The following is a 55,058-nucleotide window of genomic DNA, read 5'->3' on the forward strand; positions in this document are numbered from 1 at the left end:
AAGCGCAAGGCGGTGAAGAAGGGCGGCTCCGCCGCCTCCGGCGACGCCCTCGCCTCCCCGATGCAGGGCACCATCGTCAAGGTCGCCGTCTCCGAAGGCGACACCGTGGCCGAAGGCGACCTCGTCGTCGTCCTCGAAGCCATGAAGATGGAACAGCCCCTCAACGCCCACCGCGCGGGCACCATCAAGGGCCTGAGCGCCGAGGTCGGCGCGTCGATCACCTCGGGCTCGGTCATCTGCGAGATCAAGGACTGACGCCACGCCGCAGGGCTGTGAGCGGGCCCCGGACGTCCCTGGGACGGCCGGGGCCCGCGTGCGTGCTCAGGCATCCGCCGCTGCTCAGCGCCCCCGCCCGACCACGTCCTGCGGGAAGGTCAGCTGGCCGCTCATCCAGCGCAGCGTGGCGGGCAGTTCGCGCCGCCAGGTGCGGAAGTTGTGGCTGCCCCGGTCCAGGATGATCGACTCGGCGCGCATCGGCGGCCGGACGGCGGCCAGGAACGACCGGGTCGCGCCGTAATCCGACTCGCCCCGGCGGCTGGAGGCCACCAGCACCGACACCTCGGGCTGCGGCAGGTTCCGCAGCCGCCACAGCAGATCGTGCTCCCGCATCCGCCGCTGCCCCGCCGGGCCGCCGCCGAACAGGTTCCCGGTGGTGGGATCGTCGGCCACGCGGTAGTCGGGCGAGAGGGCGGCCGCCGCGGAGTACACCCGCGGATGGCGCATGGCCAGCTGAAGCGCGCAGGTGCCGCCCGAGGAGTAGCCCATGACGCCCCAGGCGCTGGGGTCGTGGCCGATCCGGTAGTGGCGCGCCAGCGCCTCGGGGAGGTCCTCGGCGAAGTACGTCTCGGCTTGCGGCCCTCCGGGGACGTCCACGCACTGGGTGTCCCGCGGCGGGGCGATGGTGGGCCGGATCATCACGATCACGGCGGGCTGCATCGTCCCCCGGCGCATCAGGTCGCCCGCGGTCTGCGGCACCCGCAGATGCTGGGCCAGCAGGAAGGACCCGCCCGGGTAGCCGCTGATCGCGACGATGACGGGGAAGCGCTGGCGGGCGTACTGGCGCTGGAAGTACTGCGGCGGCAGGTACACGTACGCGGGGTTGGTGACCTGGCTGCGGCGGCCCAGGACGCGCACCGACTCGACCGTGCCGGTCTTCTGCGGCGGCCCGCCGGGCAGCCCGTGCACCCTGTCCAGGCCCTGCGGCGGCGCGGGCTGCACCAGGGCCCCGGACGGCCCGGACGGGACCGCCCCGCCGCCGTGTACGTCCGAGAGCGCGGCGGGGGCCGTCTCGCCCCGGCCCAGCAGCTCGTCCCAGGACCCGTAGAACTGGAAGTTCGCGTTCACCGCGAGGGCCAGCGCGGCGACGATGGCGCACTGGGTCACCGCCAGCGAGCCGAGCCTGCCCAGCCACGCCCGTACGCCCCGTCCGGCGAAGCGCGGCCACAGCCAGGCCGTGAGCGCGACGCACATCACGGCGGCGGCGATCATGACGTACTCGAGCGATCGACTGGTCAGTCCCATGGGTTCTTCCACTCCCGGCCACCGCAACACACGGCGCCTCACGCCCTGTTCGATGGCGATTGCACAAAACGGCGTTGCCCGGCGCTGATGTTGTTTCCCAGCCGTTCCCCCGCGCGCGCCCGCGGTTCACCACCCCGCCACCGCCCGGCCGCCGTCCGGCCACTGCCCGGCCGCCGCGGCCACCCGGGCGGCCGGAGAGCGACGATGTCCGGCCAACCGGATGTCACGTGATGGCATGCTTGACCTACAGGCAGGTACGACACGGCACAGCAGGGAGGACCGCGATGGCGACCGAGACAGCCCCGGCGCATACGCCACCGCTCCCCCGCCCCATGCGCGCCGACGCGCGCCGCAACTACGAGCGGCTGCTGGCCGAGGCGCGCACCGCCTTCACCCAGCACGGCACGGACGCCTCGCTGGAGGACATCGCGCGCCGGGCGGGCGTCGGCATCGGCACGCTCTACCGGCACTTCCCCAACCGCACCGCGCTCATGGGCGCCGTCTTCCAGGGCGAGATGAACGCCCTGCTGACGCGCTCCCGCGAGCTGGCGAAGGCGCCCCAGCCGTGCCATGCGCTGGTCGACTGGCTGCGGGCGATCGTCCACCACGCGAGCACCTACCGAGGGCTCGCCCAGGCGCTGATGGCGTGCTCGGCGGACGAGAGTTCGGAGCTGTCCCGCGGCTGCCGCCTGCCGCTGCGCGAGGCGGGCAGCGAACTGCTCGCCCGCGCCCAGCAGGCCGGAGCCGTACGGCCGGACGTGGTGATCGCCGACCTGATGCAGCTGACCAACGCCATCGCGCTGGCCGTCGAGCAGTCGCCGGACGATCCGGAGCTGGCGGACCGGCTGCTCGCCCTGACCTTCACCGGCCTCAAGGCGCACTGAACCGGCCACCCCGCTGTCCTGGGCGCCCGGTCAGCGCCGCCGTGGCGCCAGGTCCGCCACCCGGCCGCCGCCCGTCTGCTGCTCGGGCAGCGACGCCGCGGTGCGCAGCTGGGCGCCGCCTGGCCCCTGGCCGTGCGGATTGCGGCGCGGCCCGGGCAGCGGCAGCCCGTCCTCACCGGCCCCGGACCGCGGGGCCGACGAGCCCAGCCGCCCCGCCTGACGGCCCGCCCCCGGCGGGCCGCCGCCCTCGCCACCGGCCGGGCCGGACCCCGCGCCCGGCCCCGCCACCGCGATCTGCACGCCCTGATCGGCCAGGGCCTGCAACTCGGTCAGCGCACGGTCGTCCTGGGTGGGTGGCTCGTCGGTCACCAGCCGCGTGATCACATCGGTGGGCACCGTCTGGAACATGGTGTCGGTGCCCAGCTTGGTGTGGTCGGCGAGCACCACCACCTCCGCCGCGGCCTGCACCAGCGCCCGGTCGACGCTGGCCGACAGCATGTTGGACGTGGAAAGACCGCGCTCGGCGGTCAGCCCGCTGCCGGACAGGAAGGCGCGCGAGACCCGCAGCCCCTGGAGGGACTGCTCGGCGCCGCTGCCGACCAGCGCGTAGTTGGAGCCGCGCAGGGTGCCGCCGGTCATGACGACCTCGACCCGGTTGGCATGCGCCAACGCCTGTGCGACGAGCAGGGAATTGGTGACCACGGTCAGCCCGGGGACCCGCGCGAGCCGGCGGGCCAGCTCCTGCGTGGTCGTACCGGCGCCGACCACGACGGCCTCGCCCTCTTCGACGAAACCGGCCGCGAGATCGGCGATCGCCGTCTTCTCCGCGGTCGCTAGATGGGATTTCTGCGGGAAGCCGGACTCCCTGGTGAATCCGCCCGGCAGCACCGCACCGCCGTGCCGGCGGTCGAGCAGTCCTTCTGCCTCCAGCGCCCGCACATCACGCCGTACGGTCACTTCGGAGGTCTGGACGACGCGGGCGAGCTCACGGAGCGACACCGCTCCGTTCGCACGCACCATTTCAAGGATCAATTGGCGACGTTCTGCAGCGAACACGAAACTGACAGTAACGCCAACGACTGTCTGTTTTCAGCAGCTTGCACTAATTAGCAGAAGTTGTTCATCTGCGCGGGCGCAAGCTGCTATAAGGGGCGCACCTCACGCCCGACGGCCCGTCCTGACGGCCTGTCCGGCAGTCCGCCCTGACTACCCTTCGGACGACTTACGGGTGTGCAACTGCCGTGCCACCTCGGCGATCGAGCCGGACAGCGACGGGTACACGGTGAACGCCTTGGCGATCTGCTCGACCGTCAGGTTGTTGTCGACCGCGAGCGCGATCGGATGGATCAGCTCGCTCGCGCGCGGAGAGACCACAACACCGCCGACGACGATGCCGGTGCCCGGACGGCAGAAGATCTTCACGAAGCCGTCCCGGATGCCCTGCATCTTGGCCCGCGGGTTGCGCAGCAGCGGCAGCTTCACCACCCGGGCGTCGATCTTCCCCGCGTCCACATCGGCCTGCGAGTAGCCGACCGTGGCGATCTCGGGGTCGGTGAAGACGTTCGCCGAGACGGTCTTGAGGTTCAGCGGGGTGACCGCGTCACCGAGGAAGTGGTACATCGCGATCCGGCCCTGCATCGCCGCCACCGACGCCAGCGCGAACACCCCGGTGCAGTCACCGGCCGCGTACACGCCCGGCGCGCTGGTGCGCGACACCTTGTCGGTCAGGATGTGCCCGGAGTCCTTCGTCCGGACCCCGGCCTCCTCCAGGCCCATGTCCTCGGTGTTCGGTATCGAGCCCACGGCCATCAGGCAGTGGCTGCCGGTGATGACCCGCCCGTCAGCGAGCGTGCACTCCACCCGGTCGCCCACCCGCTTCACCGCGGCGGCCCGCGAGCGGGACATCACGTTCATCCCGCGCCGCCGGAAGACGTCCTCCAGCACCGCCGCCGCGTCCGGGTCCTCACCGGGCAGCACCCGGTCCCGGCTGGAGACCAGCGTGACCTTGGACCCCAGCGCCTGGTACGCGCCCGCGAACTCGGCGCCCGTGACACCGGAACCGACCACGATCAGCTCCTCCGGGAGCTCGTCGAGGTCGTACACCTGCGTCCAGTTCAGGATGCGCTCGCCGTCCGGCTGCGCGTCCGGGATCTCCCGCGGATGCGCACCGGTCGACACCAGCACCGCGTCCGCGACCAGGGTCTCCTCCGAGCCGTCCGCCGCCCGGACGATCACCTTCCGCGATCCGTCCGGCGCCTGCGCGGGCTCCAGCCGCCCGCGCCCCCGCACGACGCGCGCGCCGGCGCGCGTCACGGAGGCCGTGATGTCGTGCGACTGCGCGAGCGCCAACCGCTTCACCCGCCGGTTGACCTTGCCCAGGTCCACGCCCACCACCCGGGCCGCCTGCTCCAGCGGCGGGGTGTCATCGGCGACGATGATGCCCAACTCCTCGTACGAAGAGTCGAACGTCGTCATCACCTCAGCCGTGGCGATCAACGTCTTCGACGGCACGCAGTCGGTCAGCACCGACGCCCCGCCCAGACCGTCGCAGTCGACGACGGTCACCTCCGCGCCGAGCTGCGCGGCGACCAGCGCCGCCTCGTAGCCGCCGGGTCCGCCACCAATGATCACGATCCGAGTCACATGCTCCATTGTCCCGTACCCACCCGCTAGGCTCCCGCCCGGGGGTTCGAGTGCGCATCCTCATACGAACCCGCCACCCCAAGAGCGCTTCCACCCCTCTCCCGTACCCTCTGATCCATGTCGCTCTACGCCGCGTACGCCGGCAACCTCGACGCGCGGCTGATGTCCCGCCGCGCACCGCACTCACCCCTGCGCGGCACAGGCTGGATCACCGGCTGGCGCCTGACCTTCGGCGGGGAGCAGATGGGCTGGGAAGGCGCCCTCCCCACCATCGTCGAGGCCCCTCGCTCCCAGGTCTTCGTCGCGCTCTACGACATCGCCCCCATGGACGAGGACTCCATGGACCGCTGGGAGGGCGTCGGCCTGGACATATACCGCCGCATGCGGATCCGCGTCCACACTCTGGACGGCGACGAACCCGCCTGGCTGTACGTCCTCAACGGCTACGAGGGCGGCCTGCCCTCCGCCCGCTACCTCGGCGAGATCGCCGACGCCGCCGAATCCGCCGGGGCGCCCCACGACTACGTCATGGAGCTGCGGAAGCGGCCCTGCTAGGCCGTGACCGGGCCGGGCCGGTCACGGCGGGCCGTCGTCTGTCACGGCGGCGGGCCGTCGGCCGTGTCGGCCTGCCGCGCCCAGCCCTCTGGCCTGCCGCGCCGAGCCCGCTGGCTCCCGTATACGCTGGCCCGCACCCCTCCGCAGTCGCCATGGCCCACCTCCCACAAGGAGGCGCGGCTGGTGAAGTCATCGTGCCGATGTGGCCGCTCCCCCTGTTCCCCGCGACCGGCCTGGGCGACGATGCAGGACGATCTCGTTCGCGCACACCGTGCCACCGCTGGAAGGGAAGCCTCCGACCACCATGCCCGTCTTCAGGCGCCGCAAGGGCAGCCGTCCCCGGCTGGCCCCCGAACTCGACGACACCGACCTCGGCCGGGTCCGGCAACGCCTCGAAACGAGCTGGGTCCGCGGTGAACTCGACACCACGGTGATCGCCCAGGTGTCCCGGGTGATCGAGGACGCCGGTGAGGACTGGGACCGCAAGGCGCACCGCCTCTCCGTACTCGCCGCCGCCGCGGGGCGGGCCCTGCCCGGGATCTTCCGGCGGCACCATCCGCGCGACCAGGGGGCCCTGCTGCTGCACGCCTGGTCCGAGCTGGCCCAGGCCGGTACCCACGGCCCGGCCGTCGACCTGAGCGACGCCCGCGAGACCTGCCGCCTCGCCGCCGAGCTGGTCCCCGCCGACCCCACCCCATGGGCCGTGCACCTGGCCACGCTGCGCCGCGAGCAGCGGCCCCACCGGGAGCTGTCGGCGATCTGGCAGGAGATCATGGCCCGTGACCCATGGAACCGCGAGGCGTACTTCCAGGTCCTCGGCTACCTGTCGCCGGACGAGTGCGGCTCCGCCGTACAACTCCTCGACCTCCTCGACTCCGTCCGCGGCCGCATGCCCGCCGACGCCCCCACCGTCGGCCTGGAGCTGACCGCGATCGTCCGCGGCCACCAGCGCACCATGGCCAGCGGCGGCCTGGAGGCGATCAGCGCCGGGGACTACTGGCGGCGCCATGAGGTCGCCCCCGTACTCGACCAGGCGGCCCAGGACTGGCCCCGCCCCGGCTTCCTCGGCCACGCCGCGGCCCTCGCCGACCTCAACGTCCTGGCGTACGCCCTGGTCAAGTCCGGCCGCACGAGCGAGGCCGCGACGGCCCTGCGCGCCACCACGGGCGTGGTGACGCCCTGGCCCTGGAACGCGGAGGGCGACCCGCTGGAACGGTTCTCCCACGCGTACGAACGGCTCACCGCGACCGTGTAGCGCTGCGCTTGGCGCTGGGCTTGGTGCTGCGTTTGGTGCCGGGCTTGGTGTTGCGTTTGGTGCTGCGCGCATCGCAACGATCCGAACACCGTCGCGAAGCCGTCTACGCGCGTAGGCCAGAAGGGGCTACGCTCGTGCGCGTGAACGCATCTGTTACTAGGGACAGCCAAGGCGGCCCCGCCGACCCCCACGCCGCCGCCGACGCCGCCGCCACGCGCCTGCGCGAGCTGACCGGCGCGGAGACCCACGACGTCGCCCTGGTCCTGGGATCCGGCTGGGTCCCCGCCACCGACGCGCTCGGCAGCGCGGAGCACGAGTTCCCCGTCACCGAGCTGCCCGGCTTCCCGCCGCCCGCCGTCGCGGGCCACGCGGGCACCATCCGCTCGTACAAGCTCGGCGACAAGCGGGCCCTCGTCTTCCTCGGCCGCACCCACTACTACGAAGGCCGCGGCGTCGCCGCCGTCGCCCACGGCGTCCGCACCGCCGTCGCCGCCGGCTGCAAGACGATCATCCTCACCAACGGCTGCGGTGGCCTCCGCGAGGGCATGCACCCGGGCCAAGCGGTTCTCATCAGCGACCACATCAACCTCACCGCCGCCTCCCCCATCGTGGGCGCCAACTTCGTCGACCTCACCGACCTCTACTCCCCCCGGCTGCGGGCCCTCTGCCAGCAGATCGATCCCAGCCTGGAAGAGGGCGTCTACGCCCAGTTCCCCGGCCCCCACTACGAGACCCCGGCCGAGATCACCATGGCCCGCACCATCGGGGCCGACCTCGTCGGCATGTCCACCACCCTCGAGGCCATCGCGGCCCGCGAGGCGGGGGCCGAGGTCCTGGGCATCTCCCTGGTCACCAACCTCGCGGCGGGCATGACGGGCGAACCCCTCAACCACGAAGAGGTCCTTCAGGCGGGTCGCGACTCGGCCACCCGGATGGGCACGCTGCTGGCGCAGGTGCTGGACCGCCTCTGAGGCCCCGGGGCTGAGGTCTTGGGGGGCTCCGCCCCCCAAACCCCCCGCCGGGGCTCCGCCCCGGACCCCGGCGCGGTGCGTGCGGGGGGTGGTGCCGGTGCGGGGCCTCCGGGGCAGGGCCCTGGACTCGTATATTTTTGGCGCCCGTGCCCGGAGACGTGGAGTGGGCCGCGAACAGGCGCCACAAATACACGTCATCGTCCAGGACCCCACCCCTGCGCCCCGCCCCTCCCGCCATCGGCGACTCCCCGCCGGTGGCCCGGGGCCGGGCCCGCTCCAGTTGCGCACCAGGGCCCACCATTCGACAGCCCCCGCGCCGGGGGGCGGAACTGCTCCCCCGGCGACCGCGCAGCAACCAACAACACATCGGCACCCCCACCCAGGAGGCCCCCCCAATGGCGCTCGACCTCATCGACCAGGCCAGCACCTGGCTGGCCGAGGACCCCGACCCCGAGACCCGGGACGAGTTGCGCGCGCTGCTGGACGCGGCCCAGGGGGGCGACACCGAGGCGGGGGACGCGCTCGCGGAGCGCTTTTCCGGGACGCTTCAGTTCGGCACCGCGGGCCTCCGCGGTGAGTTGGGCGCGGGCCCGATGCGGATGAACCGCGCCGTCGTGATCCGCGCCGCCGCCGGGCTGGCCGCGTACCTGGCCAAGCAGCCGGACCAGGACGCCGGTCTCGTCGTCATCGGCTACGACGCCCGCTACAAGAGCGCGGACTTCGCCCGCGACACGGCGGCCGTCATGACGGGCGCCGGTTTCCGCGCGGCGCTGCTGCCGCGTCCGCTCCCGACGCCGGTGCTGGCGTTCGCGATCCGCCACCTGGGCGCGGTGGCGGGGATCGAGGTCACGGCGAGCCACAACCCGCCCCGCGACAACGGCTACAAGGTCTACCTGGGCGACGGCTCACAGATCGTCCCGCCCGCGGACGCGGAGATCGCGGCCGAGATCGCGGCGATCGGCAGCCTGGACGACGTACGCCGCCCGGACACCGGCTGGGAGACGCTGGACGACGGCATCCTCGACGCGTACCTGGCCCGCACCGAGGCCGTGCTGACCGCCGGTTCCGCGCGGGATGCCCGCGCCGTCTACACGCCCCTGCACGGCGTGGGGCGCGAAACGCTGACGGCGGCCTTCGCCCGGGCGGGCTTCCCGGCGCCGACGGTGGTTCCCGCGCAGGCCGATCCCGATCCGGCGTTCCCGACGGTGGCGTTCCCGAATCCGGAGGAGCCGGGGGCGATGGATCTGGCGTTCGCGACGGCCCGCGAGGCGGCGCCGGACATCGTCATCGCGAACGACCCGGACGCGGACCGCTGCGCGGTGGCGGTCCCGGCGCCGGGGACGGCCGGCGGTTGGCGGATGCTGCGCGGCGACGAGGTCGGGGCGCTGCTCGCCACGCACCTCGTGCACAAGCGGGCCCGTGGCGCGTTCGCGACGACGATCGTGTCCTCGTCGCTGCTGTCCCGCATCGCGGCCGACGCGGGCCTGCCGTACGCGGAGACGCTGACCGGCTTCAAGTGGCTGGCCCGGGTGGACGGTCTGGCTTACGCGTACGAGGAGGCGCTGGGCTACTGCGTGGACCCGGACGGGGTGCGCGACAAGGACGGGATCACGGCCGCGCTGCTGGTGGCGGAGCTGGCGTCGGAGCTGAAGGGGCAGGGGCGTACCCTCACGGACCTGCTGGACGACATCGCGGTCGCGCACGGTCTGCACGCCACGGACCAGTTGTCCGTACGGGTCGAGGACCTGTCCCTGATCGCGGCGGCGATGCGGCGCCTGCGCGAGCGGCCCCCGGCCGAGCTGGCGGGCCTGGAGGTCACCTCGGCCGAGGATCTGGAGCGGGGCTCGGAGTCCCTGCCCCCGACGGACGGCCTGCGGTACCGGCTCGCCGGGAGGGACACAGTCCGCTCGGCCCGCGTGATCGTGCGCCCTAGCGGTACGGAGCCGAAGCTGAAGTGCTACCTGGAGGTGGTGGTCGACGTACCCGCCGCAGCGGACCTCCCCCGGGCCCGCGCCACGGCGGAAACGGTCCTGGCGGCCCTGAAGAAGGACCTCTCCGCAGCCATCGGAATCTAGCTCCCCGGATCCCGGACGAACCGGCTCAGCCGATACGTCGTCGGCCGCGTCGAGCGCCCGCACAGCGTGTCCACGCGGACCGTCGACACGTCGACCGGCGCGTCCCCGCCCCGCAAGCGGACCAGCTGGGCACGCAATGCGGCGGCGTCCTGGGTCTCGAAGACCACTTCCCAACGCCCGGCGTCGGCAGCGGACTCCCGCTGCCGACGCCGCCGCTGTTTGCGCTGCTTCGGCACGACCGCACCGTCCTCAGATCAGCAGCATGATCACCAGCAGCACCGCACCGGCCAGGGTCGGCGCGATGACCTCGAACGCCCACCGCACCTCGGGCTCGCCCTGCGCGCTGTCGCGGTCGGCGTTCGACTGGGCCAGTTCGCGCAGGTCGTCGATGGTCTGGTCGGCCTGGGCGCGCCGGTCCGCGGTGGCGCCCTGGCCGGGCGTGCGGCCGAGGGCTTCCGTGGCGGCCGCGCGGCTCTGCTGGCGGGCGGCGCGCTTGCGCTGGCGCAGGGAGACGGGGACGGCCCACAGCTGGTACGTCGCGCCGCCCGCCAGCACCTCGCTGGTGTAGCTCGCGCGAAGGGTCTCGACGGAGCCCCACGGGAGGGTGATGGTGCGGAAGGGGTTGCGTACGAGCAGCCGGTCCGCGCCCGCGTACACCGCCGGGCGCACGGTGAAGGCGATCACCACCGGCACCGCGAAGAACAGCCCGGCGAGGGCCAGCCACGGCGTGCGGCCCTCGCCGCGCAGGATGGCGTCGATGCCGAGCCAGCCGCCGATGCCGAGCAGCAGCACGCCGCCCGCGATGCCGCCCGGGGAGCGGTAGACGCGGTCGGCGTACGGGGCGGGCTCCTCGGTGGGCTGCGCGGGGTCGGCGGGGTCGTCCGGGCTCGTCATGGGGCCGATTGTGCCCCACGGTCCGGCGCCTTGGGCTTCGGGATCAACACGGAACGAGCACGATCGGACCCGGGCCGGGCCCGGGACCGATCCCGGCCGGGGGGTGACATACCGCTACGCGCGTAGATATGCTCAGGTGGTGACCATGCCCACCACAGTTCCCGCATACGGCACCGAGGCCGCGGCGCGACTGGCGTCGATGGCGGACGTGACCGCCACCGACAGCGCGCTGCGCCGCTTCCTGCACGGCCTGCCGGGCGTCGACGCGGTCGGCCTCCAGGCCCGTGCCGCGACCCTCGGCACCCGCTCGATCAAGACGACGGCGAAGGCGTACGCCATCGACCTGGCGATCTCGATGATCGACCTGACGACCCTGGAGGGCGCGGACACCCCGGGCAAGGTCCGGGCGCTGTGCGCGAAGGGGATCACCCCGGACCCCACCGACCGCAGCGTCCCGAAGGTCGCGGCGATCTGCGTCTACGGCGACATGGTGACGACCGCCAAGGAGGCCCTGACCGGCAGCGGCATCCACGTGGCGGCCGTGGCGACCGCCTTCCCCTCCGGCCGGGCGGCCCGCTCCGTGAAGCTGGCCGACACCCGGGAGGCGGTGGCCGCCGGCGCGGACGAGATCGACATGGTGATCGACCGCGGGGCGTTCCTCTCCGGCCGCTACCTGGAGGTCTTCGAGGAGATCCGGCAGGTGAAGGAGGCATGCGTCCGCGAGGACGGGAGCGCCGCGCACCTGAAGGTGATCTTCGAGACCGGCGAGCTCCAGACGTACGACAACGTCCGCCGCGCGTCCTGGCTGGCGATGCTCGCGGGCGCCGACTTCATCAAGACGTCGACCGGCAAGGTGTCCGTCAACGCGACGCCGCCCGTCACCCTCGTCCTCCTGGAGGCGGTCCGCGACTTCCGCGCCGCGACCGGGGTGCAGGTGGGAGTGAAGCCCGCGGGCGGCATCCGCACCACGAAGGACGCCATCAAGTACCTGGTGATGGTCAACGAGACGCTGGGCGAGGAGTGGCTGTCCCCGGACTGGTTCCGCTTCGGCGCGTCGAGCCTGCTGAACGATCTGCTGATGCAGCGCCAGAAGCTGAGCACCGGCCGGTACTCCGGTCCCGACTACGTGACGGTGGACTGATACGCCATGCCAGTTTTCGAGTACGCGCCCGCGCCCGAGTCCCGCGCGGTCGTCGACATCGCCCCGTCGTACGGGCTGTTCATCGACGGGGAGTTCCGCGAGGCGGGGGACGGCAAGGTCTTCAAGACCCTCTCCCCCTCCTCCGAGGAGGTCCTGTCGGAGGTCGCCCAGGCCAGCGCCGAGGACGTGGACCGCGCGGTCAAGGCCGCCCGTAAGGCGTTCGAGACCTGGTCGGCCCTGCCCGGCGCCGAGCGCGCCAAGTACCTCTTCCGGATCGCGCGGATCATCCAGGAGCGCTCCCGCGAGCTGGCCGTCCTGGAGTCGCTGGACAACGGGAAGCCGATCCGCGAGTCGCGGGACGCCGATCTGCCGCTGGTCGCGGCGCACTTCTTCTACTACGCGGGCTGGGCCGACAAGCTCGCGTACGCGGGCTACGGCGCCGATCCGAAGCCGCTGGGCGTGGCGGGCCAGGTCATCCCGTGGAACTTCCCCCTCCTGATGCTGGCGTGGAAGATCGCCCCGGCGCTGGCCTGCGGCAACACGGTGGTGTTGAAGCCCGCCGAGACGACGCCCCTGAGCGCCCTCTTCTTCGCCGACATCTGCCGCCAGGCGGGCCTGTCCAAGGGCGTGGTCAACATCGTCACCGGCGACGGCTCGACCGGCGCCGAGCTGGTCGCCCACCCCGGGATCGACAAGGTGGCCTTCACGGGGTCGACCGAGGTCGGCAAGGCGATCGCCCGCACGGTGGCCGGTACGAAGAAGAAGGTCACCCTGGAGCTGGGCGGCAAGGCCGCGAACATCGTCTTCGACGACGCGCCGATCGACCAGGCCGTCGAGGGCATCATCGGCGGCATCTTCTTCAACCAGGGCCACGTCTGCTGCGCGGGCTCCCGGCTGCTGGTCCAGGAGTCCGTCCAGGACGAGCTGCTGGACGCGCTCAAGCGCCGCATGCGCACGCTGCGCGTCGGCGACCCGCTGGACAAGAACACCGACATCGGCGCGATCAACTCCGCCGAGCAGCTGGCCCGTATCCGCACGCTGGCCGACGCGGGCGAGGCCGAGGGCGCCGAGCGCTGGGCCCCGGAGTGCGAACTGCCCAGCTCCGGCTACTGGTTCGCGCCCACCCTCTTCACCGGCGTCACCCAGGCCCACCGGATCGCGCGCGAGGAGATCTTCGGCCCGGTCCTGTCCGTCCTGACCTTCCGCACCCCCGACGAGGCCGTGGCCAAGGCGAACAACACCCCGTACGGCCTGTCGGCGGGCATCTGGACGGAGAAGGGCTCGCGCATCCTGGAGATGGCGGGCAAGCTGCGCGCCGGGGTGATCTGGTCCAACACGTTCAACAAGTTCGACCCCGCCTCGCCGTTCGGCGGCTACAAGGAGTCGGGCTACGGCCGCGAGGGCGGCCGCCACGGCCTGGAGGCGTACCTCGATGTCTGACCGACTCTCCGTACTCAAGACCTACAAGCTCTTCATCGGCGGGAAGTTCCCACGCTCCGAAAGCGGCCGGGTGTACGTGGTGACCGACGCAAAGGGCCATTGGCTGGCCAACGCCCCCCTGGCCTCCCGCAAGGACGCCCGCGACGCGGTGACCGCCGCGCGCAAGGCCTTCGGCGGCTGGTCCGGGGCCACCGCCTACAACCGCGGCCAGATCCTGTACCGCGTCGCCGAGATGCTGGAGGGCCGCCGCGACCAGTTCGTGGCCGAGGTGGCCGCGGCCGAGGGCCTGTCCAAGGCCAAGGCCACCTCGTCGGTCGACGCCGCGATCGACCGCTGGGTCTGGTACGCGGGCTGGTCCGACAAGATCGCCCAGATCGCGGGCTCCGCCAACCCCGTCGCCGGGCCGTACTTCAACCTCTCCACCCCCGAGCCGACGGGCGTCGTCGCGCTCCTGGCCCCCCAGGACTCCTCGTTCCTCGGCCTGATCTCGGTCGTCGCCCCCGCGATCGTCACCGGCAACACGGCCGTCGTCGTGGCCGCCGAGCGCGCCCCCCTGCCCGCCCTCTCCCTGGCCGAGGTCCTGGCCACCTCCGACCTTCCGGGCGGCGTGGTCAACATCCTCTCCGGCCGCACCGCCGAACTGGCCACCCCGCTCGCCGCCCACCAGGACGTCAACGCGATCGACCTGACCGGCGCGGGCCCTGAGCTGGCGACCGACCTGGAGAGGTCCGCCGCCGACAACCTCAAGCGCGTGGTCCGTCCACACCCTGTGGACTGGCCCGCCGACCCCGGCACGACCCGCCTCCTCCCCTTCCTGGAGACGAAGACGGTCTGGCACCCCATGGGCGTCTGACGCGCACACCGCCCCCGCGCACGCGCGGGGGCGGTGACCGGCCGCGGGCTGGGCCGTAATTCGTTTGACCCGGCCACGGGTCAACGCTGCATGGTGGCCGGACACCACCAGTCGTGGTGCCGGTATCCCGAGGAGGCAGCGGCAGCGATGGAGATACGTCCCACGACTGACGAGGATCTCGATGTCTTCGTCGACACACTCCATGCCGCGTTCGGGATCTTCCCGGAAACCCCCACCGAGGGCGGCGGGGTCTGGTGGTCGGCGCTCGAAATGGACCGCAACCTGCTCGCCCTGACGGCGGACGGGCGGCCCGTCGGCACCGCCGGTGCGTACTCCTTCGAACTCACCCTGCCCGGTGAGCTCCTCGTCCCCGCCGCCGGAGTGACCACTGTCGGCGTCGTGCCCTCACACCGGCGCCAGGGCGTGCTCAGCGCGATGATGCGCCATCAGCTCACCGAGCTGCGGGCCCGAGGCGAGTTCCTTTCCGTGCTGCTGGCTTCCGAGGCCCTGATCTACCGCAGGTTCGGCTACGGACCGGCGACCTACACGCAGCGGCTGACCGTGCCGCGCCGCCAGGGCGCCCTCGCCGTCCCGCGGGCGCGCGGAACGGTCAACGCACCGGCGACCGGCCCGGACAACGTCGAGGTGCTGCGTCGTGCCGAGTGCGGCACGATCCTTGAAGAGGTCTACGACCGGTATCGCCGCGCCCAGCCCGGCGCGCTGTCCCGGCCGCACCGCTGGTGGGCCTTGCGCGCGGGGCAGCCCCCGATCTCTCCGGCGCCGCGTTACGTCGCCGTCCACCGGGACGCCGACGGCGTGCCGGACGGGTACGCCAGCTACTCGGTCGACGCCGGCACCTTGACGGTCGACGAGACCATCGCCGGTGACGACGCCGTCTACACGGCCCTGGCCCGGTTCGCGCTCGGCCACGACCTGGTCTCCCAGGTCGTGTTCAAGCACGTCCCGCCCCAGCACCCGCTGCGCTGGCAGTTCGCGGACTTCCGCGCCGGAGAGGTGAGCGGCGACACCGACTGGCTCTGGGTGCGGCTGCTGGACGTCCCGCGTGCGCTGACCGCGCGTGGCTGGTTCATGGACGGCGAGCTCGTCCTCGCCGTCGAGGATCCATTCCTCGGCGAGCACAACCGCTACCTGCTGACAGTCCGGGAGGGCAAGGCCGACTGCGTCCCGACGGACCGGGAGCCCGACCTGTCCCTGGACGTGAGCGACCTGGGCTCGGTCTACCTCGGCGGCACCGCACCGAGCACGCTCGTGCGTGCCGGACACATCCGAGCCCACCGCCAGGGAGCGGCCCCCCTCGCTGACGCCCTTTTCCGCAGCGACTTCCCCCCGCACTGCCTGCACTGGTTCTGACCCGCGCGCTCGGCGAACCCGCACGCGAGACCACAGCGTGCCGCGCAGTCCCAACGAGAGCTACCTCTCGGTAACTTGTGGTGTATGGCATAGAACACGCAAGAGGGATTCCAGCGGCCTTCCCGTTCATGCGGGGGCGGGGAATGGTTCACACTGGTGTTCCGTGACCCTTCATCCCGCCTCCGCGCGCGTCGTCCTGCTCACCGGCCCCTCCGGTTCGGGAAAGTCGTCCCTCGCGGCCCGCACCGGGCTGCCCGTGCTGAACCTCGACGACTTCTACAAGGAGGGGGACGATCCGACGCTCCCGCAGCTCGCCGGGAGCGAAGGGACCGACTGGGACTCGCCGTTGTCATGGGACGCGGACGCGGCGGTGGAGGCGGTCGGGGCGCTGTGCCGCACGGGGCGGACGACCGTGCCGGTGTACGACATCGCCTCCAGCTCACGGGTGGGCGAGGAGCCGCTGGACATCGGGCGGGCGGCGCTGTTCATGGCGGAGGGGATCTTCGCGGCGGACATCATCGACCGGTGCCGGGAGTTGGGGCTGCTGGCGGACGCGATCTGCCTGCGGGGTCGGCCTTCGACGACGTTCCGGCGGCGGCTGCTGCGCGATCTGCGGGAGGGGCGCAAGTCGGCGCCGTATCTGGTGCGGCGGGGCTGGCGGCTGATGCGGTCGGAACGCGGCATCGTGGCACGGCAGACGGCGCTGGGCGCGCACGCGTGCGACCGGGACGCGGCGCTGGACCGGATAGCGGCGGCGGCCACGGCGGGCCGCCGGCCCGAGGGCGTGCGGACCTAGGGTTCCACCGCCCGCGCCTGGCCCGCCGCGCCATCGACGAGGCCGGGTCGCGGGTATTTGATCATCAGGCCCGGCGCACGGCGTAGTCGCCGAGCGCGGGCTCCAGTGCGCCGAAAGCCGTGCCCGCGTAGTCGGTGATGGTGCGTGCGATCTCGTCGTTGGCGTGCCCGTCGAGGGTCAGGCGCAGCGTCTCCTCGAACAACAGCCGGTGGATGCCGCCGAGTTGGGCCGCCGCCACCCGGGGCATGATGTCGCCCCGCTCGGCACCGGTCTCCTCGGCGAGCACGCGGGCCATGGCCTTCTCGCGGTCGTCGTGGAACTCCCGCAGCCGGGTCACGAGCGCGGTGCTGCCGGTGATCATCCGGGCGAACTCCGGGCCGGAGAAGCCGATGACCGGATCGCACTCGGCCACCGCTGACAGGTAGGCGCGGCGCAGCGCGGCCAGCGCCGATTCGCCCGGCTCGCGCTCCCGGATGGTCGCGGCGGGCATCTCGATGAAGACGTCCTGGAGGTCGAGCGCGAGGTCCTCCTTGCGCGGGAAGTAGTTGGTGACCGTCATCTTGGCCACCTGCGCGGCCGCGGCCACATCGGCGATCGTCACGCTGTCGAAGCCCCGCTCCAGGAACAGCCCAGTGGCCTGGTGCGAGATGTTCTCCCTGGTCTGGCGCTTCTTCAGGGCCCTGAGGCCCGTCGTCTGTGGGCTCATGGAAGCAGCATATCTAGGTTCGACCTAAAAATCTTCTTGACACAATTCTGGGTCGGACCTAAATTTATACCCGTCTCACCGTCCGCGAGCGATCAGCGCCTGTCGTCCGGGCTCCGCCGAGAGGACTCCTGCGTGACACCTGACCCGATGACCGTCCATCCGCTGCCCGCCCACGAGCGGGTCGTCTTCCTCAAACCGCTGATCAGCGACCCGAAGATCGTGGTGGGCGAGTACAGCTACTACGACGACCCCGAGGGCGCGACCGCGTTCGCGGATCGCAACGTGCTGTACGCGTACGGCCCGGAGCGGCTGATCATCGGCAAGTACTGTGCGATCGCCTCGGGCACCCGGTTCCTGATGGCGGGCGCGGATCACCCGACGATGGGCGTGTCCACCTTCCCGTTCACCATGTTCGGCGGCGAGTGGACCGAACGAACCCTCGACATCGTCACCGGCATGCCGAGCCGGGGCGACACGGTCGTCGGCAACGACGTCTGGTTCGGCTACCAGTGCACCGTCATGCCCGGTGTGCGGATCGGCGACGGCGCCGTCATCGCGGCCGGGGCCATGGTCACCGCCGACGTCCCGCCGTACACGGTCGTCGGCGGGAATCCGGCGAGGGCCATCCGACGGCGCTTCGACGACGCCGACATCGACCGGCTGTCGCGGGCCGCCTGGTGGGACTGGCCCGTCGACCTGGTCACCGAGCAGGCCCGCACCATCATGGCCGGCACCCCCGCCGACATCGCGCGCATCGCCGCCGAGCACGGTCTGGAGAAGTCCCTCTGACGCCCGGCTCCGCCCCCGCAGAAGTGACCTCGACCCCGCGAAAGGACTCCATGACGCAGCAGACGGCATTCGACGCAGGCACGGAATTCGACCGGCAGGTCCGCACCTTGATCGACCAGGACTACCCGGCGATCGCCGGTCTCGACCCGGCACCGTTCGAAGCCGGTTTCGCCCCGCTGCGCGACATCGCCGTACGCGGCGCGGGACGCACGCCCTTTGAGCCGGAGACCGGCCGGGTGCCCTTCCTGCTCGTGGTCACCCGCCAGGTCGCACCGATCGAGCAGACCATGCCGCGCACCAGCCTCCACGGCAAACACAAGCCCGGATTCGTCGACCACTCCTTCGAACCAGGTGCCCTCGAACAGTTCGTCGCCACCCCGAGCACCGCCCTGCCCGACCAACGCGCCTATCTGCTCCTCGACATCGAGCGCGGGGAAGAGTTCTGCGGTGCCGTGCCCGATGACGCCATGGGCGTCATCGCGGACCGAGGGCGAACCACGCTCACCATCGAGGAAGGGATCGCGCTGATCACCCAGTTCCCCCAGCTCCTCGTCAAGAACAAGTGCTTCTCCCTGGGCGGCTCACGCGCCGGTGACCGCCGGGTCCCCGCACTGTGGATCAGCCAGAACGCCCCCAAGCTCGGCTGGTGCTGGGAAGGCAATCCCCACACCTGGCTGGGCATGGCCTCCGCCGGTTCCCGCCCCGCCACCACCTAGCCGGGCCGGGGGCCGGGTGCGTCAGTTCTGGAGGTCGCCGCGGGCGCGGAGGGCCGGGGCGAGGTCGAAGACGGTGATCGAGCGGGTGATCTTGCCGTCCTCGACGGTGAGGTAGTCGATGGCGCGGAAGTCCTTCGCGAAGGGCGTGTCGGTGGTGTAGACGGCCGCCGCGTGGGTGTCGTCGCCCAGGATGTCGATCACCGCGCCGCCGAGGAGGGCGCTCGCGAAGGGCTCCAGGAACTGGCGGTAGCTGTCCCGGCCCTCGAAGCGGCCGGTCGGGGCCTCGCACACGATGTCGTCAGCGATGAAGCCCATCGCCGTCTCGACGTCGCGGCCGAGCCAGGCCCGCACGAACTCGTCGGCGATCTTCTGGGCGGATCCGGTGAGAGCAGTCATGGGGGTGCACCTTTCCTGAAGGGGCGCTCGCCTGCGCGGAGCGTCCGGGCCGCACCTTGTCGGCGGCCCGATGACTGCATCCTCGGGGCCATATATGACACCTTTGGTCATGTACCCGGGAGACTTTTGGAGCCATGAAATCCGACCGGCTGCTGTCGATCATGCTGCTGCTCCAGACCCGCGGACAGCTGCCCGCCTCCGAGCTGGCGGACCGTCTGGAGGTCTCGGTGCGCACGATCATGCGGGACGTGGAGGCCCTGTCCGCGGCGGGTGTGCCCGTCTACACCGTCCGCGGCCCGCAGGGCGGGATCGCCCTGCTGCCCGGGTTCCGTACCGACGTCACGGGGCTGACCGCGGATGAGGCCCGCGCGCTGTTCGTGCTGCTCTCCGGCCGGGCTCACGCCGACCTCGGCCTCGGCCCGGCGCTGGGGTCGGCGCTGCGCAAGGTCATGGCGGCGCTGCCCGCCCCGTACCGCCCCGACGCCGACCTGGCCAGCCGCCGCGTCCTCATCGACCCCGTCCGCTGGCGCGGCACCCCGGGGCCCGAGCATCCCGCCACCGGTCTCGCCGTCTTCCAGCAGGCCGTGTTCGCCGACCGGCGTCTACGGCTGCGGTACCGGCACGGCCGGGACCACCGGGAGCGCGGCTACACCCTCGATCCGTACGGCCTCGTCAACAAGGCCGGTGTCTGGTACGTCGTCGCCGACCACGACGGCGAACCGAAGCTGTTCCGCGTCGACCGGGCCGTGTCCGCCGCCGTTCTCGACCAGCCTGTCCGGCGCCGCGGCGGCCTGGAGCTGGCCGAGGTGTGGGACGCCCTGCGCCGCCGTATCGACGAGGTCCCCGCGCCGTACGCCGTCACCGTCAGGGTCCGCGACGAGATCCTCGCGAAGTTCCTGCGCATCCACGAACCCGACCGCGCGGGCGCCCCGGTGGAGCCGGAGCGCGAGCCGGGGTGGACGAGGGTCGAGCTGCGCTTCCGCGCGCTCCGGGCCGCCGAGGCGCTGCTCGCCTTCGGCCCCGACGCGGAGGTCCTGGCCCCCGACGACCTCCGCCGGGCGCTGGCCCGCAGGGCCGCGGCGACCGCCGCGCTCTACGCCTCACCTTCGTGAGCGGAGGCGCGGCTCCACGAGGCGGCCGCCGGACAGGAGCGTGCCGATCTGCTTGACCTGGTGGTGCAAGGGGGAGACCTCCATGCTCTGGAGGCCGGGCAGGGATCCGATGCGGTCCGTGGTGAATTCGAAGAGTTCGTCGAGGTCCCGGCAGTGCGCGACGGCGTGGATGTTGTGGGGCCCTGAGACGGCGGCGGCGAAGGCGATCCCGGGTTCCCGTGCAAGGGCTCGTCCGACGCTCTTGACCGCCGACGGATGTACGTGGAGCCACAGGTTCGCCTGGGCGTGGTAGCCCAGGGCCGCCGCGGCGATCTCGACGTCGATGTGGACGACGCGACGCCGGAGCAGGGCGTCGAGGCGGCGTGCCGCGCGCCCGGGCGTGAGGTCCGCGGCCGCGGCGAGATCGACGAGGCTGGCGCGGCCGTCCGCCGCGAGCCGGTCGAGCAGCTTCTCGTCCCCGGCGGTGAGGTGCACGGGGTCGCGGGCGACCACCGGGGATTCCGTGAAAGGGGAGCCTTCGCTTCCGAGGATGGACTCCTGCTGGGGAGTCAGCGTGCCGTGCAGGGCGGCCCAGTAGTGGCCGCGGCCCCCGACGAACTGACGGAGCATCGCGGACGCGTTGATGTCGATCACCGACGCGGTGCGGGGCAGCCGCTGGCCGAGGAGGTCTTCGCGCTGTTCCCGGGTGCGCGACCGGACCGCGCAGGTGATTTCGGAGCCCGCGGCGGTGAGGGCCACCCAGCTGACGTCGTCGCGCTTCGCGAGGGCGTCGGCGATCGCCGTGACGCTGCCGGGACGGCAGCGCAGCCGCACCAGCCACTTGCTCTCTCCCAGCGCCCCGGGGTCGACCACCCCGGCGACACGGATGACGCCATCGGCGCGCAGCCGACGGTAGCGGCGGCTGACAACGCCTTCGGTGAGGCCGAGCGCGGCCCCGATCGAGGCGAACGAGGCCCGCGGGGCGACCTGGAGTGCGCGCATGAGACGCACATCGTCGGGCTGCACAGCGGCGGATTCCGCCATGAAGGGTCCTGTCACGTGGGCGATCGTACAAATCCGCGCTCCGGACGCGCCTTGGAGGCGGCGCGGCGGAAAGACTCGACGCGCATCAGCCCACACTGCGAAGAAGGGAGATGACACGGAGTGTCATCGAAGGACGCGGACAGCCGCACACCGACCGCTCTCGTCGTCGGGGCGTCGCGCGGTCTCGGTCACGCCATGGCGGCCGAACTCCTCGGCCGGGGATGGAACGTCATCGGGACCGTCCGGAACACCACCGCCCGAACGCCCTTGCACGCTCTCGCGGACCGTTCCGACGGGCGCGTCCGCGTCGAGCACCTCGACATCAACGAGCCCGCGCAGCTGGCACCCCTGCGCGAACGCCTCGCACCACGCGAACTCGACGTGCTGTTCGTCAACGCGGGGACCACCAACAACGAACAGACGCCGATCGGAGCGGTGCCCACCGCCGATTTCGTCGAGGTGATGGTCACCAACGCGCTCAGCCCTATGCGCGTCATCGAAACGCTGGAAGACCTCGTGTCCCCGACCGGACTCATCGGGGCGATGTCCTCCGGCCAAGGCAGCATCACCAACAACAACACGACCGGAATGCGCGAGGTCTACCGGGGCAGCAAAGCGGCCCTGAACATGTTCCTGCGCGGCTTCGCCGCCCGGCAGGCCCAGCGGGAGCCCGGGACGCAGCGCGCGTTCGTCCTCATGGCACCCGGCTGGATCCGCACGGACCTGGGCGGGCCGGACGCGCCGTTCACCATCGAGGAGACCGTGCCGCGGGTGGTGGACGTGCTGCTGTCGCGGCTGGGGAAGCCCGGCCTCGCGTACCTGGACCGGTGGGGTGAGACCGTGCCGTGGTGATCCCCGCCGGGCCCGGCGCTAGGCGCTGCGCGCCGTGCGGGCCAGGAGGGTGATCGCGGTGGCGTTGAGCACGGCCGCGGCCGTGACCAGGCCGAAGTAGGAGCCCTCGGTACCCTCCGGGAGGAGGACGAAGAGCAGGCTGGCCGGGGCCGTGAAGAGGGCGGGCACGACCGCCGCCAGGGAGGCGTCGTCGTACGGGAAGAAGCTCGCGTCCGCCCAGGCCCAGACCAGCAGGGCGAGGACCACGGCGAGGTAGCCGCGGGAGAGCCGGTCGCCCGCGACCACATCGAGGACGCGTCGTAGGACGTGACTTGTCTTCCTGCGGATCAGCATGTGGATCAGCCTGTCGAAACAGGCGATACGGGAGCATGAGTATCCGTACTCAAACCGCGCCGTACGACCGCGCATGCGAACGGGCCCGGACAGACCCCCCGGCCGTCCGGACCCGCTCTTCCCCGTTGGGATCCCCCGATCCCGTTTCCCCGTGTTCCCCGTGTTTCCCCGTTCCCCCTATTTTTCCCGTTTCCCCCGTTTTCCCCTGCCCTCAGGCGACGAGTTCGCCGAAGGACTCTTCCTCGTCACGGCCGAAGCTGAGGCTGTCGTCCTCGCGCATGCGGCGCAGTGAGCGCCAGATGCTGCTCTTGACCGTTCCGACACTTATGTTGAGTATGTCCGCGATCTCCGGGTCCGTCCGGCCCTCGTAGTAGCGCAGGACCAGCATCGTGCGCTGGAGTTCGGGGAGCCGGGCCAGGGCCTGCCAGAGGACGGCGCGCAGTTCGGTGCCGCGCATCGCGTCCTGGTCGCCGGGCGTCTCCGGCAGCTCCTCCGTCGGGTACTCGTTGAGCTTGCGCCGCCGCCAGGCGCTGATGTGCAGGTTGGTCATGGTGCGGCGCAGATAGCCGCCGACCGCGGCCTTGTCGCTGATCCGGTCCCAGGCCCGGTACGTCGAGAACAGCGCGCTCTGGAGCAGGTCCTCGGCCTCGAACCGGTCGCCGGTCAGGTGGTAGGCGGTTGCGTACAGGGAGGCGCGGCGCTCCTGGACGTACGCGGTGAATTCCGCTTCCGCCCCGCTCTGCGCGCGCCGCTCCCCCTTTGCCTCCCTGTACGAGCTGCCCCCGTGGTCCCCCCCGGGACCCCCGTGCTCCCCGCTCCCCCCGAGGCCCTCCCCGGCCCCCGGGTTCGCGTCAATGGCCACCATGTACGGCGGCCGCTGACGCCCGGTGCCGCGAGCGCACCCCCGCCCGCTCACGGCACCGGACTTCTCTCCGCTCCGACCGGCGTCGTGGAGACGCGTGCGAATGACTGCGCTGTTGTGGGTGAAGTGCAGTGTGCTCATGTCGCGCCCCCCGTCGGTGGAGCCTGCTCGGTCGTCTGCTGACTGCCCCGGCCGCTCGTTCCGGCCGGTGCACAGAAGACTTTGCCGAACCAGTTTCATGGCGCTGTCTGCCGACTGTCACAGGCTCGTCACAGCGGATCAAGCTCGTGGAACCCCGACGGTCGAACTACAGGCCCCTTGTAGGCCAGAATGACCAACGTGCCTTTCCTGTTGCTGATCGAGGACGACGACGCCATCCGCACGGCCCTCGAACTCTCCCTGTCCCGCCAGGGCCACCGTGTGGCGACCGCGGCGACGGGGGAGGACGGTCTGAAGCTGCTGCGCGAGCAGCGGCCTGACCTGATCGTGCTGGATGTGATGCTGCCCGGGATCGACGGCTTCGAGGTGTGCCGCCGGATCCGCCGCACCGACCAGTTGCCGATCATTCTGCTGACCGCCCGCAACGACGACATCGACGTGGTCGTGGGGCTGGAGTCCGGCGCGGACGACTATGTGGTGAAGCCCGTGCAGGGGCGGGTGCTGGACGCCCGGATCCGCGCGGTGCTGCGGCGCGGCGAGCGGGAGGCGAACGACGCGGCGTCCTTCGGCAGCCTGGTGATCGACCGGGCGGCCATGACGGTGACCAAGAACGGCGAGGATCTTCAGCTCACCCCCACCGAGCTGCGGCTTCTGCTGGAGCTGAGCCGGCGGCCCGGGCAGGCGCTGTCGCGGCAGCAGCTGCTGCGGCTGGTGTGGGAACACGACTATCTGGGTGACTCCCGGCTGGTGGACGCGTGCGTCCAGCGGCTGCGCGCCAAGGTGGAGGACGTGCCGTCGTCGCCGACGCTGATCCGCACCGTACGTGGGGTCGGGTACCGGTTGGACGCTCCGGCGTGAGGGTTGTGGTCGGTCGCGCCGGTGCGCGCGGGTGGGGCGGAGAGTCGCGGAATTGAGCGGTGTGAACGAGGAGCCCGGGCGGGCTCGGGGCTGGGCGGCGGGGATTCTGCGGTGGCTCAGCCTGCGGCTGCGGCTGATGCTGGTCTTCGGTCTGGTGGCGCTGGCGGCCGCGGTGTCCGCGTCGGCGATCGCGTACTGGCTGAACCGGGACGCGGTGCTGACCCGCACCCAGGACGCGGCGCTGGACGAGTTCCGCAAGGCGCTGAAGGACGACACCGATCCGCTGCCGGCCACACCGACGTGTCCCGAATTGCAGGACGCGGCGGACCGCATGGCGGACAACACGCAGAAGTACGAGGTCCTGCTGGTCACCCGGACCCGGGGCAGCGGCTCCTGCCCGGCGGCCTCCGCGCCGGATCTGTTCACCCTGAAGGCCGTGCCGGGCGTGCTGCGGCGCGCGGTGGACGAGCGGCGGGCCGCCGAGGGGTCGAAGGCCGCCCCGTACCACCTCTACTGGCAGCGGATCACGCTGGACGGCACCCCGTACCTGGTGGGCGGGGCGAAGGTGAACGGGGGCGGGCCGACCGGCTACATGCTCAAGTCCCTGGAGACCGAGCGCCAGGATCTGAACTCGCTCGCCTGGTCGCTGGGCATCGCCACCGCGCTGGCGCTGGTCGGCTCCGCGCTGCTCGCGCAGGCGGCCGCGGCCACCGTGCTGCGGCCGGTGCAGCGGCTGGGCGAGGCGGCGAACCGGCTGGGCGAGGGGCATCTCGACACCCGGCTCCAGGTCTCGGGCTCGGACGAGCTGGCCAACCTTTCGCACACCTTCAACCGGGCCGCGGAGCGGCTCCAGAAGCGAGTGGACGAGCTGAGCGCGCGGGAGGCGTCCAGCCGACGCTTCGTCGCGGACATGTCGCATGAGCTGCGGACCCCGCTCACCGCGATCACGGCCGTCACCGAGGTCCTGGAGGAGGAGGCCGACTCCCTCGACCCGATGATCGCCCCGGCGGTGCAGCTGGTGGTCAGCGAGACCCGGCGGCTGAACGACCTGGTGGAGAACCTGATGGAGGTGACCCGCTTCGACGCGGGCACGGCCCGGCTGGTGCTCGACGACGTCGACGTCGCGGACCAGGTGACGGCGTGCATCGACGCGCGCGCCTGGCTGGACGCGGTCGAGCTGGACGCCGCGCGCGGGATCGTCGCCCGGCTGGACCCACGGCGGCTGGACGTCATCCTGGCGAACCTGATCGGGAACGCGCTCAAACACGGCGGTTCCCCCGTGCGGGTGTCGATCCTGCCCGAGGGCGAGGATCTGCTGATCAAGGTGCGGGACCACGGTCCGGGCATTCCGGAGGAGGTGCTGCCGCATGTCTTCGACCGCTTCTACAAGGCCAGCGCCTCCCGCCCCCGCTCGGAGGGCAGCGGTCTCGGGCTGTCGATCGCGATGGAGAACGCACATATCCACGGCGGCGACATCAGCGCCGCGAACTCGCCGGAGGGCGGTGCCGTCTTCACGCTGCGGCTGCCCATGGACGCCTCGCGCCTCGCCTCGATCGAGGACCGGAAGAGCGAGAAGGGCCAGCAGGGCGAGGACAGGAAGGGCGACGAGGGCCGTACGAACGAAGGGGGCGCGTCATGAGCCCGCGAGCGACCCGGCGGCCGGCCGCCCTCCTGCTGACCGTCGCGGCCGCGCTGCTGGCGGCCGGATGCGGCATACGCGGCACCTCGGTGCCGGTGGACGCCGGGGCCGCGCCCTCGCGCGCGTCGTGCGAGGCGCCGGAGGCGGGGCGGGCCACCGAGGGGGCGGGCCGGGTTCCCGTACGGGTCTATCTGCTGTGCACCTCGCGCATCCTGTCGGTGAACCGGAACGCGCAGCTGTCGGATAAGAAGGCGCCGGTCGAGCGGGTGGAGGTGGCCCGGGCGCTGCTGGAGCAGCTGCGGCAGCCGCCCACGGCGGCCGAGTCCTCGGCCGGGTTCTCCACCGCGGTGGAGGACTGGATCTCGGTCTCCGGTCCGTCGCAGGGCGACCCGGACGAGGCGCTGCGCCTGAGCCGCCCGCCGGAGGAGCTGCCGTCGTACGCGCTGGCGCAGATCATCTGCACGTTCGCGGGCTCGGCGGCGGCGGACGGGGACCACAAGGTGATGCTCGGCGGCCCGGAGAGCGACCGGGACCCGCTGAAGCGGTACGCGTGCACCGAGGAGATCCGGAGCCGCCCGGAGCTGGCGGCGGACTCCGGGGTGCTGGTGTCCTGACCGGCGCCCGCGGAGCCTGGCCCACGGACTGACCGATTCCCCGTCGTTCGCCGCCGGTTCCCGGCCCGTTTCCCGTGGCGATTCGGTTACCGACCCGTCGGTATCCCGTTACTGACCAGCGGCGTGCGCGCGGAACCGGGACCCGGGCCGGTCGCGTCCTGAGATACGTGCAGGGTCGTTTCGGCCGTCGGGCCGCCTTCCGCTACCGCGCCGCGGGTCTCCTTCTCCTCGTCGCCCACCTTGCGTTCGTCTGCTGGCTGACCCTGCGCCCGCTGACCGTGCCGTGGGTGACGGCCGAGACCCTGGAACCGCTGGGCGCCATCCGCGCCGATCTGGCGCTCACCCCGTGGGCCGCGGCCCGTTCGATCGGCGGCGGGCTGCTGCTGCTCGCGCCGCTTGGGGTGCTGCTGCCGCTGGCCGCGGGCCGGGTGGACGCGTACCCGTTCGCCTCGTTCGTCCGGACGACCTTCACCGGCGCGATGGCGGCCATGGCGATCGCCCTGCTGCGCAGCGAGGTGACCGGCCAGATCGTGAGCGTGGACGCGCTGCTGCTGAACACCGTCGGGGTCGCGCTCGCGCATCTGCTGGTGGTGCCCGCCGTACGGGCCCTGGTACGCCGCCGGGCCGACCGGGCCCGGGGCGCGGCCCTCCCCCGGGAGGAGAGCCCCCGGCCGATGACCCCGACGATGACCAGGGTCGGCCTCGCACCGTGGAGCGACGCCTCCTCCGGCTGACGGACCTAGCGTGGAGGTATCAGCTCGGGCAACACGATCCGAGACGGTACGAACCGATACGTTGAGGAGCCGCCATCATGGCTGCCGCACTGGTACGCCCCCGCCACCAGAAGATGATCGCCGGTGTCTGCGCCGGTCTGGCCCGCCGCTTCGGGACGACCCCGACCACGATGCGGGTGATCTTCCTGGTCTCCTGCCTGCTGCCGGGCCCGCAGTTCCTGCTCTACATCGCGCTGTGGATCCTCCTTCCGGCGGAGGACTCCTACCGCGAAGCCTGGTGACGCCGGGCCGGTGACGCCGCGCGGGGCGGTGACGGCGCCGGGCCGCACACCCGGGGGCGGGTGTGCGGCCCGGGTGCGCCGGACGGAGGATCAGCCCAGGCGCATGAGGTTGTTGGTGGGCAGGTTCTTGAGCCCACCGAGCCCACCGAGCCCGCCGAGCAGGCCCTGGCCGTCGGACTGGCCGGGCCGCTTGGCGTCGGGACGGGCGGCGGTCTTGCCGGGGGCCTGGCCGCCGGGGAGCGCCCCTTGCGGGCCGGAGACGCCGACGCCCGGGGTGCCGAAGCTCGCGGCACCGGAGCCGTTCGGGCCCGGGGCTGCGGCAGCGGACGCGACGCCGGCTCCGGCCACGAGGGTGGCGGCGCCGAGAGCCATCACGCCGAGGGTCTTGAGGGTTCCCTGCTTCATCAGAAATCTGTCCTTGCAGACGGGGGGCTTGACCGATACCGAAACGTAGCCCCGGCTTTCGGACGCCCGCAAACAGGGAAAAGCGGTGGCCGAGGGGCCGCCGAACCCTTTCCCCGGCCTTTTCTTCCGTCCGTACGATCAGCTGCCCTCGACCATGGATCCCCTGGTCACAGCGGTGGTCGAGCCCACCTGCCGGAACAGCCATTCGGACTTTAATTCAGCATACCCAGGCTTGATCACGTCATTGATCATCGCCAGACGTTCACCGAAAGGAATGAAGGCCGACTTCATCGCATTAACGGTGAACCACTGCATGTCGTCCAGCGTGTACCGGAACGTCGAGACCAGGTGCTGGAATTCGGCGCTCATGCTCGTACCACTCATCAAGCGATTATCGGTATTGACCGTGGCCCGGAAATGCAGACGGCGCAGCAGCCCGATGGGGTGGTCGGCGTACGAGGTGGCCGCGCCCGTCTGGAGGTTGGATGTCGGGCACAGCTCCAGCGGGATGCGCTTGTCCCGGACGTAACTGGCGAGGCGGCCCAGCGTGATGGAGCCGTCGTCGGCGACCTCGATGTCGTCGATGATGCGCACCCCGTGGCCCAGCCGGTCGGCGCCGCACCACTGGAGCGCCTGCCAGATGGAGGGCAGCCCGAACGCCTCACCCGCGTGGATCGTGAAGTGGTTGTTCTCCCGCTTCAGGTACTCGAAGGCGTCCAGGTGGCGGGTGGGCGGGAAGCCCGCCTCGGCGCCCGCGATGTCGAAGCCGACGACGCCGAGGTCGCGGTAGCGGTTGGCGAGTTCGGCGATCTCCAGGGCGCGGGCCGCGTGGCGCATCGCGGTGAGGAGGGCGCCGACGCGGATGCGGTGACCGTTCTCGTGGGCCCGCCGCTCGCCCTCGCGGAAGCCCTCGTTCACCGCCTCGACGACCTGCTCCAGGGTGAGCCCCTGGGTGAGGTGCTGCTCGGGGGCGTAGCGGATCTCGGCGTAGACGACGCCGTCCTCGGCCAGGTCCTCGACGCATTCGGCGGCGACCCGGACCAGGGCGTCCTTCGTCTGCATGACGGCGCAGGTGTGGGCGAACGTCTCCAGGTAGCGCTCCAGCGAGCCGGAGTCGGCGGCCTCGCGGAACCAGAGGCCGAGCTTGTCGGCCTCGTGCTCCGGCAGTGCCTCGTATCCGGTCTCCCGGGCGAGGTCGATGACCGTGCCGGGGCGCAGCCCACCGTCGAGGTGGTCGTGCAGCAGCACCTTGGGGGCACGGCGGATCTGTTCGGGGGTGGGCTGGTGGGTGTGCTCGCTCGTCATCTGCGCACCATAGCCCCTACGCGCGTAGACCGTCGCGGATAGATACGGAACAGTGACCCGCACGGGTAGTGGACTCCACTCCGCGTTCTGCGATCGTTTTGCCATGGCTCAGCAAGCGTTGCCCGAACGGGGCGCCCGGCTGGGGCGGCCGATGGGCGCGGCCGCCTCGCGGAGGACCGTGCACGGTGTGGTGTTGCTGCTTCCGGGCGGTGACCCGGAAGGCGGCACCAGGAAACCCACCCGGATGTCCGCCGCGGCCGTGCTGCCGCTGGCCCGCCGACTGGTCCGGGCGGGCCAGGAGGAGGGGCTGGCCGCCCATGTCGTCCACTACCGCCACCGCGGCTGGAACGGGCCCGACGCGGCCGCGGCCGCCGACGCCGAATGGGCCACCCAGGAGGTCGTACGGCGCTACGGCGACGTCCCCGTGTGCCTCGCGGGCCACGGCATGGGCGCCCGCGCCGCGCTGCGCGCCGCCGGGCATCCCGCCGTCGCCTCGGTGGTGGCGCTGGCGCCCTGGCTGCCGGAGGAGGCGGACGCGCTGGAGCCCGAACCGGTCAAGCACCTGGTGGGGCGGCAGGTGCTGATCGCCCACGGGACGAACGACGAGCGCGTCGACCCCGAGCTGTCGTACCGGCTCGCCGAGCGGGCCAAGAAGGTCAACCGCGATGTGTGCCGCTTCGAGGTGCACACCGACGGCCACGGGCTGCACCAGCACCGCTCCGAGGTGCAGGCGCTGGCCATCGACTTCCTCCTCGGCTCCCTCTTCGCCACCGGCTACTCCCGCCCGGTGGCCGACGCGCTGGCCGCGCCGCCCCCGCTGGGCCTGCGCATGCCGCTGGCCGCGGGGTTCGGCTCCACGCTGCGGCGCTGAAACGCCTCGGCCACCCCTCGCGAGGGGTGGCCGAGGATCAGTCGCCGGTCAGTGGAGCAGGTTCAGGGTGTTGGAGGCGTCGTCGACGAAGTACACCGAGCGGCCGTTCGGTGCGACCGCCAGTCCGAACAGCGCGCCGGCGCCCGGCGGGGTGCCGGTGGAGTCCAGCTGACGGATGGCCACCTGGCGGCCGGCCGGGGTGGTCTCGACGATGTTCCCGTCACCGCCGTTGACGGTGAGGATGTTGTTGTTCGGCGCGATGGCGAGCCCGAGCGGGCCGTTGAGCGCGCCGCCGGAGCTGACGGTGCGGCCGGTGCCCGCGCTGTTCTCGCGCTTGAGGGCGTCCGGGATGGCCGCGATGCGGCTGTTGACGGTGTCGGCCACGTAGAGGGTGCCGTCGTGGCCGAGGCCGACGCCGGTGGGACCGACGACGAGGGCGTCCGGGTCGGTCCGCTGGGCGAAGCCGGAGCCGATCTTCGTGGTCTTCTCGCGGGTCGGCGGCTGGTTGCCGTGCAGCTTGAGGGCGATGCGGAGCACGGTGCCCCGGTTGACCACATTGCCGCCGCCCGCGACCGTGCCGTTGAGCACGTTGGTGACGAACAGGTCGGCGCGGTTGCCGTGGCTGACCGCGGTCATGTCCCAGGGGCCGTTGATGCCGTGTCCGGTGAACGTCTCGCGGACGGTTCCGCGGCTGTCCAGCACCAGCAGACATCCGGCCTCGGCGTTGGCGGCGTTCCCGTCGCCGGTGGGCAGGCTGCCGACCACGACCCAGCCGCCGGGCAGGATGGACAGCGCGGTGGTGAGGCCGATGCCGCCGGTGCAGGGGCTCGGGAGCCGGCTCGGGTTGATCCGGGCGAACTGGCTGACGCCGCCGTTCGGCTTCACCTGGACGATGGTGGTGCCGGTGCCCTGCTCGTTGGCGGCGTCGTTGAAGTTGCTGACCAGCACGTTGTCCTTGTGCAGAGCGCCGATGCTCTGCGGGACGACGGCCGTGCCGTACGGGTTGAGGTCCCCGTTGGCGGGGACGGTGGACGCGATCGTGGTGACCGTGTGCAGCGGGCCGAGGAAGGTCCCGTGGTGGGCGGCGGCCGCCGAGGTGCCGCCCAGGCCGACGGCCAGCGCGGCGACCGCCGAGACGACTGAACGGCGCCGGGGCAGCCGGGGGCGTCGCGACCGCGTCTCGGTCGACGCGACGGACACAGAGTGAGAATTCATGACGTAAAGCTAAACTCTTGAGTCCGTTATGTTCCGTTTTGACTCTTTTTTGTCACTGTGACGTACGAATGGCAGGGCTGATCGGCTGAGTTGCGGGCCTCGGTGGGCGGGGTGACGGTGGATGAGTGGGGGCGTCGCCCCACCCTCCGCGCGCAGCGGCGCACGTCCCCTCCCTCGGGGGAGACAGCGCACGCAAGCTCAAGAAGCGGAGAATCCCATGACGAACGGACCCATGGGCAGGCCGCCCAATGGCGAACATCCCGAGCGGGCCGATGTGCCGCTGATGCCGCACGCCACCGAGTACACCGGCCGCTATGTGGTGCTGCTCGACCAGCGGGAGACGGAGGCCGGACTGAACGCGCTGCGCTCGTCCGCGGGGATCGCGTCCGTCGAACGCGTCCGTGGCACCGAGGCCACCGGCGCCGCCGAACTGCTCCAACGTCCCGATGTGTCGGTGCTGTTCGACGACCTCGGCGCGGCCGTCGTCGAAGTGTCACCCGAGCAGCGGCACACGCTGGTGACCACGGCGCAGGCGGAGCCCACGATCATCGCGGCCGAACCGGAGCGGATGGTGTACGCCTCCGTGATCACCGAACCGCAGCGGACCCTGACCGGGTTCTTCCCGACGTACCGCAGCGACGAGGACGAGGTCGACCGCCACACCAGGGCCGAACTCGCCTCCTCGCTGGGCCCGGCCTGGGACGAGGAGAGCGTCACCTGGGGCCTCCAGGCGATCCGGGCGAACTTCTCCCTCCTGACCGGGCGCGGGGTGAAGGTGGCCGTGCTGGACACCGGGGTGGCCACCCAACACCCGGACCTGGCGGGATGCCTGGAGGAGACGGCGTCCTTCGTGCCCGGCGCGAGCGTGGAGGACGGCAATGGCCACGGCACCCACTGCATCGGCACCGTCGCCGGTCCCGCGAAGCCCGAACACGCGCCCCGTTACGGAGTGGCGGGCGAAGCGCGGATCCTGGCCGGCAAGGTGCTGAACGACCGCGGCAGCGGCACCGACGGGCAGATCCTGGCGGGCATCGCCTGGGCCGTCGCGCACGGCGCCCGGGTGATCTCCATGTCGCTGGGGGCGCCGGTCGCCCCCGGGGAGCTGTTCCCGCAGACGTACGAGAACGTGTTCCGGCGCGCGCTCCACCGCCGACCGGGCACGATCACCATCGCCGCGGCGGGCAACGAGAGCCGGCGGCCGGGGTTCGTGGCCCCCGTCGACCGGCCCGCCAACTGCCCCTCCGCCCTGGCGGTGGCCGCACTCGGCAAGGAGCTGGCGACGGCGTTCTTCTCGTGCGGCGCCATCAACGGCGAGGGCGGCGAGGTGAACATCGCGGCGCCCGGCTTCGATGTGTTCTCGGCCGCGCCGGACGGCTCGTACCAGACGCTGAGCGGCACCAGCATGGCCACCCCGCACGCCGCCGGGGTGCTCGCGCTGCTCGCCCAGGCACATCCGGAGTCCTCGACGGCCGACCTGCGGGCCCGGCTGCTCTCCGGGGCGTACCCGCTGCCGGCTCCCGCCACGGACATCGGCGCCGGTCTGCTCCAGGCGCCGTGACGGGACCCGGCCCCGTGAACGAGGCGTCAGGACCGGTCGGGGTGATCGTGTCGGTCGACCCCGACCGGTTCGCGGAGGTGGTGCGGGCCGCCCGCGAAGCCGGTCTCACGGTCACCCGTGAACAGCCGATGCTCGGCTTCCTGACCGGCACCATCGCCGAGGAGCGGATCCCGCTGCTGGAGGCGGTCGACGGGGTGGAGGCCGTCGACCGGGAGCGCATCATGGGGATTCCGCCGCCGGACTCCCCGCTCCAGTAGGCCGCGGGGCGGGGTGCCGGGCCTACTCGTCCGACAGCGTGAGGTCCGGCACCCGCCAGGCGGCGATCAGGAAGGCCAGCAGGATCACCGCTGCGCCGGTGAGGAACACGATCCGCAGCGAGCCGACGTACCCCTCCAGGAACGGCTGGGCGACCCGCGGATCGAGGGTGTGGAGGAAGGCGGAGTCCTCCAGGTTGACCTTGCCGCCGGGACCGACCGCCGCCTTCAACGCCTCCGCGTTCGATGGCTGTTCGGCGAGCTGGCGGTACGAGGGATGCTGGAGCGCCTCGGTGAAGCGGTCGCCGATCCGCGTCCCCGCGAACGAGAAGAGGATGGAGACGAAGGCGGCGGCGCCCACCGTGCCGCCGTTGGAGCGGAAGAAGTTCACCGAAGCGGTCGCGGCGCCCATGTCCTTACGGGGCACCTCGCTCTGGGCGAGGGTGGTGAGCGTCTGCATCGCCGCGCCAAGACCGGCGCCCATGAACACCATGCCGAGGGAGACGTGCCACAGCGGGCTGTCCACCCCCAGCGTCGCGTAGACGACCATGGCCGCGGCGAACGAGCCGATGCCCGTCACCAGATAGACCTTGAACCGCCCGGTCCGCGAGATCAGACGGCCGACGACCAGCGTGACCGTCAGGTTCGCCGCGACGGTGGGCAGCGTGGCGAGCCCCGCCTCGATCGGGGTCATGCCCTTCACCAGCTGGAGATACAGCGGCAGCGTCGTCATCGCGCCGAACATCCCGATGCCGACGATGAAGTGCAGCGTCGTGCCCAGCCGGAACGACCTGATGCGGAACATCCGCGGCGGCAGCAGCGCCGCGTCCCCCATCCGCCGCTCCACCAGCGCGAACCCGGCCAGGCCCAGCACCCCGACCGCGTACATGGCCAGCGACAGCGGAGCGCCCCAGCCCCAGCTGCGCCCCTGCTCGGCCACGGTGAGCAGCGGGACCAGCCCGACGGCGAGGGCGGCCGCGCCGCCGTAGTCCAGCCGGTGCTTCACCGGGCGGTGCGGGACGAAGCGCAGCACCCGCAGGATCACGGTGATGGCCAGGATCGCCAGCGGCACGTTGATCAGGAAGATCCAGCGCCAGCCGTCGATCCCCAGCAGGGTCTCGCGGCCCGCCAGCGCCCCGCCGACGAGCGGCCCGACGATGCTGGAACCGCCGAAGACCGCCATGAAGTAGCCCTGGTAGCGACCGCGTTCCCGGGGCGAGGTGATGTCGGCGATGATCGTCATGGCGAGCGACATCAGCCCGCCGCCGCCCAGGCCCTGCACCGCCCGGAACGCCGCCAGCTCGTACACCGAGGTCGCGATCCCGCACAGCAGCGAACCGATGGTGAACAGCACGATCGCGACCAGGTAGACCGGGCGGCGGCCGTGGATGTCGGAGAGCTTGCCGTACAGCGGGGTCGCGATGGTGGCGGTGATCAGATAGGCCGTGGTCACCCAGGCCTGGGCGGTGAGGCCGTGGAGGTCGTCCGCGATGGTGCGCAGCGCGGACGACACCACGGTCCCGTCGAGCGCCCCCAGGAACATCCCGAGCACCAGACCCGACATGACGGTGGTGATCTGGCGGTGGGTGAGCCGTACGGGCGGGCCGTCCGCGTCGGGGGCCGCGCCCCGCTCGGTCGTGTCGGAGGTGGTCACGAGGAGGTCCGTCTCTTCCCGGGGGTCGCTTCGTACCGTTGGCAGGCTGCGGGCGGGTTATGCGACGAGCTTCTCCAGATCGCCGACGGCGGTCTCGATGCCCGGCGTGGCCAGCATCGCCAGCCGTGCCGTACGGGCGCGGGCGGCGATGGCGTCGTCGGCGAGGACGTCCCGGCAGACGGCGGCGACGGCGTCCGGCGCGGTGTCGGTGACGCCCCGGCCGATGCCCAGCTCCTCCACCCGGCGGGCGTTGGAGTGCTGGTCGCCGAACTGCGGCAGGACGGCCAGCGGGGTGCCGGTGCGCAGCGACTCACGGATGCTGTTGAAGCCGCCGTGGGTGAGGAACAGGTCGACGGACTCCAGCAGCATCGGCTGCGGCAGCCGGTCGGTGACGTGGACGTGCGGCGGAAGGCTGTCCGTGTCCAGCGGGATGCCCGAGGTGGTGAGGACGACGGTGCAGTCCTCCAGCCGCGACACGGCGTCGGCGATGGTGCGCACCGCGGTCGTCGGGTCCGGGAACTCGAAGGGCATCTCGGGCGCGCCCTCTCCGGGGCCGTTCCCGGCGGCGCTCGCTTCGAGCATCTTCGGCATCGCGGTGCCGATGGCTGCGTACACCAGCGGCCGGTCGGTGGGGAGTTCGGCGACCCAGCGCGGCAGGACGGCGGCCCGCTCGACGTCCACGGTCTGCCGGTACGACCAGGTCGGGGGCAGGTTGCGGGCGAAGGTGAACTCCGGCGGCACGCAGTCGACGCGCCCGTGCGGCACGAGGGACAGCGGGTCGTCGTGGGTGGGCAGCCCGATCTCCTCGCGGGTGGCGTTGAGGTACGGCAGCAGATCGACCGGGTCGCAGACGTTGATGGCCCCGGAGGGGGTGGGCAGATGGGGTATGCCCAGCCGCTCGGCGATCAGGACGGCGCCCATGTCGAAGCCGTCGCGCAGGATGAGGTCGGGCTGGAACTCCTTGGCCAGCGGGAAGACGCCCTCCAGGGAGATCTTCGCCCCGGTCCCGGCCATGCCGCGGAACATCAGCTTCGCGATCGCCCCGTGCAGGACGGCCGTGTCGTCCTTCGGCAGCGCGGCCAGTTCGTCGGCGCGCTCCATCATCCGGGCCCGGGGGTCGAGGTCGGGCATGGTGGTGTCAAGGCGGACGTCGTCGTCCTGGAAGACCGGCGCCAGGCCGGGGTTGGTGACCACCAGCACCTCGTGTCCGGCCGCCGCGAGGGCGCGGAGCAGGGGGAGCTGGGCACGCCCGTGGGAGGGGCTGCCGGTTGTGGTGCACAGGACCCGCATGGGGTGAACCCTTTCTGTTCGGTGAGGCGGTACGGGCGTACGTGACGCGGTACGGGCGTACGTGACGCGGTGCGGGCGTACGTGACGCTCAGCCGCGCGGCGCGAGGGCGGGCGTACGGCCGACGCCGTGCCACCGCAGCCCGGCCCGCTCCAGCCGGACCGGGTCGAGGAGGTTGCGGAAGTCGTGGACGGTGGGCGTGGCGAGCCGCCCGGCGACGGCCTCCCAGTCGAGGTCCCGCAGCTGCGGCCACTCGGTGAGGACGACGCACGCGTCCGCACCGGCCGCCGCGTCCAGCGGATCGTCGACGAGGGTGAGCAGATCGCTGAGGTCGGGGCGGGTGGTGCCGCACAACGCCGGGTCGTAGCCGATGAGTTCCGCGCCGCGCTCCTTCAGCAGCCGGGCGATGGCCAGGGCCGGTGAGTCGCGCAGGTCGGAGGTGCCCGCCTTGAAGGTGAGGCCGAACAGGGCGAGCCGCACGCCGCGCAGCGAGCCGTCGCCGCTCCCGTGCTGGGCCGCGATGCGCGCGACCAGCCGGTACTGGTGCTCGACGTTGGTCTCGATGGTGGCCCGCAGCAGCGGGAAGTCCACCCCGGCCTCCTGGCAGATCGTCAGCAGGGCGTGGGTGTCCTTGGGCAGGCAGGAGCCGCCCCAGCCGGGTCCGGGCTTCAGGAACGCGGGGCCGATGCGGGGGTCGTGGCCGATGCCGTCGGTGACATCGCCGATGTCGGCGCCGAAGTGCTCGCAGAGGGTGGCCAGGTTGTTGGCGAAGGACAGCTTCATGGCGAGGAAGAAGTTCGCCGCGTACTTGGCGAGTTCGGCGCTGGCGGCGTCGGTCAGCACGACGGGCGCGTCGATCGTGCCGTACAGGTCGGCCACGCGCTGGGCGGCCTCCCGGTCCGCTTCCTTCTCGGCGCCGATCACGATGCGGTCCGGGTAGAGGAAGTCGTGGACGGCCCGGCCCTCGCGGAGGAATTCCGGGTTGCTCACCACCGTCACGTCCGGGCGGCCGAGCAGGTCCGCGACGCGCTGCGCGGTGCCGACGGGCACGGTGGACTTGTTGACGACCACGCTGCCCCGCGGCAGGACGGTACGGATCTCCCCGGCCACCGTCTCGACGGCGGCCAGGTCGGCCGCGCCGCCCGCGCCCATGGGCGTCGGCAGGCAGAGGAACACCACGTCCGCGTCGGCCACGGCGGCCGCGGTGTCCTGCGTGAACTCCAGGTGGCCGCTGGCCGCGGTGTCCCGGACGAGGTCCGGCAGACCGGGTTCGAGGATGTCGACCTCCGCCCGCCGCAGCCGCTGGACCTTCTGGGAGTCGGCGTCCGCGCACACCACGTGGTGGCCGAGGGACGCCAGGCAGGCACCGGTGGTCAGCCCGACATAGCCGGTTCCGATCACGGCGACCCGTCGGCCGGACACATGAGTCACATCGGATACATCAGACACAGATGATCTCCCAACCCCTAAGTCATCGATCGTTGACTTATCGATCATCGTGCAGGTGCGGCGGACTGAAAGTCAACAAGCGATGACAACGATCGGTGACTTTGAGACAGTCGGCAGAGCCAGGAGGATGGGCGACCGGCGAACGGCCGTACTGTGCGAGGAGTTATCGGGTGAACGAACCAGCGAACGACCGGACTTCGGGAGCCTGCCCCGGGCCCGACGCCACGCCCGCGCGCAAGCGCAGCGCCGCGCGGACCCGCACCGCCCTGATGTCCGCCGCCGCCTTCCGTTTCGGCCGGTACGGCTACGACGGCACCAGCGTGCGCGACATCGCCGGGGACGTCGGCGTGGACGCCGCCCTGGTCTACCGGTACTTCGGCTCAAAGGAGGCGCTGTTCGAGACGGTGTCGAGCAAGTCCAAAGTGTTCGAGCCGCTGCTCGACGTTCCGCTTCACTGCGTCGCCGACTGGTTCAGTGCCCTGATCGCCGGGGAGCCCAAGGACGTCGACTTCCCCCACCCCGTGCTCACCGTGCTCCGCTCGTCCAGCCGCGACGAGGCCATCGGACGGCTGCGCGAGGAGCTGACCGACATGTTCACGAAACGGTTCGCCGCCCGCCTGGAGGGTCCGCACGCCGACGTACGGGCCGAACTGCTGGTCGCCTGGGTGCTCGGCACCAGCCTGATGCGCGGCACCATCCAGACCCCCGCGCTGGCCTCGGCGGAGAACCAGGACGTCTTCGAGGGGTTCCTGCGCGCCGGGATCGACGTCCTGATCAGCCCGGAAGCCGTGAGCCTCACCCGAGAAGACGCCAGCCGAGAGGGCGTCAACCCCGAAGACGTCAGTCGAGAAGCTGACCCCGGCGGCTCAGCAGAAACCGCTTGAAGGCGGCGACCGGAGGCGTGTCGGGGTGGCCGTCCAACCAGGCCACGCCGATCTCGCGGACCGCGCGCGGCGCGGTGACCGTCAGCTCCGCGACCCCCGGGCGCGGCACCGCGGGCGGGGGGAGGAGCGCCACGCCCAGCCCGGCGGCGACGAGGCCGCGGATCGTCTCGGCCTCCTCCCCCTCGAACGCGATCTTCGGCGTGAAGCCCGCCTCCGCGCACAGGGTGTCGGTGATCCGGCGCAGCCCGTAGCCCGGCTCCAGCGTCACGAACAGCTCCGCCGACGCCTCGGCGAGCCGGACCCGGCGGCGCCCGGCCAGCCGGTGGTCGTCCGGTACCACCAGCCGCAGCCGCTGCTCGTCCAGGCGGCGGGCGACCAGGTCGGGGGCGTCGGGGACGGGCGAGGTCAGACAGAGGTCGAGGCCGCCCGCGCGCATCCGCTCGATCATCGCCTCGCCGTAGTTCTGGACGAGCTGGAAGCGGACCCGGGGGTGACCGACACGGAAGCCGCGGATCAGGCCGGGTACGGTCTCCGAGCCGAGGGTGTGCAGAAAGCCGAACGCGATGCGGCCCGCGGCCGGGTCCGCGTCGGCCCGTACGGACTCGGCGGCCCGGTCGACCTCGGCCAGCGCCCGTTCCACCGAGTGCAGGAAGGTGCGCCCCGCCGGAGTGAGCGCCACCGTACGGCCGCGGCGGGCGAACAGCGCCACGCCCAGGTCCTCCTCCAGCCGCACCATCGCCCGGCTGAGCGTCGACTGCGGCACCTCCAGCTCCTGGGCGGCCCTGGTGACGTGCTCATGGCGCGCGACCGCGGCGAACTGGGCGAGCCGGGGCGTCAGGGCCGCCGCCCAGGACTCGGCCTCGACCTCCACTGTCACCGGAATGTCTTTTTCGTTGCGGATGCGTGACATAAGCGCCCCTGACCTCTGCTCATGCTGTGGTGGATCGATTATCGCCATTCTGTGCATTGGACGCATCAGACCTGATGTCCTTACCTTCGAACCATGCCTCCCGCTGATACCGGGGCGTCCACCCACAGCCGCGTGGACGCCTCCGCACCGCCCGTCTCCTCCGACTCCGAGCGCATGGCCCCCGGCCGCCCCGGCTACATCCGGATGAGGCTCGCCCTCTTCACGGCCGGACTCGCCACCTTCGCCCTGCTCTACTCGACGCAGGCGCTGCTCCCCGCGATCTCCGACGACCTCCACGTCCAGGCCGACCAGGCCAGTTGGAGCGTGTCCGCGGCCACTCTGGCGCTGGCGCTGATGGTCGTCCCGCTGAGCGCCCTGTCCGAGCGGTTCGGCCGCCGCACGATGATGACCGTCTCGCTGACGATCGCGGTCGCGGTCGCCCTGGTGGTTCCGTACGCCCCCGACCTGGGCTGGCTGATCGCGCTGCGCGCGGTCCAGGGCGCGGCGATCGCCGGAATCCCGGCCTCCGCGATGGCGTACCTCTCCGAGGAGGTCGAACCGCGGGCCCTGGTCGGCGCGATCGGGCTGTTCGTGGCGGGCAACAGCGTCGGCGGCATGAGCGGCCGCCTCATCACCGGCTGGGTCGCCGACGGCTACGGCTGGCGGATGGGCCTCGCGGCGGTCGGCGCCATGGCGCTGGTGTGCGCGATCGCCTTCCGGCTGCTGATCCCCAAGGCCCGCAACTTCTCCCCCGCCAAGGTCAGTCCGCGGGCCCTGGCCCGCACCGTGACCCGGCACCTGTCCGACCCGCTGCTGTGCCGCCTGTACGCCATCGGCGCGCTCTTCATGACCGTCTTCGGCGGCGTCTACACGGTGATCGGCTACCGGCTGGTGGGCGAGCCCTTCGGGCTCTCGCAGAGCATGATCGGCTCCATCTTCCTGATCTACCTGGTGGGCACGGTCTCCTCCGCCGCCACCGGCAAGCTGGTCGGCCGCCTCGGCCGCCGCGGCGCCCTGTACGTCGCGGTGAGCACCACCACCGCCGGGCTCCTGCTGAGCCTCGCCGACTCGCTGGCCGCGGTGCTGCTCGGCCTGGTCCTGATCACCGCGGGCTTCTTCGCGGGCCACGCCGCCGCCTCCTCGGCGGTCAGCCGCACCGCGAAGACCGGCCGCGCCCAGGCCGCCGCGCTCTACCAGACCGCGTACTACGTCGGCAGCAGCGCGGGCGGCACGCTCGGCGCCATGGCCTTCCACACGGGCGGCTGGCCCGGCACCGTCGCCCTCGGCCTGATGGCCGTCGTCGGCGCCACGGCCATCACCCTGTACGGGACGCGCAGGGCCCGGGTCGAGCGCCGGATGGCCCCCGCCGCGGCCCACGCCTGACGCCGCCCCCAGCCCGAAGGGGCCGCACCCGCCACTGTCCGGCGGGCGCGGCCCCTTCGCCCGTTCGGCAGCCGTCAGACCGGGAGCTGCCAGTTCGGCCCCTCCGGAGAGCCGATCCATACGGTCTGCTCGAAGGGGGTGGCCGTCATACCGAACTCCGTCAGATCCGGCGCCCCCGCGTCCCGCCACAGGAGAAGAGCCTGTTCCACTTGGTCCCAGAGGTGGAGCGGTCCGTGCTGGTGCACGGTCCATCCCTCGCCATCGGGTTCGGTCCAAGCCTGTGAACCGGTCGCCACGTCGCGGAGGATGATGCCGGAGCTGGTGGTCATCAGCTCGGCGGAAGGTGCCGCGAGCTGGGCGACGAATTGTCCCGCCCACTCCTCCATGAGCCCGGGAGCCAGGCGGGTACGACGGCTGTCGCCATCCAGTCGGAAGAAGGACGGGGAGGGGGGCCGCTCGTGGGGGCGGGCGAGCATATAGGTGATGGTGTCGCTGGTGAACCGGCCGTGGGCGGTCCCCTCGTCGTCGAGGACAAGGCGGATCATCCCGGCAGCGAGCATCCAGCCGCTGATGGTGGTAGTGATCGATCCGCCGTCGTCCAGTTGCCAGAACCACGAGTGCGGGATGGACCGAACGGAGCAGGTGGCGATGATCGCGTCGTAGTCGGCATGCTTCTTACACCCTTGGAGGCCGTCTCCGACCGCGAGCGTTGGCGCGCATCCGGCCTCACCCAGATGTGCGGCGGCTGTGGCCGCGAGGACGGCGTCGTACTCGATGCTGACGACATTCCCGGCCCCGAGCCGGTGGCACAGGACCGCGGTGGAATAGCCGGTGCCGGTGCCCACTTCGAGGACCTTCTGACCGGGACGAAGCTCTGCCACCTGGGCGGTCCGTACCACCAGGGAAGGGAGAGTTGCCGAGGAGGTAGGGCTGCCGGAGACGGGCCCCGTGGCGTCAGCGGCGTCCATCCCGTCGACCTGGGTGACCCACGTCCGGTCGGAGTAGACCATCCGCAGCCACTCGTCCTCCCCGGCCTCGGCTCGGTATACGGGTTCCCATCCGGTACCGGTGGGACGGAAGGCCGCTGTTCCGAGGAACAGCTCGCGAGGGACCCCGGCGACGGCATCGCGCCATCCGGCGTCGAGGGCCGGATTGGCGGCGGCAACCTCCTCGGCCAGGGCCAGGCGGAGCGCAGCAGGGTCAGCGGGCACGGTGGTCTCCTGCGTGGTGGAGCTGGTCGGCGACGGCAGTAACGATCTTGCTGGTGATCGGTTCAGGGAACCACGCGTATTGGCCGTTGGGGTTGCACTCGTACAGCCAGATTCGGCCATCCCGGTCCACGCCGAAATCGAAGGCTCCGAAGACGATCCCGAAGGCATCCAGATACTGGCGCACGCTCTTTGCCAATTCCGGCGGCGTATCGATGAACGAATACGACAGGGCGTCATAGTGGCGTCGCCAGTCCAGGCCGGGTGAACCTTCGATCCGGACCGTGAAGACCTTCTCACCCACGGCGGTCACCCGTAGGTCAGCAACGGATCGCACACGTTTCTGAAATAGGTGCACGGTCTGGCCAACGCCGGTGTTGAGGTCAGCGGGATCGACTTCCTCGACCCATACGGTCAGTGCCCGGCCGTCGGCATTCTGGTAGTCCGTGCTGCGCAGTGGCTTGTAGACGATGGAGCCGTGGTCACGGGCGAACTCCCGGGCCACGGTCTCGTCGTTCGTGAGGAGAGTCGGTGGGATGTCGAAGCCGCAACGCGATGCGGTGGCGAGTTGAGCGGGCTTGTGCTCGGCGTCCCGATTCCGCCACGGGTGGTTCACGTAATGCGCGCCAGGGAGGGAAGCGAGGATGCCCCCGAGACCGTAGCGAGCCTCTTCCCGGCACCAGCGGGCGTCCTGGTCCCCCAGCCCGGGTGGAGCCGCATAGGGGCGCGGTCGGCGCCAGTACACGGATCGAACCCGGTCGAGGTCGGTTACCCGGGTGCGAGTCCGAGCGTTTCCCCGCAGTCCGTCGTTGTCCAGGCGCGCGGCGAGGGAGATGTCCGTGGGGAAGTCTCCCGGGTCCAGGCGTACGACGGGGACCCGACGCCGGTTCAGTTCCTCGATGACCGCATCGGCGGTGACGTCATCCACCCGCGAGACGACGAGGGCGGAGGCGGCGGAATTCAATCCGTGTCGCCTTCCTGGTCGCTGCCTTCGTCCGGGTTGCCGTCCAGACTTGTCTTGGTCTGGGTTTCCTTGCTCGTCTCGGACCTTTTGTGCTTGCCGGTGAAGGGCACGCCCAGACCGTCCGAGTCGATCCATCGACCGGTCTGGGTCCCCGGATCGAGGACGACCCGCGCGGCGGGAAGGACCACCGCTTCGGGGTAGGGCCTCATGCGCGTCAGGCCCCACGGCACTGCTGCCACGCTCACTTCTGTCTCCACTTCTCTTCCGGTCGCCGCTGACCTTCGGCGCACAGTGTCCAGCCCAGCTCACATGCGTCGGTGGAGGGCATTCGGTCGGTCCACCTCCACGGTCCGAAGGGGGCGCGCCCACCGCCGACCGGCGGGCGTTCCCTCTTCGTCGTACTCACTCGGGACGGCGGAGGCTCCCTGGGTCGGTCGTCCACTCCTGTCCGCCCTTCTCGGGGCGGAGGAACGCGACGAGCGGGCCCGGCATCCCGTGATCGAAGGCAAGCTCGCTGATGTGGCAGACGGCCTGGAGCACGCCGACCTGCCCCGTGACGGCGTCGTAAACCTCCTGACCTGGTCGCGCACCTTCGTACCGCATCTGCTTGTTCACGCAGGCAGTCCCCAACGGGCCGTCCGTCCTCACGGACGGCGGCGGCGTGTCCGCGCTCACCGCGTCGCTTCCAGCGCTCGGTGCTGCTCGTACCGGACGATGTAGAGCGGCACGGGTTCGGTGTCCCACGCGATGGGGAAGCGGTCCGCGACGGGGATGCGCGGGAGCGGGAGCGTGGGCGGGTCCGAGTAGCAGACGGAGACGGACAAGTGACGCCGAGCGGGGGCGGGTGCCCTGACCGGAGCCGGAGTGCGTTCCGGGGCAGCAGCCGCCTCGTGGGAGCCCGGGGTGGACAACACCAGCCGTAGCCCCCATTCAAGGATCCGGGCGATAGCCTGCTTCATGTTGACGCTCCTCTTCAGCGTTGACCATGCCCCCGGGCCGGTCGCACGGTCGCGGGGGTCCTTTCTCGCTCTAGGCAACCGCACCACTACGCAGCGCGGTACCGTGAAAGTCGCGTCAGCTTTCAAAAGCATCAAATGCTCTGTGCGCGCGGGAGGGTGGGCATGGGAAACCGGGTGCCGAACCAGGACCTTGAGCGGCTGTTCCGCGAGACGGGATGGACGCTGCGCCAGCTCGCCCAAGCGGTGAACCGCGTCGGCACGGAGTGCGGGACCCCGACGTCGTACACGCCCCAGACGGTTCACGCATGGCTCAAGGGGCACGTCCCGAACGAGGAACGACGCGCACTGATCCTCGAAGCGCTGGCCCGCAGGCTGCACCGGCCGATCACCCACGCGGATGCCGGTTTCGCTACTCCGCAGGATGAGCCGAACTGCGACCCGGGCATCAATACCGTCGAGAAGTTGGCTGCCTTGGGGAGGCTCGACATGGACCCGTCCCGCAGAAGTGTGCTCGGAGCGAGTCTCTTCTCCGTCGCGTTGCCAGTACCCGGATGGCCCGAGGTGGCAGGGCGCCTTGAAGTAATCCCGACCGGCAAGACACACCGCATGGGTATGCGCGACGTTGAGCTGGTCAGGGACGTAACCAAGCGGTTTTCCGACCTGGACGACGAGCGAGGAGGACGCGTCGCACGCCCAAGTGCCGCGTCGTTCCTCGTCAACGTCGTGGTGCCCCACCTCAAGGCACAAGCACCCGACGAGGTGCGCAAAAGGATGCTGTCCGCCGCCTCGGAACTGTGCTACCTCATCGGCTACATGGCCGTTGACGAAGGATCGCACGGCACGGCCCAGCTGTATTACGTCAAGGCGTTGGAGCTGGCCGGGGCGGCGGACGACCAATCGGGGTACTGCCTCACCCTGCATGGCATGAGTTCTCAGGCCGCGAATCTGGGACACGGCCCGTCAGCATTGCGCCTGGCTGACGCGGCGGCCGATGCGGCCCCCGCCGCCAGCCCCAACATGCGTGCGCACCTGGCCGCTCAGCAGGCGTACGCGGCCGCCGTGGCAGGCGAGCGCTCCAGCACCAGTACCCACTTGCGGCGAACGGAAAGGGCGATGTCTCAGGCGGAGCCCGAATACGGCAAGGTGGTGGTCGGACACTTCAGCCCTCCGACCCTGACTCGCTATGTCGCGCAGGTGTCATACGGCCTGGGTGATACTTCCGCGTCGATCGCACCTATGCGGGAATATGTCGCGTCATTGACCGGGGACCACCGGCGACGCCGCCGCGTCCTAGAGACCGCCAGGTTGGCGTATCGGCAATGCGAAACCGGCCATCTCGAAGAAGCGTGCGCCACCTGGGGTTCATGCCTGGACGACTACCCCGATGTTCGGTCGGGGCGATGCGACGACCAGATCCGAGACATGTTCTCCATGGTCCACCCCCACCTCAAGAACCGGGCCGCGCGCGAACTCCACGAGCGTGCCCGCACCATCCTCCCAGCCTCGCTCACCGGCTGATCGCCACGCCTCAACGGCACGCCTCCGGCAACGGTGCGCCCGTAGGCGGGGCGACCAGGGCGCCGAGGAGCCAGGGGGCGTCGGGCCGCCGGGTGACGACGAGGACCGGTCGGTCGCCGTCCCGGCATTCGATGACGACGCAGTCGTACTTGTAGATCGTGTACCAGTCGGCGGGGTCGTCGGGCCCCAGGCCCCGGACGCCCCGCACGGCCAGCGTCTCGGGAAGAGTCCTGCGGGCGAAGTGGCCCGTGGGGTCCGGGGTGGCCGCCGGGCGTCCGTCCCCCACGACCACGTGGTCGCAGCCACCGCCGCTGTACGGGACGTCGCCGTGGACCGAAGCGCGCACGCACCGCCGCTCCGTGGCGGGGAGCGCGACGATGCCGCTGGTGTCCGCGGCGCGGGCGGTGCGCCGCCGCAGCCACCGTGCGTACAGGGCGCCCAGGCCGACGGCGGGCGGAATGCCGGCCGTCGTGATGACGAACGCGTCCCGCACCCCGCCGCCGAGCATGCTTCCCAGGAAACCGGCACAGCCCAGGAAGGCCGCTGCCACCAGCCCCACGGTGAGCGGCCAGGGGGCGGCGTACGCCGGGAAGGGGCGGTAGCGGTGCGCCAAGCCGGTCAGGAGCATGGCGATCCCGAACGGCAGCGCCATGAGGCCGAAGGCCAGGGGAAGCCGCCAGTCCCCGGCGGGCGAGGCATAGGTCTCCTGGGCGGCCGCACCGAACCTGACGGTACGGATCTCACCCCGCCAGTACGTCAGCGTCACCTCGTCGCCCGCGCGCACGGTGTCGTACACCGGTTCCGGCCCGGACATGCGCACCCGCCGTACGGCGTCCGAGCCCCGCTCGCTGACGAGGAGCCAGTAATGGACGCTCTTGCCGCTGGGCTGATCCTCCGTGCCCTTGACGGTCGCCGGGACCGTCACCGTGCACGAGTCCGACCGCGTGCCGCCCGGGCAGGCGGGCGCGGCGGCGTACGCGCGCTGGTCCGCCAGCGCCCCCGGCACGGTGGCGAACAGCCCCGCGGAGACCAGCACGCAGAGCAGGCCGAACCCTACGGGCCACAGCCACTCCCGCGCGCGCCGCGCTCTCGGTCCCCGGTCCGCCATCCCCGTTCCCCCTCCCCCTGGGCCGTCGCCCGGCCCCCCTTTCCGGACATTACGCCGCCCCGGCCGCTTCCTGAAGACGGCTTCAGGACTTCAGCCTGGGTTCAGGTTCGGTTCGGCAACGTAGTGGGCGTCGGAAGGGCGCGGCAGGGCCCTTCCGACGGACCGCAACCGCGAACCGGAACCGGAGGAACGCCCTCATGAAGGCCACCACCAAGCGCACGCTCGCCCCCCGCGCCGTCGTCCTCGGCACGGCCGCCGCCATCGCCCTGATCGGCGGCACGGGCGCCGCGACCGCCTTCGCGGACGACGAAGGACCGGCGCCGAAGTCCTCGGTCGAGCTCACCCAGAACGAGCGTCACCTGGACGGCACCGCCGAGGACCGTACGCAGGTCAAGGCCGACAAGGTCAGCTACGACGAGGCCACGGCCGCGGCCCTGAAGGCCGTCCCCGGCACCGCGACCTCCGCCGAACTCGACCACGACGACCGCAACGGCTCCCTCGTCTGGGAGATCGACGTCTTCGGCAAGGACCACAAGAACCACGACGTCACCATCGACGCGGGCAACGGCAAGGTCCTGGGCCAGCACACCGACCGCGACGACGACGCCGAGGACGCGGCCGAGGCCCGTGCCCTGCTGAAGTCCGACAAGACCGGCTACGACGAGGCCATCGCCGCGGCCCTCAAGTCCGTCCCCGGGACCGTCACCTCCTACGGCCTGGACGACGACGACCGCGGCTCCGCCGTCTGGGAGCTGGACGTCCTCGGCAAGGACCACAAGAGCCACGAGGTGACGGTCGACGCGAGCAACGGCAAGGTCGTGGGCCAGCACATCGACCAGGACGACGACCAGAACGACGGCGACGACGACGGACCTTCTGGCGCCTGACGCCTCCTCAAGCCCGAAGGGGCCGCCCCCGCCACTGTCCGGCGGGGCGGCCCCTTCGCCCGTCGGACGCCTGTCCGATAAACGCCTGCGACCCTTGCGGCATTTCGAACGCTGTTCATGATATTGACCGCTGGTGCTAGCTTGCGCCCGTCGTGGACCACTTCTACGAGGAGGATGTCCGGTGGAAGGTTGCAAGGTTGCGCGGCGCACGGTGTTGGCCGCGACGGCGGGGATCGTGGTGGCCGGTTCCGGGGCGTTGACCGGCACGGCCGAGGCGGCGACGGGACCGACGGCGAGGACGCTCGCCGACCCGCCGGCCGGAACGGTCCGGGTGTTCTGGCTCAGGCCCAGGAACGTGACGTACGACCAGCGCTACCCCGATGGCATCAGCAACGTGCTGAAGGAGGCACAGCGCTACTACCGCCAGGAACTCGGCCGGACGTTCAAGCTGAACAACCCCGTGGTGGAGGTGGTGACCGGCGACCACGACCGGGTCTGGTACGAGACCACGCCGAACGGCGGCGAGGAGTACTGGTGGGTGGTCTTCAACATGCAGCAGGAGCTGATGGCCAAGTTCCGGCTCAGCTCCCCGGACCCGCGCTGGCTGTGCGTCGGCGAGATCAGCGCCGAGAAGGCGGGTGTCTCCGGCGGCGGCGGTGGCGCCGGCTGGGTCATCCTCAGCGGCCATGACGCCGATGGCGCCGCCGGGACCAACGGCGACATGAACCGGTGGTACGGCGGCATGGTCCACGAACTGGGCCACGCCCTCGGCCTGCCCGACTCCACGTACACCGATGGCACCCCCATGTCGGCCTCGTTCTACTCGTACCCGAACTGCCACTTCAACCAGACCCAGAAGAACGGCATCCTGAACGGCCCCTACGCCCGCTTCCTGTCCTGAGCCGTCGCCGACGCGGTGGAGGCCGTCGAAAAACCTCTCAGCCCCTCAGAGGACGGCAAGGTGGGTGGCGAAGAAGGCGGTGAGCTTGGCCACGGCCGGAGTGACGTGCTCGTCCTTGTCGTAGAGAGAGATGTGGGTGGCGCCGTCGATGACGAAGAGTTCCTTGGGCTCGGCTGCCTTCTCGATGGCTTCACGGCTGATGTATGCCGTGTTCGCGTCGGATCCGATGATCATCAAAAGAGGGCGGGGCGAGATGAGGTGGATCAAGGCGTAGGAGTCGTACTGGATGATCTGGTCAAGGCTGCGGACGGGCCAGGGCTGGACCGCGCGGGGATGGTGACCGCGTGGGGTGCGGTAGTACTCGTAGGTCTCGGCGTCCACGGACTCGGTGATCCACTCCTGCCGGGGGACGGCCTCGCCGCGGGCCTCAGCGGTGCGTGCGGCATTCGCGAGCTCGAGCATCGAGCGCAGGGTCCGCGGGTCCTGGGTGCGGCCGAGGCCGTCGCGCATCACCGATCCCAGGTCTCCCGCGCTGACCGTGGCGACGGCCTTGACGCGCAGGTCGGTCTGGGCGGCGTAGGGGACGTAGCCGCCGGAGGCGCAGATGCCCAGAGCGCCGATCCGCTCCGGATCGATCTCGTCGCGGGTGGCCAGGAAACTGACGGCGGACTTGATGTCCTCGGCCCGCTGGAAGGGATCCTCCAGCCCGCGCGGCTCGCCCTCGCTCTCGCCTTGGTAGGCGGCGTCGAAGACCAGCGCGGCGAAGCCCTCGCGGGCCAGGCGCTCGGCGTAGACGCTCGCGGTCTGCTCCTTCACGCCTCCGCCCGGGTGGCCGACGACGACGGCCGGGAGCCGATCGGCGGTGGGCGTGTCGGGCAGGAAGAGGATGCCGGCGAGCGTGAGGTTGCTGCTGAGGAAGGTCACGTCTGTCTTCACGCCCTCGACCCTGGCAGGCGTCACACACCGGGATAAGGGGACAGAACTGGCCCCCTCAGCGGGCGGCCCGCGGTGCGAGACTCGATCGCATGAGCAGCGAACTGGGTGACTTCCTCAAGGCCCGGCGCAGGGGGCTGAGCCCCGCGACGGCCGGGCTCCCCGACGACGGTCGGCGGCGGGTCCCAGGTCTGCGCCGGGAGGAGGTCGCCCTGCTGGCCTCGATCAGCCCCGATTACTACACCCGCCTGGAACAGGGGCGCCGCCGGGCCTCCGAGCCGGTGCTGGACGCCCTCGCACGCGCGCTGCGGCTCAGCAAGGACGAGCGTGCCTACCTCTTCGAGCTCTCGGGCAAGGATGCCGGCCGGCCTCTCCGGCGGCCCGCCCAACGGGTCCAGCCGCAGTTGCGGCGGCTGCTCGACGATCTCACCAACACCCCGGCCCTCGTCCTCGGCCGGTGCACCGACGTCCTGGCGTGGAATCCGCTGGCTGCCGCGCTGTTCACCGACTTCGCGCTCCTCCGGAAGGACAGGCGCAATTTCGTACGCCTGGTGTTCTGCGACCCGGCGGTACGGGCCCTGTACACCGACTGGGGCTACGTGGCGCGGGCCTGCGTGGCGCAGCTGCGGATGGAGGCAGCCCGGGACCCGGAGAATCCACGCCTGACGACGCTGGTGGGAGAGCTGTCGGTGCGGGACCCGGACTTCCGGACATGGTGGGGCGACCACCGCGTGGCCGTGCGGATCGCGGGTACCAAGACCATGCGCCACCCGTTGGTCGGCGAACTCGTCCTCGACTGGTCCACGCTGACGGACGCGGCCGACCCGGATCAGCAGCTCATCGCCCTGACCGCCGCGCCCGGCACCCCCTCCCACGACGGCCTGCGCCTCCTGGGCGCCGTCACCGCGGAACCGTCCGCATCGCTGCGACCGTAAGTGGCTCCGCTGCCCGAAGCCCCGCGCAGACCTCGGCGCTGGTGGGACGGAACCCCACGCGTCCGGTACACGTCTTGGCTGCCGTCACCACAGAGCCGTACGAAGGTCAGGTCGGATCAGTTCATGGCACACGACGGAAACCAGTCGACCGACCGGACGGGCGGCGGCATCAGCGGGGCGCTCGACGTCGTCAGGCGCTACCGCCGCGCGCTGTACGGCTTCACCCTCCTCGTGTCCGCCCTGACCGCCGTACTCGGCTGCGCGATCGTGGCCGGTGGATTCGCGGCGGCATGGGACGCCTTCGAGAACGTCCGGGACTACGCGGACCGCAACATCGCCAACGAGGACTCCTACGTGGCGTACGCCGACGGCGGCTTGGCCCCGTTGGTGCGGGTCGGTGCCGTGGTGTCGCCGCTGCTGCTCGTGCTGGGGCTCCTCGTCGTCTCCGTCCTGCACACCGCGTACGCCGTCGCCGACGCGCACGCCAGAGGCGACGGCGGGCCGCTGACCACGCGTGAGTTGTGGCGGCGCGGGCGTCGGCGGTTTCCCGCCGCCCTCGTGGTCAACGCGCTGACCGGACTGGCCGTGGGCGCCGTGGAGGTGGCGGCCCTGATGTGGTGGAGCCTCGTGGAGAGCCACGAGGTGCCCGGTGTGGAGCCCACTCCCCTGGGCGGAACCGCGAGCCCGCAGTACACGCTGGTGGGGTGGGTGCTGCCGATCGCCATCGGGTGTCTCGGCCCGCTGCTGTACTCCCGTCTGTCGGCGGCCACCGCCGAGACCGTGCTGGAGCGCCGCTCGCCGTTCGTGGCGCTGTACCGCTCCTGGGTGCTGACCCGCCGCGCGCGACGGCGCACCCTCGGCATGGGCGCGCTGGTCGCCGCGGCCGCCGTGCTCGTCTTCTGGCTTGCCCTGTACGCGGCCGCTCCCCTCACCCACCCCGTCGGGCTCGGCATGCTGTGGCTCAGCGACGACAACGTGTGGATCACCGGCGTGCTGGTGAAGATCCTGCCCACAGCCGTGGCCCTTCTCCTGCTGCCGCCGGTGGTCATGCCGCTGGTGTGCGCGGTGTTCGCCCGTCTCCACGGAGACCTGCGCGCTCACGAGGAGGCGGGGAAGGGGGCCGGGGCCGTGGGTTCTGGGAATCCAGGGGACCACACGACGTCGTGACGCCGCGGGCGGACGGCCGCCCTCAGGGCTGGTCGCGGCGGGACGCGGCGTCCGGCGCCGCCGCCGGTGTCCCGGCGCCGAGCTCGGTCGCGCGCTGTCGGCGGGCACGGGTGCGGGACGCGAAGAAGGCGCCGAGGTCGAGCGCCACCTCCTCCACGAGGCGGGCGCGCGGGTTGTCGGGGTCCCAGCCGGCGTACAGCGGCACTTGCAGCAGCTCTGACGCTCCCCGGATCGGGATCGCCACCACGTCGGGCCCGGGGTCGTCGGTCAGCACGGCGATCCCCCGGCCCGCGACGACGAGCGCGGCCGCGATGGCGGGGTGCCGGACGACGAGGGGGTCGGCGAGCGGGCGTCCGGCCTGGGCCGTCTCCTGGTCGAGCAGCTGACGCGCGGCGCTGTTCGGGGTGAGGACGATGAGGGGGTGCCGGACCAGTTCGGCGATGTCGATCTCGGGCCGGGCCGCGAGCTCGTGACCGGGCGGGACATGGGCCCAGATGACGGCCGAGGAGATCGGGCACCGTCGCCACCCCGGGCGTGGCACGGCCGTCGAGACCCCCAGGTCGGCTCCCCGGGTCGCCGCGACGTCGAACACGCGGAACGGCTCGGCCTCGTCGCAGTCGAGGAGGGGGACCGTCTCGCCGCGCGCGATGAGATACGGCGCGACGACGGACGAGATGGTCGCGGGCGGCGCTATCACGTGCAGGATCGACCGGATCTGCGCGGCTTCCTGCTTCGTCTGCCCCACCACGTTCTCGGCGAGGGCGAGGAGATCCGTCGCGCGGTCGTAGAACCTGGCGCCAGCGGGTGTCGTCCGCAGCGGTCCGTTGCCGCGCACCAGCAGCCGCACGCCGAGGTCGTGTTCGAGCCGCTGGATCTGACGTGTCATCGCCGGTTGCGTGATCCCCCGCCGACGGGCGCCCGCCGAGATCGAGCCCTCTTGGACCACGGCGACGAAGGAAGCGAACAGCGTGAGGTCGACCATGCATCGCAAACATACGCCAATGCCGCACCATTATTCGACATCATGTCGATCATCTGCCCATCATGGCAACGGACTTGACCGGAACCGAGGAGTACACCGTGAGCAAGCTCGAACAGACCGCCGAGATCCCCCACCTCGGGGGATCGACCGTCGGGTACACCTTCGGCCAGCCGTACGACCCCGCGCTCCCGACGCTGGTCCTGATCAACTCGTACACCACATCGGCCGAGCTGTACCGGCCGCAGTTCGCCGACCCTGAGCTGTTGTCCGCGGCCAACCTGCTGGCCATCGAGCCGTACGGGCACGGCCGCACGAGGGCCGCGTACGAGCACTTCACCTACTGGGACAGCGCGATCGCGAACCTCCAGGTCCTCGATGCCCTCGGGATCGAGGAAGCCTTCGTGCTGGGGACCTCGCAGGGCGGCTGGGTGGCGGCCCGCATGGCGCTGCTCGCGCCGGACCGCGTGAAGGGTGTCATCGCGCTCGGCACGTCGATGGACTCCGAGAGCCGGCGCAGCCGCGACCTGGGGTGCTGGGACGGGGTCGAGTTCAACACACCGCTGGTCGACGCCCTCGCCGATCCGGTCGGCGAGGACTGGGTCGTACCGGACGAGGTCGTGGACGCCGTCTTCGACACGGCTCTGGGCGGCGTCCCGGCCGGGGAACGCGACTTCTGGCTCACCGCCTACCGCGCGAACTACGCCGGTGACGCCGGACGCCGCCGGCTGCGCCTCAGCACCGTGAACCTGCGGGACCGCGACGGGCTCCACGGCAGGCTCGACGACGTCCGCTGCCCCGTCCTGTGGCTGCACGGGACCGCGGACCAGGTGTACTCCGTGGCGAACGCCCGGGAGGAGATAGGCATGTTCACCTCCTCCCCCGAGGCGCGTCTTGAGGTCGTCGAGGGCGGGCAGCACTTCCTGAGCGCGTCGCATCCCGCGAAGGTCGACTCCGCGGCGATCGAGTTCCTGAAGCGCTGGGCCTGACCGGGGCTTCGGCCTAACGGTCCTTGGCCAGGGCGACCAGTTCGGCGAACAGCCCGCCCGCGTGGACGAGTTCCTCGTACCGGCCCTGTTCGATGATGCGGCCGTTCCGCATGACGATCACGCGGTCCGCGAGGCGGGTGTTCTCCAGCTGGTGCGTCACCACGATCGTCATGCGCTCGGCGGCGATGCGCTTGACCTCCAGGAAGATCTGGTGCTCGCCGCGCGGGTCCATCTGGGACGTCGGTTCGTCCAGGATCAGCAGCGGGGTGCGGCGGTACAGGGCTCGGCCGCAGGCGAGGCGCTGCCACTGGCCGCCGGAGAGCTCGGCGCCGCCGAAGAGTTCGCGGGCGAGCAGGGTGTCGAGCTGCCGGGGCAGCTTCTCGATCGCCTCGCGCATGCCGACGGCGTCGACGGCCTCCCATACCGGCCCGTCGTCGTAGGTCTTGGGCTGGCCGAGGGTGATGTTCTCGCGGGCGCGCAGCGGCCAGCAGGCGAAGTTCTGGGGGACGAGGGCGGTACGTGCCCACACCGCGTCGGAATCGGCCTCGGCAAGATCGGTGCCGTCCCACCGGACGTGGCCCTTGTCGGGGAGGAGGATGCCGGTGAGGAGCTTGGTCAGGGTGGACTTGCCCGAGCCGTTCTCGCCCACGACGGCCAGGATCTCGCCGCGGCGCAGGGTGAGGGAGACGCCGTCGACGGCGGGTTCGGCCTTGCCCGGGTATTGGTAGACGACCTCGTCGAGGCGGATCTCGTCCACCCGGTCCGGGATGGTCAGCGCCCCGCGCCGCGGGGCGCGCTCGGCCGCCATGTCGAGGAACGACCGCATGTCGGCGAGGTAGAGCGAGGTGTGGAACATCGCGGCGCCGTGGATGACCAGCTGGGAGAGCGCGGCGAGCGTGGCCTGCACGGCGACGACCGCGGTGGCCGCGACGGGCAGGGCCACCCGGCCGGTGGTGGCCAGCCAGGCGAGGGCGACCCAGGCGCCGAGGAGGAACAGCCCGCCGAGGGCGGACGTCGCGAGCGCGATGCGCAGCATGCGGGGCGCGGCGGTCAGGGTGCGCTGGTCGATGCGCTCGGACAGGGCGCGGTACCAGTAGACGAGGTAGCCGGTCATGCCGTTGGCGCGCACCTCGTCGCCGTACCGGGAGTACGTGGCCCACCAGCGCATCATGCCGCGTACGTTGCGGTCGCCGACGTTGGCGTAGTGGGTCTCGTAGTCCACGCGGGCGGACAGCACGGCGCCGAGGCCCGCGGGCAGCACGGCGAGCAGGAGCAGCGGCAGCATCAGCCAGTGCAGGACGGTGATCACGCCGCTGGCGGCGATCATGCGGACGAGGGCGGCCATGAAGCGCTGGGCGTCCTGGACCATCAGCCGGGTGCGGGTGACGCCGACCTCGGCGGCCTCCTGACGGTCGGTGAACCCCGGCTCCCCGTACGCGGACGCCTCGACGCGGCACACGGCGGACACGAGGGCGACGTCCGCCTCGGACATCAGCAGCGGGGTGATCCGCCCGTCGGCGTACGAGGACAGGGCACCGCTGACGCGCCCGGCCGCGGCGGCCACGGTCACGACGACGAGGGCGGGCAGCGCGGCGTGCAGCCGTATCGGCACGGTGCCCGCGCCGAGGAGGTGGGTCATGGCCTTCGCGGTGAACCCCAGCACGCAGGCGGCCGAGGCACCGGTGAGGACCTGGCAGACGAGCAGCAGCACGACCGCGGGCCGGTCGACGGCCCACGCCATGCGCGCGGTCTTCCTCAGCACGGCGGGAAGCCGCGAGCACATGGTGGCGAAACTCGCCTCCGCCAGTGGGTTCTTGCCGTGCTTCCCCTCGAAGCTGATGACCGCGGGCGGTGGAGGGGG

Annotated in this window: 57 protein-coding genes (1 of these 57 running past the window's edge); 31 read left to right on the plus strand and 26 right to left on the minus strand. The window is 71.6% G+C overall.

The window, feature by feature from the left end:
- Positions 1 to 255: acetyl-CoA carboxylase biotin carboxyl carrier protein subunit (locus ACH4TL_RS43935; RefSeq protein ID WP_398425484.1), on the plus strand; the 255-nt coding region annotated here is incomplete at its 5' end.
- 84 nt (positions 256 to 339) lie between these two features.
- On the opposite strand, the gene ACH4TL_RS43940 is transcribed toward ACH4TL_RS43935, so the two are convergent.
- Positions 340 to 1,521 carry an alpha/beta hydrolase gene (locus ACH4TL_RS43940; RefSeq protein WP_398330968.1) on the minus strand — a complete coding sequence of 394 codons (1,182 nt, stop codon included), beginning with the start codon at positions 1,519 to 1,521 and terminating at the stop codon, positions 340 to 342.
- 284 nt (positions 1,522 to 1,805) lie between these two features.
- Between ACH4TL_RS43940 and ACH4TL_RS43945 the strand changes: the two genes are divergently transcribed.
- The gene (locus ACH4TL_RS43945) at positions 1,806 to 2,405 is read left to right on the plus strand and encodes a TetR/AcrR family transcriptional regulator (protein ID WP_398330965.1); all 600 of its coding nucleotides are present in this window, start codon (positions 1,806 to 1,808) and stop codon (positions 2,403 to 2,405) included.
- Between the two features lie 30 nt (positions 2,406 to 2,435).
- On the opposite strand, the gene ACH4TL_RS43950 is transcribed toward ACH4TL_RS43945, so the two are convergent.
- Together ACH4TL_RS43950 and ACH4TL_RS43955 are read right to left on the minus strand one after the other, a co-directional pair.
- Positions 2,436 to 3,425, minus strand: a complete 990-nt coding sequence (locus tag ACH4TL_RS43950) for a DeoR/GlpR family DNA-binding transcription regulator (RefSeq protein WP_398330990.1) — start codon at positions 3,423 to 3,425, stop codon at positions 2,436 to 2,438.
- A gap of 186 nt (positions 3,426 to 3,611) precedes the next feature.
- Complete coding sequence (locus tag ACH4TL_RS43955; RefSeq protein ID WP_398330962.1) at positions 3,612 to 5,057, minus strand: NAD(P)H-quinone dehydrogenase; 1,446 nt, start codon at positions 5,055 to 5,057, stop codon at positions 3,612 to 3,614.
- A gap of 108 nt (positions 5,058 to 5,165) precedes the next feature.
- On the opposite strand from ACH4TL_RS43955, the gene ACH4TL_RS43960 reads away from it, so the two are divergent.
- From ACH4TL_RS43960 to ACH4TL_RS43975, 4 genes are all read left to right on the plus strand, one after another.
- On the plus strand, positions 5,166 to 5,603 hold the full coding sequence (locus tag ACH4TL_RS43960) for a gamma-glutamylcyclotransferase (RefSeq protein WP_055547017.1): 438 nt from the start codon (positions 5,166 to 5,168) through the stop codon (positions 5,601 to 5,603).
- Between the two features lie 304 nt (positions 5,604 to 5,907).
- On the plus strand, positions 5,908 to 6,858 hold the full coding sequence (locus ACH4TL_RS43965; protein WP_398330958.1) for a hypothetical protein: 951 nt from the start codon (positions 5,908 to 5,910) through the stop codon (positions 6,856 to 6,858).
- 134 nt (positions 6,859 to 6,992) lie between these two features.
- Positions 6,993 to 7,829, plus strand: a complete 837-nt coding sequence (locus tag ACH4TL_RS43970) for a purine-nucleoside phosphorylase (RefSeq protein ID WP_398330955.1) — start codon at positions 6,993 to 6,995, stop codon at positions 7,827 to 7,829.
- Between the two features lie 395 nt (positions 7,830 to 8,224).
- Positions 8,225 to 9,904, plus strand: a complete 1,680-nt coding sequence (locus tag ACH4TL_RS43975; RefSeq protein ID WP_398330952.1) for a phospho-sugar mutase — start codon at positions 8,225 to 8,227, stop codon at positions 9,902 to 9,904.
- Here the strand turns inward: ACH4TL_RS43975 and ACH4TL_RS43980 are convergent.
- Together ACH4TL_RS43980 and ACH4TL_RS43985 are read right to left on the minus strand one after the other, a co-directional pair.
- Positions 9,901 to 10,140 (minus strand): hypothetical protein, encoded by a 240-nt coding sequence (locus ACH4TL_RS43980; protein ID WP_398330949.1) that lies wholly within the window; start codon positions 10,138 to 10,140, stop codon positions 9,901 to 9,903. The two genes, ACH4TL_RS43975 and ACH4TL_RS43980, sit on opposite strands and share 4 nt — an antisense overlap.
- A 13-nt stretch (positions 10,141 to 10,153) precedes the next feature.
- Positions 10,154 to 10,798: a PH domain-containing protein gene (locus ACH4TL_RS43985; protein ID WP_398330946.1), complete on the minus strand. Its 645-nt coding sequence runs from the start codon at positions 10,796 to 10,798 to the stop codon at positions 10,154 to 10,156.
- Between the two features lie 145 nt (positions 10,799 to 10,943).
- On the opposite strand from ACH4TL_RS43985, the gene deoC reads away from it, so the two are divergent.
- The 5 genes from deoC (at position 10,944) to ACH4TL_RS44010 (ending at position 16,399) form a co-directional block, all read left to right on the plus strand.
- The gene (gene deoC / locus ACH4TL_RS43990; RefSeq protein WP_398330943.1) at positions 10,944 to 11,939 is read left to right on the plus strand and encodes a deoxyribose-phosphate aldolase; all 996 of its coding nucleotides are present in this window, start codon (positions 10,944 to 10,946) and stop codon (positions 11,937 to 11,939) included.
- Between the two features lie 6 nt (positions 11,940 to 11,945).
- On the plus strand, positions 11,946 to 13,379 hold the full coding sequence (locus ACH4TL_RS43995; protein ID WP_398330940.1) for an aldehyde dehydrogenase family protein: 1,434 nt from the start codon (positions 11,946 to 11,948) through the stop codon (positions 13,377 to 13,379).
- Positions 13,372 to 14,232 carry an aldehyde dehydrogenase family protein gene (locus ACH4TL_RS44000; protein WP_398330937.1) on the plus strand — a complete coding sequence of 287 codons (861 nt, stop codon included), beginning with the start codon at positions 13,372 to 13,374 and terminating at the stop codon, positions 14,230 to 14,232. The genes ACH4TL_RS43995 and ACH4TL_RS44000 overlap by 8 nt, the downstream gene beginning before the upstream one ends.
- Before the next feature lie 147 nt (positions 14,233 to 14,379).
- Positions 14,380 to 15,603, plus strand: a complete 1,224-nt coding sequence (locus tag ACH4TL_RS44005) for a GNAT family N-acetyltransferase (RefSeq protein WP_398330934.1) — start codon at positions 14,380 to 14,382, stop codon at positions 15,601 to 15,603.
- 163 nt (positions 15,604 to 15,766) lie between these two features.
- Complete coding sequence (locus tag ACH4TL_RS44010; RefSeq protein ID WP_398330931.1) at positions 15,767 to 16,399, plus strand: uridine kinase; 633 nt, start codon at positions 15,767 to 15,769, stop codon at positions 16,397 to 16,399.
- Between the two features lie 64 nt (positions 16,400 to 16,463).
- On the opposite strand, the gene ACH4TL_RS44015 is transcribed toward ACH4TL_RS44010, so the two are convergent.
- Positions 16,464 to 17,105 (minus strand): TetR/AcrR family transcriptional regulator, encoded by a 642-nt coding sequence (locus tag ACH4TL_RS44015; protein ID WP_398330928.1) that lies wholly within the window; start codon positions 17,103 to 17,105, stop codon positions 16,464 to 16,466.
- Positions 17,106 to 17,237: 132 nt separating this feature from the next.
- Between ACH4TL_RS44015 and ACH4TL_RS44020 the strand changes: the two genes are divergently transcribed.
- Positions 17,238 to 17,894 (plus strand): CatB-related O-acetyltransferase, encoded by a 657-nt coding sequence (locus ACH4TL_RS44020; RefSeq protein WP_398330926.1) that lies wholly within the window; start codon positions 17,238 to 17,240, stop codon positions 17,892 to 17,894.
- 50 nt (positions 17,895 to 17,944) lie between these two features.
- Positions 17,945 to 18,610, plus strand: a complete 666-nt coding sequence (locus ACH4TL_RS44025) for a DUF5701 family protein (protein WP_398330923.1) — start codon at positions 17,945 to 17,947, stop codon at positions 18,608 to 18,610.
- A 21-nt stretch (positions 18,611 to 18,631) separates the two neighbouring features.
- Here the strand turns inward: ACH4TL_RS44025 and ACH4TL_RS44030 are convergent, their stop codons facing one another.
- The gene (locus ACH4TL_RS44030; protein ID WP_398330920.1) at positions 18,632 to 19,006 is read right to left on the minus strand and encodes a nuclear transport factor 2 family protein; all 375 of its coding nucleotides are present in this window, start codon (positions 19,004 to 19,006) and stop codon (positions 18,632 to 18,634) included.
- Positions 19,007 to 19,140: 134 nt separating this feature from the next.
- Between ACH4TL_RS44030 and ACH4TL_RS44035 the strand changes: the two genes are divergently transcribed.
- A complete protein-coding gene (locus ACH4TL_RS44035) occupies positions 19,141 to 20,118 on the plus strand; it encodes a helix-turn-helix transcriptional regulator (RefSeq protein ID WP_398330917.1) in 978 nt (325 codons plus the stop codon).
- Here the strand turns inward: ACH4TL_RS44035 and ACH4TL_RS44040 are convergent.
- Positions 20,107 to 21,156: an Lrp/AsnC family transcriptional regulator gene (locus ACH4TL_RS44040; protein ID WP_398330914.1), complete on the minus strand. Its 1,050-nt coding sequence runs from the start codon at positions 21,154 to 21,156 to the stop codon at positions 20,107 to 20,109. The two genes, ACH4TL_RS44035 and ACH4TL_RS44040, sit on opposite strands and share 12 nt — an antisense overlap.
- A gap of 105 nt (positions 21,157 to 21,261) precedes the next feature.
- Here ACH4TL_RS44040 and ACH4TL_RS44045 point away from each other — a divergent pair, with 105 nt between their 5' ends.
- Positions 21,262 to 21,993: an SDR family NAD(P)-dependent oxidoreductase gene (locus ACH4TL_RS44045; RefSeq protein ID WP_398330911.1), complete on the plus strand. Its 732-nt coding sequence runs from the start codon at positions 21,262 to 21,264 to the stop codon at positions 21,991 to 21,993.
- An 18-nt stretch (positions 21,994 to 22,011) separates the two neighbouring features.
- On the opposite strand, the gene ACH4TL_RS44050 is transcribed toward ACH4TL_RS44045, so the two are convergent.
- Together ACH4TL_RS44050 and ACH4TL_RS44055 are read right to left on the minus strand one after the other, a co-directional pair.
- On the minus strand, positions 22,012 to 22,326 hold the full coding sequence (locus ACH4TL_RS44050; protein WP_398330907.1) for an SCO4225 family membrane protein: 315 nt from the start codon (positions 22,324 to 22,326) through the stop codon (positions 22,012 to 22,014).
- 211 nt (positions 22,327 to 22,537) lie between these two features.
- Complete coding sequence (locus tag ACH4TL_RS44055; RefSeq protein WP_398330904.1) at positions 22,538 to 23,329, minus strand: SigE family RNA polymerase sigma factor; 792 nt, start codon at positions 23,327 to 23,329, stop codon at positions 22,538 to 22,540.
- A 198-nt stretch (positions 23,330 to 23,527) separates the two neighbouring features.
- Here ACH4TL_RS44055 and afsQ1 point away from each other — a divergent pair, with 198 nt between their 5' ends.
- The 5 genes from afsQ1 (at position 23,528) to ACH4TL_RS44080 (ending at position 27,473) form a co-directional block, all read left to right on the plus strand.
- Complete coding sequence (afsQ1, locus tag ACH4TL_RS44060; protein ID WP_009717259.1) at positions 23,528 to 24,205, plus strand: two-component system response regulator AfsQ1; 678 nt, start codon at positions 23,528 to 23,530, stop codon at positions 24,203 to 24,205.
- A gap of 136 nt (positions 24,206 to 24,341) precedes the next feature.
- On the plus strand, positions 24,342 to 25,844 hold the full coding sequence (locus tag ACH4TL_RS44065) for an ATP-binding protein (protein WP_398330987.1): 1,503 nt from the start codon (positions 24,342 to 24,344) through the stop codon (positions 25,842 to 25,844).
- A complete protein-coding gene (locus ACH4TL_RS44070; protein ID WP_398330901.1) occupies positions 25,841 to 26,458 on the plus strand; it encodes a hypothetical protein in 618 nt (205 codons plus the stop codon). The genes ACH4TL_RS44065 and ACH4TL_RS44070 overlap by 4 nt, the downstream gene beginning before the upstream one ends.
- Positions 26,459 to 26,625: 167 nt before the next feature.
- Positions 26,626 to 27,192, plus strand: a complete 567-nt coding sequence (locus ACH4TL_RS44075) for a VanZ family protein (RefSeq protein ID WP_398330898.1) — start codon at positions 26,626 to 26,628, stop codon at positions 27,190 to 27,192.
- A gap of 77 nt (positions 27,193 to 27,269) precedes the next feature.
- Positions 27,270 to 27,473 (plus strand): PspC domain-containing protein, encoded by a 204-nt coding sequence (locus ACH4TL_RS44080; RefSeq protein ID WP_398330895.1) that lies wholly within the window; start codon positions 27,270 to 27,272, stop codon positions 27,471 to 27,473.
- 90 nt (positions 27,474 to 27,563) lie between these two features.
- Here ACH4TL_RS44080 and ACH4TL_RS44085 read toward each other — a convergent pair whose 3' ends face one another.
- Positions 27,564 to 27,878, minus strand: coding sequence for an ATP-binding protein (locus tag ACH4TL_RS44085; RefSeq protein ID WP_398330892.1), 315 nt, complete (start codon positions 27,876 to 27,878; stop codon positions 27,564 to 27,566).
- A gap of 138 nt (positions 27,879 to 28,016) precedes the next feature.
- Positions 28,017 to 29,183: an adenosine deaminase gene (locus tag ACH4TL_RS44090; RefSeq protein ID WP_398330889.1), complete on the minus strand. Its 1,167-nt coding sequence runs from the start codon at positions 29,181 to 29,183 to the stop codon at positions 28,017 to 28,019.
- A 103-nt stretch (positions 29,184 to 29,286) separates the two neighbouring features.
- Here ACH4TL_RS44090 and ACH4TL_RS44095 point away from each other — a divergent pair, with 103 nt between their 5' ends.
- Positions 29,287 to 30,054 carry an alpha/beta hydrolase gene (locus tag ACH4TL_RS44095; RefSeq protein WP_398330886.1) on the plus strand — a complete coding sequence of 256 codons (768 nt, stop codon included), beginning with the start codon at positions 29,287 to 29,289 and terminating at the stop codon, positions 30,052 to 30,054.
- Positions 30,055 to 30,102: 48 nt separating this feature from the next.
- Here the strand turns inward: ACH4TL_RS44095 and ACH4TL_RS44100 are convergent, their stop codons facing one another.
- Complete coding sequence (locus ACH4TL_RS44100) at positions 30,103 to 31,269, minus strand: hypothetical protein (protein ID WP_398330883.1); 1,167 nt, start codon at positions 31,267 to 31,269, stop codon at positions 30,103 to 30,105.
- 217 nt (positions 31,270 to 31,486) lie between these two features.
- Here ACH4TL_RS44100 and ACH4TL_RS44105 point away from each other — a divergent pair, with 217 nt between their 5' ends.
- Positions 31,487 to 32,827, plus strand: coding sequence for a S8 family peptidase (locus tag ACH4TL_RS44105; RefSeq protein WP_398330880.1), 1,341 nt, complete (start codon positions 31,487 to 31,489; stop codon positions 32,825 to 32,827).
- A 14-nt stretch (positions 32,828 to 32,841) separates the two neighbouring features.
- Positions 32,842 to 33,084, plus strand: coding sequence for a hypothetical protein (locus ACH4TL_RS44110; protein ID WP_398330877.1), 243 nt, complete (start codon positions 32,842 to 32,844; stop codon positions 33,082 to 33,084).
- Positions 33,085 to 33,106: 22 nt separating this feature from the next.
- Here the strand turns inward: ACH4TL_RS44110 and ACH4TL_RS44115 are convergent, their stop codons facing one another.
- The 3 genes from ACH4TL_RS44115 to ACH4TL_RS44125 form a co-directional block, all read right to left on the minus strand.
- Entirely contained in the window at positions 33,107 to 34,735 is a 1,629-nt protein-coding gene (locus ACH4TL_RS44115) for an MDR family MFS transporter (RefSeq protein WP_398330874.1), read from the minus strand.
- A gap of 57 nt (positions 34,736 to 34,792) precedes the next feature.
- Entirely contained in the window at positions 34,793 to 36,025 is a 1,233-nt protein-coding gene (locus ACH4TL_RS44120; RefSeq protein WP_398330871.1) for a glycosyltransferase, read from the minus strand.
- A gap of 88 nt (positions 36,026 to 36,113) precedes the next feature.
- Positions 36,114 to 37,424 (minus strand): UDP-glucose dehydrogenase family protein, encoded by a 1,311-nt coding sequence (locus ACH4TL_RS44125; protein WP_398330984.1) that lies wholly within the window; start codon positions 37,422 to 37,424, stop codon positions 36,114 to 36,116.
- 218 nt (positions 37,425 to 37,642) lie between these two features.
- On the opposite strand from ACH4TL_RS44125, the gene ACH4TL_RS44130 reads away from it, so the two are divergent.
- The gene (locus tag ACH4TL_RS44130) at positions 37,643 to 38,356 is read left to right on the plus strand and encodes a TetR/AcrR family transcriptional regulator (protein WP_398330868.1); all 714 of its coding nucleotides are present in this window, start codon (positions 37,643 to 37,645) and stop codon (positions 38,354 to 38,356) included.
- Here the strand turns inward: ACH4TL_RS44130 and ACH4TL_RS44135 are convergent.
- The gene (locus tag ACH4TL_RS44135) at positions 38,313 to 39,266 is read right to left on the minus strand and encodes a LysR family transcriptional regulator (RefSeq protein WP_398330865.1); all 954 of its coding nucleotides are present in this window, start codon (positions 39,264 to 39,266) and stop codon (positions 38,313 to 38,315) included. The two genes, ACH4TL_RS44130 and ACH4TL_RS44135, sit on opposite strands and share 44 nt — an antisense overlap.
- A gap of 93 nt (positions 39,267 to 39,359) precedes the next feature.
- On the opposite strand from ACH4TL_RS44135, the gene ACH4TL_RS44140 reads away from it, so the two are divergent.
- A complete protein-coding gene (locus ACH4TL_RS44140) occupies positions 39,360 to 40,649 on the plus strand; it encodes an MFS transporter (protein ID WP_398330862.1) in 1,290 nt (429 codons plus the stop codon).
- Between the two features lie 74 nt (positions 40,650 to 40,723).
- Here the strand turns inward: ACH4TL_RS44140 and tgmC are convergent, their stop codons facing one another.
- From tgmC to ACH4TL_RS44165, 5 genes are all read right to left on the minus strand, one after another.
- Positions 40,724 to 41,860 carry an ATP-grasp peptide maturase system methyltransferase gene (gene tgmC / locus ACH4TL_RS44145; RefSeq protein WP_398330859.1) on the minus strand — a complete coding sequence of 379 codons (1,137 nt, stop codon included), beginning with the start codon at positions 41,858 to 41,860 and terminating at the stop codon, positions 40,724 to 40,726.
- Positions 41,850 to 42,821, minus strand: a complete 972-nt coding sequence (tgmB, locus tag ACH4TL_RS44150; RefSeq protein WP_398330856.1) for an ATP-grasp ribosomal peptide maturase — start codon at positions 42,819 to 42,821, stop codon at positions 41,850 to 41,852. Before tgmB ends, tgmC begins: the two co-directional genes overlap by 11 nt.
- Complete coding sequence (gene tgmA / locus ACH4TL_RS44155) at positions 42,818 to 43,066, minus strand: putative ATP-grasp-modified RiPP (protein ID WP_398330853.1); 249 nt, start codon at positions 43,064 to 43,066, stop codon at positions 42,818 to 42,820. The genes tgmB and tgmA overlap by 4 nt, the downstream gene beginning before the upstream one ends.
- 157 nt (positions 43,067 to 43,223) lie before the next feature.
- On the minus strand, positions 43,224 to 43,436 hold the full coding sequence (locus ACH4TL_RS44160) for a hypothetical protein (protein WP_398330850.1): 213 nt from the start codon (positions 43,434 to 43,436) through the stop codon (positions 43,224 to 43,226).
- A gap of 56 nt (positions 43,437 to 43,492) precedes the next feature.
- Positions 43,493 to 43,780 carry a hypothetical protein gene (locus ACH4TL_RS44165; protein WP_398330847.1) on the minus strand — a complete coding sequence of 96 codons (288 nt, stop codon included), beginning with the start codon at positions 43,778 to 43,780 and terminating at the stop codon, positions 43,493 to 43,495.
- Between the two features lie 162 nt (positions 43,781 to 43,942).
- Here ACH4TL_RS44165 and ACH4TL_RS44170 point away from each other — a divergent pair, with 162 nt between their 5' ends.
- Positions 43,943 to 45,298, plus strand: coding sequence for a tetratricopeptide repeat protein (locus tag ACH4TL_RS44170; RefSeq protein WP_398330844.1), 1,356 nt, complete (start codon positions 43,943 to 43,945; stop codon positions 45,296 to 45,298).
- A gap of 10 nt (positions 45,299 to 45,308) precedes the next feature.
- Here the strand turns inward: ACH4TL_RS44170 and ACH4TL_RS44175 are convergent, their stop codons facing one another.
- Positions 45,309 to 46,406, minus strand: a complete 1,098-nt coding sequence (locus ACH4TL_RS44175) for a hypothetical protein (RefSeq protein ID WP_398330842.1) — start codon at positions 46,404 to 46,406, stop codon at positions 45,309 to 45,311.
- A gap of 197 nt (positions 46,407 to 46,603) precedes the next feature.
- Here ACH4TL_RS44175 and ACH4TL_RS44180 point away from each other — a divergent pair, with 197 nt between their 5' ends.
- Together ACH4TL_RS44180 and ACH4TL_RS44185 are read left to right on the plus strand one after the other, a co-directional pair.
- Positions 46,604 to 47,293 (plus strand): PepSY domain-containing protein, encoded by a 690-nt coding sequence (locus ACH4TL_RS44180; protein WP_398330839.1) that lies wholly within the window; start codon positions 46,604 to 46,606, stop codon positions 47,291 to 47,293.
- Positions 47,294 to 47,474: 181 nt separating this feature from the next.
- A complete protein-coding gene (locus ACH4TL_RS44185; protein WP_398330836.1) occupies positions 47,475 to 48,194 on the plus strand; it encodes a hypothetical protein in 720 nt (239 codons plus the stop codon).
- Positions 48,195 to 48,239: 45 nt separating this feature from the next.
- Here ACH4TL_RS44185 and ACH4TL_RS44190 read toward each other — a convergent pair whose 3' ends face one another.
- Positions 48,240 to 49,130 (minus strand): alpha/beta hydrolase, encoded by an 891-nt coding sequence (locus ACH4TL_RS44190; RefSeq protein ID WP_398330833.1) that lies wholly within the window; start codon positions 49,128 to 49,130, stop codon positions 48,240 to 48,242.
- Positions 49,131 to 49,219: 89 nt separating this feature from the next.
- Here ACH4TL_RS44190 and ACH4TL_RS44195 point away from each other — a divergent pair, with 89 nt between their 5' ends.
- Together ACH4TL_RS44195 and ACH4TL_RS44200 are read left to right on the plus strand one after the other, a co-directional pair.
- Positions 49,220 to 50,062: a helix-turn-helix domain-containing protein gene (locus ACH4TL_RS44195; RefSeq protein WP_398330830.1), complete on the plus strand. Its 843-nt coding sequence runs from the start codon at positions 49,220 to 49,222 to the stop codon at positions 50,060 to 50,062.
- Between the two features lie 123 nt (positions 50,063 to 50,185).
- Positions 50,186 to 51,229: a hypothetical protein gene (locus tag ACH4TL_RS44200; protein ID WP_398330827.1), complete on the plus strand. Its 1,044-nt coding sequence runs from the start codon at positions 50,186 to 50,188 to the stop codon at positions 51,227 to 51,229.
- 22 nt (positions 51,230 to 51,251) lie between these two features.
- Here ACH4TL_RS44200 and ACH4TL_RS44205 read toward each other — a convergent pair whose 3' ends face one another.
- A complete protein-coding gene (locus ACH4TL_RS44205; RefSeq protein ID WP_398330824.1) occupies positions 51,252 to 52,211 on the minus strand; it encodes a LysR family transcriptional regulator in 960 nt (319 codons plus the stop codon).
- 62 nt (positions 52,212 to 52,273) lie between these two features.
- Between ACH4TL_RS44205 and ACH4TL_RS44210 the strand changes: the two genes are divergently transcribed.
- Entirely contained in the window at positions 52,274 to 53,197 is a 924-nt protein-coding gene (locus ACH4TL_RS44210; protein ID WP_398330821.1) for an alpha/beta fold hydrolase, read from the plus strand.
- A gap of 13 nt (positions 53,198 to 53,210) precedes the next feature.
- Here ACH4TL_RS44210 and ACH4TL_RS44215 read toward each other — a convergent pair whose 3' ends face one another.
- Positions 53,211 to 55,058 carry the 3' portion of an ATP-binding cassette domain-containing protein gene (locus tag ACH4TL_RS44215; RefSeq protein ID WP_398330981.1) on the minus strand. Its footprint extends 36 nt past the window's final position, so the window shows 1,848 of its 1,884 coding nt (coding positions 37–1,884); its start codon lies off the right edge, out of view — the gene reads right to left on this strand; the stop codon is at positions 53,211 to 53,213.

It is taken from the genome of Streptomyces sp. NPDC021115, assembly GCF_044333065.1.
GTDB lineage: Bacteria > Actinomycetota > Actinomycetes > Streptomycetales > Streptomycetaceae > Streptomyces.

Coding starts and splice junctions, on each gene's coding strand:
- ACH4TL_RS43940 (WP_398330968.1), bottom strand. CDS start 1,521: ATGGGACTGACCAGTCGATCGCTCGAGTACGTCATGATCGCCGCCGCC.
- ACH4TL_RS43945 (WP_398330965.1), top strand. CDS start 1,806: ATGGCGACCGAGACAGCCCCGGCGCATACGCCACCGCTCCCCCGCCCC.
- ACH4TL_RS43950 (WP_398330990.1), bottom strand. CDS start 3,425: ATGGTGCGTGCGAACGGAGCGGTGTCGCTCCGTGAGCTCGCCCGCGTC.
- ACH4TL_RS43955 (WP_398330962.1), bottom strand. CDS start 5,057: ATGGAGCATGTGACTCGGATCGTGATCATTGGTGGCGGACCCGGCGGC.
- ACH4TL_RS43960 (WP_055547017.1), top strand. CDS start 5,166: ATGTCGCTCTACGCCGCGTACGCCGGCAACCTCGACGCGCGGCTGATG.
- ACH4TL_RS43965 (WP_398330958.1), top strand. CDS start 5,908: ATGCCCGTCTTCAGGCGCCGCAAGGGCAGCCGTCCCCGGCTGGCCCCC.
- ACH4TL_RS43975 (WP_398330952.1), top strand. CDS start 8,225: ATGGCGCTCGACCTCATCGACCAGGCCAGCACCTGGCTGGCCGAGGAC.
- ACH4TL_RS43985 (WP_398330946.1), bottom strand. CDS start 10,798: ATGACGAGCCCGGACGACCCCGCCGACCCCGCGCAGCCCACCGAGGAG.
- deoC (WP_398330943.1), top strand. CDS start 10,944: ATGCCCACCACAGTTCCCGCATACGGCACCGAGGCCGCGGCGCGACTG.
- ACH4TL_RS43995 (WP_398330940.1), top strand. CDS start 11,946: ATGCCAGTTTTCGAGTACGCGCCCGCGCCCGAGTCCCGCGCGGTCGTC.
- ACH4TL_RS44000 (WP_398330937.1), top strand. CDS start 13,372: ATGTCTGACCGACTCTCCGTACTCAAGACCTACAAGCTCTTCATCGGC.
- ACH4TL_RS44005 (WP_398330934.1), top strand. CDS start 14,380: ATGGAGATACGTCCCACGACTGACGAGGATCTCGATGTCTTCGTCGAC.
- ACH4TL_RS44015 (WP_398330928.1), bottom strand. CDS start 17,105: ATGAGCCCACAGACGACGGGCCTCAGGGCCCTGAAGAAGCGCCAGACC.
- ACH4TL_RS44025 (WP_398330923.1), top strand. CDS start 17,945: ATGACGCAGCAGACGGCATTCGACGCAGGCACGGAATTCGACCGGCAG.
- ACH4TL_RS44030 (WP_398330920.1), bottom strand. CDS start 19,006: ATGACTGCTCTCACCGGATCCGCCCAGAAGATCGCCGACGAGTTCGTG.
- ACH4TL_RS44035 (WP_398330917.1), top strand. CDS start 19,141: ATGAAATCCGACCGGCTGCTGTCGATCATGCTGCTGCTCCAGACCCGC.
- ACH4TL_RS44050 (WP_398330907.1), bottom strand. CDS start 22,326: ATGCTGATCCGCAGGAAGACAAGTCACGTCCTACGACGCGTCCTCGAT.
- ACH4TL_RS44055 (WP_398330904.1), bottom strand. CDS start 23,329: ATGAGCACACTGCACTTCACCCACAACAGCGCAGTCATTCGCACGCGT.
- ACH4TL_RS44065 (WP_398330987.1), top strand. CDS start 24,342: ATGCTGGTCTTCGGTCTGGTGGCGCTGGCGGCCGCGGTGTCCGCGTCG.
- ACH4TL_RS44070 (WP_398330901.1), top strand. CDS start 25,841: ATGAGCCCGCGAGCGACCCGGCGGCCGGCCGCCCTCCTGCTGACCGTC.
- ACH4TL_RS44080 (WP_398330895.1), top strand. CDS start 27,270: ATGGCTGCCGCACTGGTACGCCCCCGCCACCAGAAGATGATCGCCGGT.
- ACH4TL_RS44085 (WP_398330892.1), bottom strand. CDS start 27,878: ATGAAGCAGGGAACCCTCAAGACCCTCGGCGTGATGGCTCTCGGCGCC.
- ACH4TL_RS44090 (WP_398330889.1), bottom strand. CDS start 29,183: ATGACGAGCGAGCACACCCACCAGCCCACCCCCGAACAGATCCGCCGT.
- ACH4TL_RS44095 (WP_398330886.1), top strand. CDS start 29,287: ATGGCTCAGCAAGCGTTGCCCGAACGGGGCGCCCGGCTGGGGCGGCCG.
- ACH4TL_RS44100 (WP_398330883.1), bottom strand. CDS start 31,269: ATGAATTCTCACTCTGTGTCCGTCGCGTCGACCGAGACGCGGTCGCGA.
- ACH4TL_RS44105 (WP_398330880.1), top strand. CDS start 31,487: ATGACGAACGGACCCATGGGCAGGCCGCCCAATGGCGAACATCCCGAG.
- ACH4TL_RS44120 (WP_398330871.1), bottom strand. CDS start 36,025: ATGCGGGTCCTGTGCACCACAACCGGCAGCCCCTCCCACGGGCGTGCC.
- ACH4TL_RS44135 (WP_398330865.1), bottom strand. CDS start 39,266: ATGTCACGCATCCGCAACGAAAAAGACATTCCGGTGACAGTGGAGGTC.
- ACH4TL_RS44140 (WP_398330862.1), top strand. CDS start 39,360: ATGCCTCCCGCTGATACCGGGGCGTCCACCCACAGCCGCGTGGACGCC.
- ACH4TL_RS44165 (WP_398330847.1), bottom strand. CDS start 43,780: ATGAAGCAGGCTATCGCCCGGATCCTTGAATGGGGGCTACGGCTGGTG.
- ACH4TL_RS44170 (WP_398330844.1), top strand. CDS start 43,943: ATGGGAAACCGGGTGCCGAACCAGGACCTTGAGCGGCTGTTCCGCGAG.
- ACH4TL_RS44175 (WP_398330842.1), bottom strand. CDS start 46,406: ATGGCGGACCGGGGACCGAGAGCGCGGCGCGCGCGGGAGTGGCTGTGG.
- ACH4TL_RS44180 (WP_398330839.1), top strand. CDS start 46,604: ATGAAGGCCACCACCAAGCGCACGCTCGCCCCCCGCGCCGTCGTCCTC.
- ACH4TL_RS44195 (WP_398330830.1), top strand. CDS start 49,220: ATGAGCAGCGAACTGGGTGACTTCCTCAAGGCCCGGCGCAGGGGGCTG.
- ACH4TL_RS44200 (WP_398330827.1), top strand. CDS start 50,186: ATGGCACACGACGGAAACCAGTCGACCGACCGGACGGGCGGCGGCATC.
- ACH4TL_RS44205 (WP_398330824.1), bottom strand. CDS start 52,211: ATGGTCGACCTCACGCTGTTCGCTTCCTTCGTCGCCGTGGTCCAAGAG.
- ACH4TL_RS44210 (WP_398330821.1), top strand. CDS start 52,274: ATGGCAACGGACTTGACCGGAACCGAGGAGTACACCGTGAGCAAGCTC.